The following is a 57,671-nucleotide window of genomic DNA, read 5'->3' on the forward strand; positions in this document are numbered from 1 at the left end:
TCGTATTTATCAGACATGATGTGTCACTCCCTGTAGAGGGTAAACTATAGAGGTGACACAGAATTTTGAACACTACCCCGGCCGGCCAGTTTTTCTGGCCCGGCCTGTTACTGTCCTCTCTCGGTTATTGTCTCTCGGCCGGGTTTTGTTGCCGGGCCTCCTTTTTCAGCTTCTTGCCTAATCTCGTCTTAACTTGTCACTGACCGCAATTGGGTTGGGGTAGTTAAATACCACGATGTAACTGGATATCACGAAAGTGATAATGGCGGTTGCCTGTATCAGCAATGAACCACGCTCCGACAGCAGGGAGCTTTCAACGGCAACAAAAGCGACCAGTAACGAAAATTCACTGATTTGCCCCAACCGAAAGCCGACATCCCAGGCCAGACTGGTGCGCTCGCTAAAGCCCCGCAGCAATACCCGGAAGGTAATGGGTTTGAGTGCCAGGACGACGACCGCCAAGGTGATCGCACTGACCGCGACCGACGGTAGCATCGTCAGGTCAAGCCCCGCACCCAGGGCAAAGAAAAACATAACCAGAAAAAAGTCTCGCAAGGGTTTGAGACTAATGGCGATAAACTGGGCAATGGGGCTGGTGGCCAGAGTAATACCCGCAATAAAGGCACCGATTTCATAGGTCAGGCCTGCCAGCTGTGCTGCTTCAGCCAGTGACAGACACCAGCCGATGGCAAGAATAAACAGGTACTCACGGTAGCGGTCAAAGCGGGTGATCAGAGGCAGCAAGACAAACCTGACTGCCAGGTAGGCAACACCAATCAGCAGGGGCAGGGCAATAAACGGCTGCCAGACGGGCATCTCGCTGTCGCCTTTCATTACACCCAGAAAAATCAGTGTAAAAATGGCCAGCATGTCTTGCAGCAGTAACAGACCGATCATCAGGTTGCCCATATGTTTATGGTGCAACACCGTGGTAGGCAAGAGTTTCAGGCCAATAATGGTACTGGAGAACATCAGTGCCAGGCCAATAATAATGCTGTCCATCTGGCTGAAACCAAAGAGCCAGGTAATGGAGAAACCGGCAAGGAAAAACACCAGCGAGCTGGCCAGGCCAATGGTCGATGCCTGTTTTATTACGGCGATCAGAGAACTGGGCTGCATATCGAGGCCGAGCAGGAATAGCAGGAAAATAATGCCGATGTGCGACATGTTTTCCAATTGCTCCGGGTGATCAATCCAGCCAACCCCAAAAGGGCCGATCAGAGTGCCGAGGGCAATATAGGCAATCAAGACAGGCTGGCGGGTATAAAGGGCAAAGGTAGCCAGTATCGAAGCACCCGCAAAAATCAAAAAAGTCGAAAAAACAATGTCTTGCTGCATGCCTTGCTCCTTTGTTGCCGGTTTCAGATTACGATAGCGCCGCCGAGCCTGCCAGTCTGTTATGGCGCAGATTGTTGCCTATAGCGATTTATTGCGTTGAGGTCCACAAGGGCAGAGCGGTATTTTCTGGCCGGGAGAAACGCAACAGGCTCCCGAAGGAGCCTGTTGCTGGTGCGTCGGTACTGGCCACAAGGGTCAGCACACAGAACGATGGTTACGCAATGCTAGCGTGAAACCCGGGCGAACAATGGCCGCTGGTCATCCATCGCCGCCTGGTATGGCTGGCTGAAAGATGAAAAGGCTGCCAGTGCATGCGCTTCATTCTGGTCGTCACGCAGGGCGTAGGAGCTGAAGCCAACCCGTTTCATAAAAAACAGCTGGTCAATCAAGACATCACCCACAGCGCGTAGATCACCGGCGTAGTGGTACTGGTCACGCAGCAGACGTGCGGTGGAATAACCACGACCATCGCTGAACTTGGGGAAGTCCACGGCAATTACAGCAAAATTGCGACACTGTTCGGCCACCATCTCAGCCAGCTGGTCGCTGTTCAGATACAGCCCCAGCTTGCCCCGTGATGCCAGGGGTTGTAATTCTGCTTGTTGATGTGTCCAGCGGTCCAGCGAAATCAGGCTGTATTCCGTGGCGATGGCATCGTCGTCGATACGGGTCCAGACATCGTCGGCAACAAAGGCCCCGTCTTTAATCAGCTTTGCCATATACCGCCTCCTTGAAAGTGTTATGGCCAATACGTTGGTAGGTTTCGAGAAAGGATTCGCCCACATGGCGAGAGGCCACGTACAGATCGAGTACCTTGGCGACCACACCGGTCAGCTGTTCGCGGGAGAACGATGGCCCCAGAATCTTGCCCAGAGAGGCCGTACCACGTTCACCGGAGTTACCGCCGAGTGACACCTGATAAAATTCCTGACCTTTTTTATCGACCCCCAGGATGCCAATGTTACCGACATGGTGGTGACCGCAGGCGTTCATGCAACCGGAGATATTCAGGTCGATTTCACCCAGATCATGCAGGTAATCCAGGTCGTCGAAGCGGACTTGCAAATCGTCGGCAATCGGGATCGACTTGGCGTTCGCCAGGGCGCAGAAGTCGCCCCCGGGGCAGCAAATCATGTCGGTCAGCAAGCCCAGGGTGGGTGTTGCCAAACCCAATGCTTTGGCCTGTTGCCACAGGGTAAACAGCTGGCGCTGTTCAACGTTGGCCAATACCAGGTTCTGCTGGTGGGTCGATCGTAATTCACCAAAGCTGAATTCATCGGCCAGGGTGGCAATCTGCTCCATCTGCTCGGCGGTAACATCGCCGGGTGGCGTGCCTTTCTGCTTCAGGGTCAGGGTGACTACTGCGTAACCAGACTGTTTGTGTGCCCGGACGTTACGGCCAAGCCAACGAACAAAGGCCGGGTTTTCCGCTTTGGCAGTTTCCAGTTCGGCCGGGTTGTTATCCAGTGTGGCGTAAGCGGGGTCAACAAAGTGTTTTTTGACTCGCTCCAGCTCTGCGCTGGTCAGCCTGGCGGCAGAATCCTTGATACGGTTCCATTCCGCCTCGACCAGTTCACCCAGACGCTGAACGCCCAATGCCTTGGTCAGAATCTTGATGCGGGCCTTGTACTTGTTGTCACGACGGCCAAACTGGTTATAGACCCGAATCACGGCTTCGAGATAAGTGAGCAGGTCTTGCTCTGGCAAAAATTCCCGAATGGTTTCACCAATGATCGGTGTGCGGCCGAGGCCACCACCGACCAGAATACGGTAGCCCAGTTCGCCGGCGTCGTTACGGATAATATGAACGCCAATATCGTGAACCTTGGTGGCTGCCCGGTCTTCACCGGGAACCGAGTTGACCGCAATCTTGAATTTACGGGGCAGGAAAGCAAATTCCGGGTGGAAGGTTGACCACTGACGGATGATTTCACAATACGGACGAGGATCTACCAGTTCTTCTGCAACCACACCAGCGTATTCGTCTGTGGTGGTGTTACGGATACAGTTACCACTGGTTTGTACCGCGTGCATTTGCACTTTTGCCAAATCAGCCAGAATCTGAGGGCAGTCTTCCAGCTTGGGCCAGTTGAACTGCAGGTTCTGGCGAGTACTGAAGTGGGCATAGCCTTTATCGTAGTCGCGGGCGACCTTGGCCAGAGCGCGCATTTGCTCAGCAGTAAAGGCGCCATAAGGAATCGCGACCCGTAACATGGGGGCGTAGCGTTGCACGTAGATGCCATTCTGCAGGCGCAGTGGCAAGAACTCATCTTCAGCGATTTCCCCGGCCAGATAGCGTTCCGTCTGGCTTTTGAATTGGGCAACGCGCTCGTTCAGGATCTGCTGATCGTACTCGTCGTATTGGTACATAATCTCTCGGTTGCTTCTTCATCGGCTCATGGCCAATGGTGGTTTTTTAGTTGGGCGAACATTACCAAAGCCGCTTTATTCTTAAAACGACTATTTATCTATATCGTAATTACTTTTGTGCCTTAGATCGTTCGATAAAACCGAACAGGTTGTTTTTCAAGGCGTTGTGGCGGGATTGTCCTTTGTGACAGGTAAATCGGCTATGTCACTGAATACCGCATTGACGCCCATGGCTAACAATGAATCCGCCTGTGTCGGGTTGTTGACTGTATAGGCACGCAGGTTAAAGCCGGCATTGGCCAGTGTCCGAATCACTTCCGGGGCGGCCAGATCGGCACAAAAATGCAACCCTTCGCAGCCCAGCCTGGTCAGGCGTAACGCGGCATCTGCCGGAATGGCTTCCGTCAGCAAGGCGCGTGGCACCTCAGGGAGGGCGGAGCGGGCGTACTGCAGCGATAACGGGTTAAACGAGCTGAGCAAAATCGGCACCATGCCGGTTTCAGCCAGTGTTGCCTGATATGCCATGACCAACGCCTGGACGGTTTCAGCCTCACGGCCAACCACCGCCTTGATTTCCAGATTAAGGCCGATGCTGTGCTGGCAGGCCCAGTGCAGCAAGGCCTGCAGGGTGGGAATTCGTTCGTGGCAGAAGTGATCGGCAAACCAGCTGCCAGCATCCAGCTGCTGTAATTCGATCAGGGTATGGCGCAAGAGCCAGCCATGGCCATTGGTGCAGCGGTCGAGCTGTTCGTCGTGGAAAATAACGGCCTGGCCGTCAGCACTCAGGGCAACGTCCACTTCTATCCAGCTGGCACCAGCCTGCTGGGCGAGCCGGAAGGCGGCCAGGGTGTTTTCCGGTGCCAGACGACTGGCGCCGCGATGGGCAATCACTGTGCTGGTGCGCATGGTCTGGCCTCCGGTGGCTAGACAGATAAATGAACCCATTGGCGTCGTTGCCAGATCAGGCTATAGATCAGCGACAGTCCGGTACGTTGGACGCCCTGCAGGATCCAGACTCCCACCAGACCAAACCCCAGTACCGGGCCAATAAAATAGGCCAGCGGCAAGAAGACACACCATTGCATGGTCAGATTGATCTTCATGATCTGGCGACTGGCACCAGCCCCCAGCAGTGCCTGGGTCAGCACCATGGCGGTGACTTCGAGGGCTATAAAGATACCGGTGATCTGCAGGGGGAGAATACCGGCCTGAATCAGTTTCGTCTCGGTGGTGAATATACCCAGAATCCATTCCGGGAACAGACACAACGGCAAGCCCAGTAGCGCAAGAGTCAGGGTCGCGACCCTGACGACATCCCAGCCCCAGCGGTGAGCATCCTGGGGGTGGCCTGCTCCGAGCGCATGGCTGACCAGGCTGGTGGCGGCAATACCCATACCGACTGCGGGCAGAATCAGGATCAGTTGCAGGCTGATCAGGATATGACCAATGGCTTGCTCCCGGGTGCCAATCTGGCCGATAATCCAGAACAGAATGCTGATACCGAGGGCAAACAGTGTTTGTTGGGCGGAATTGGGCCAGGCCAGTCGGATCAGCTGCAGCAGGGTTGCCCGGGTAGGGAATTTGATTTGGCCCAGACGCTGGCGTTTATGGGTGAATGTCAGCCAGGACAGCAGGGCACTTCCAAACACCAGTGCCATGGCGGTACCAATACCAGAGCCAACAGCGCCCAGTCCTTGCCAGTCACCGATACCGAATACCAGCAGATAGCTGAGTGAGATATTAACCACATGCATCAGCAGCAGGACTTGTAGATAAAAGCGGGTTTCGCCAATACCACTCCAGAATCCACGGTAGACGAAGTTCATCGCGACGGCGATCAGGGCAGCGGTGCGCCATTGGAAATACGGCGTGGCAATGGCAGCGACGTCGCTGTTGTTGGTCAGGGACGGAATCAACGATGGCGCAAGAAAAATAAACAGCAGGGATAACGGCACCGCCAGCAAGATGGCAGAAAGCAAACCAGCCATCAGCGGCTCGTGCAGGGTGGCGGTTTTGCCCGCGCCGATACGGCGGGCTACCAGTGCCTGTACGGCCGCGGCCAGCCCCATGACAATGGAAACCATCATAAAGGAGGCGTAGCCACCAATACCAATAGCCGCCAGGGCGGCATCACCGAGGCGGCCTACCATGGCGGCATCAATCAGATTGATCAGGCTTTGTGACAGCATGGCACCGATGATTGGCAGGCCAATACCAAAAATCCGGGTCAGGCGCTGCGGTTCAATCCGCAGCAGTTTGCCAAGCCAGTGCTCAACTGACATGGCTCAGCGGTCGTAGTTGAGGTTGGGTGCCAGCCAGCGCTCCATGGTGTCAACAGTCATCCCCTTGCGGTCAGCGATGTCTTCCACCTGATCCTTGGCGATTTTTCCCAGGCCAAAATATTTGGCGTCCGGGTGTCCAAAATACCAGCCGCTGACTGAAGCCGCCGGACTCATGGCAAAGCTTTCGGTGAGGAATACATCGGTATTGGCCTCGGCGTCCAGCAGTTTGAACAAGGTGGCTTTTTCGGTGTGATCCGGACAGGCCGGGTAGCCCGGGGCTGGTCGAATCCCCTGATACTTTTCCTTGATCAGTTGTTCGTTATCCAGTTGTTCGTCCGCTGCGTAGCCCCAGATATCCTTGCGCACGATTTGGTGCATATGCTCGGCAAAGGCTTCGGCCAGACGGTCGGCCAATGCCTTGATCATGATGCTGTTGTAATCGTCATGGTTGGCATTGTAATTCTGCGCCAGCTGCTCGGCTTCAATCCCGGCGGTGACAACAAACGCTCCCATGTAATCCTGTTTGCCATGGGTGAGCTGATCTTCTGGTGTGACAAAATCCGCCAGCGAGTAATTGGGCTGGTCGTTGGGTTTGTCGGTCTGCTGGCGCAGGTGATGCAGAATGGCCAGTTCTTCGGATGGGTTGTCCGGGTTGAAGATCACGGTGTCGTCGTTGCCCCGTTTGGCCGCAGGCCAGAGGCCAATTACAGCACGGGCGCGGAACAGCTTTTCATCGACAATGCGTTTCAGCATCGCCTGGGCGTCCTTGAACAGATTGGTGGCTGCTTCGCCGACAACGTCATCGGTGAGAATGCGGGGGTATTTTCCAGCCAGTTCCCAGGACATGAAAAACGGCGTCCAGTCGATGTAATCCACCAGTTGAGCGACATCAAAATGGTCAAACACCTGGATGCCCAGTTTTTTGGGTGTCGTGGGCTGATAGTTGGCCCAGTCGCAGGTAAAGCCATTGGCAACGGCTTTGGGGTACGGCAGCAAGGCCTTGGCTTTGCGGTTGGCATTACGTTCACGGACGTGGATGTATTCGTCGCGAGTGGCTTCAATAAAGGCGGGCTTGGCCGCTGGTGTCACCAGTTTTTGAGCGACCCCGACGGCACGGGAGGCATCGGCGACGTAAATGGCAATGTCGTTTTTGAACTGAGGTTCAATCTTGACCGCCGTGTGCGCCTTGGAGGTAGTGGCGCCGCCAATCATCAGTGGGATGTGGTAATCGAGTCGTTGCATTTCACGGGCAACGTGAACCATTTCATCCAGTGAGGGGGTGATCAGACCGGACAAGCCAATGATATCGACGTTTTCTTCTTTGGCGGTTTTGAGAATTTTTTCCGCCGACACCATCACGCCGAGGTCAATCACCTCAAAGTTGTTGCACTGCAATACCACGCCAACGATGTTTTTACCGATATCGTGGACATCCCCCTTGACCGTGGCCATCAGGATTTTTCCCTGGGTTTCGGACTTGCCGTCTTTTTCTTCTTCGATATAAGGCAGTAGATAAGCTACGGCCTGTTTCATCACCCGGGCGCTTTTGACCACCTGGGGCAGGAACATTTTACCGGAACCAAACAGGTCGCCGACGACGTTCATGCCGTCCATCAATGGCCCTTCGATCACTTCAATCGGCCGGGCAAATTGCTGGCGGGCCGCTTCGGTATCTTCCTCGACATAGGTATTGATGCCCTTGACGAGGGCGTGGGTCAGCCTCTCGGTAATCGGCAGGGTGCGCCATTCTTCGGTTTCTTTTTCGGCCACCGAACCATCGCCACGATAATTTTCGGCGACGGCTAACAGGCGGTCGGTGGCATCGTCACGGCGATTGAGAATCACGTCTTCTACCAGGTCTTTCAGTTCTGCTGGCAGGTCATCGTAGACCGCCAGCTGACCGGCGTTGACAATTCCCATGCTAAGGCCGTTTTTGATGGCGTAGTAGAGAAAGACCGAGTGAATGGCTTCCCGCACCGGGTTGTTGCCCCGGAACGAGAACGATACGTTGGAGACCCCGCCGGATATTTTGGCGTGAGGCAGGTTGTCGGTAATGAATTTGCAGCTGTTGATAAAATCAACGGCGTAGTTGTTGTGTTCTTCGATACCGGTGGCGACGGCAAAGATGTTCGGGTCGAAAATAATATCAGACGGATCAAAGCCGACTTCATCGACCAGAATACGGTAGGATTTTTCACAGATTTCGTTCTTGCGGGCTTCGGTGTCGGCCTGGCCCTGTTCATCAAACGCCATGACCACTACGGCGGCACCGTAACGCAAGCAACGTCTGGCCTTGTCGACAAACTCCTGCTTGCCTTCCTTGAGCGAGATGGAGTTCACCACTGCTTTGCCCTGGATACATTTCAGGCCAGCTTCGATGATATCCCACTTGGACGAGTCGACCATGATGGGGACGCGGGCAATATCCGGCTCGGCGGCAATCAGATTCAGGAAGCGTACCATCGCGGCCTTGGAATCCAGCATGCCTTCATCCATGTTGATATCGATGACCTGGGCGCCGTTTTCGACCTGCTCACGGGCGACGGTCAGGGCCTGATCGTAGTTTTCATCCACAATCAGGCGCTTGAAGACTGCCGAGCCGGTGACGTTGGCACGTTCGCCAACGTTGACGAACAGGCTGGTCTCATCAAAGTTGAATGGTTCCAGACCCGCCAGTCGGCAGGCCGGTTTGATCTCCGGGATAACCCGGGGGGTATGTTTGGCCACCGCGTCGGCGATGGCACGGATGTGCTCCGGGGTAGAACCACAGCAACCACCGAGAATATTCAGAAAACCGCTGGCGGCAAATTCTTCAACGATGGCGGCCATTTCTGCGGGAGTCTGGTCGTATTCGCCAAATTCGTTGGGCAGGCCAGCATTGGGGTGGGCTGAAACAAAGCAGTTGGCCTTGTTGCTTAATTCCTCGATATGGGGACGCAGCTCTTCGGCACCGAGGGCACAGTTCAGACCGATGGTTAATGGCCGGGCATGGGTAAGCGAGTTGTAAAAGGCTTCTGCCGTTTGTCCGGACAGGGTACGGCCCGAGGCATCAGTGATGGTGCCGGAAATCATGATGGGCAGTGCTTCGTCGCGGGCTTCAAAAACGCCTTGTACGGCAAAAACAGCGGCCTTGGCGTTGAGGGTGTCAAAAATGGTTTCAATCAGAATCAGGTCGGCGCCGCCATCCATCAGGGCTGCAGTGGCTTCGGTGTACTCTTCGACCAGCTGGTCGAAGGTGATAGCCCGGTAGCCGGGGTCGTTGACATCCGGAGAGATGGAGCAGGTCTTGCTGGTGGGGCCGAGTACGCCCGCGACATAACGGGGAATACCTGTCTCTGCCTCGACTTCGTCGCAGACACGGCGGGCAATGGCCGCTGCTTCGCGGTTTAACTCCGGCACCAGGTCTTCGAGCTGGTAGTCGGCCTGGGAGACCCGGGTACTGTTGAAGGTGTTGGTTTCGAGTATGTCGGCCCCGGCTTCCAGGTACTGGCGATGAATGCCAGCAATAATTTCGGGTTGGGTCAACACCAGCAGGTCGTTGTTGCCCTTGATTTCCTGGTTCAGGTCAGCAAAACGCTCACCGCGATAATCCTTTTCTTCCAGTTGATGCGACTGAATCAGGGTCCCCATGCCACCATCCAGAATATGGATGCGTTGGGTGAGATTCTCTTTCAACTGCTGAATACGGCGTTGGCGGCTGGCGTTGGGCATGGTGCTTGGACTCACTCGAATGAACTGCGGATCGACAAAAAAAGGGCCGGGATTATATCAGAGGTGCACCCGCTTGTCTTATCCAACTATATTAGTGGGGTATTTCGCTGGCTGGCGGGTTTCGCTACAATGGCGATCAGTTTTGAGGATGTGTTTATGACCGAATACGTAAAGATTACACCGGATGCCGAAGCTTACCTGGCTGAGTTGTTGAGTAAACAACCAACACCAGATATGTCTGTGCGGGTATTTATCACCCAGCCGGGCACCCGTTACGCTGAAACCTGTCTGGCTTACTGTCGCCCGGAAGAGGTGAATGAAAACGATAAGCTGCAACAGATGGAGCTGCTCCGGGTTTACGTTGAGGCGATGAGTGTGCCGTATCTGGAAGAGTCCATTATCGACTTTGCCAAGGATCGTATGGGGGGACAGCTGACGATCAAGGCTCCCAATGCCAAAATGCCCAAAGTCACTGAGGACAGTCCGGTGGAAGAGCGTATCAATTATTTGCTCTATACCGAGATCAACCCGGGCCTGGCATCCCATGGTGGTGAGGTCAGTCTGGTGGAACTCACTGATGACGGGCTGGCGATTCTCAAGTTTGGTGGTGGTTGCCAGGGCTGCAGCGCCGTGGATATGACATTAAAAGACGGTGTTGAAGCCAGTCTGATCGCCAAGATTCCTGAGGTTCAGGGTGTGCGCGATGTAACGGATCACAGCGTGACGGATAAGGCGTACTTTAAATAGCAAATAGCAGTACTACGTGGTATCGCAGCAGGCATTCTGTTCTGCTGTTCTCGATAAGATTGACCCGTTGGCGGGCAGAATTGTGCTGCTGCGCTACCGGGTTAATTCCTCTTTTTTCTTTAACCTTTGCGGATGCCCCGATGAATATCAGGGTATGGCGCAAGGCATCTTGTCGGTATTGTCAAAAATCCTGGTGAAAAAATCAGCGGTTTGCTGTCACTTTTGGGTGGATATTTATTGGTTGTATCAAATAATACGGTTGAATGTCTTTTATATAACCAAATAATAGGCAATAGGACTGAAAAACGCCTCTAATAGCGCTTATACCACTCATTAGCCGGTGATATGTCGACAGTTTCTTCTGTGCCAATCCGTATAGTTCGATATTCACCGGTCATAGCAGCTGAGAGGGATTGCATGGCGATTCGCTTGGCGTTAGTGTTCGCATCCATATTGCCTGCCCCTGATGTCAGAGGAAAGACAGGCTGGTCCGCTATACTGGTATTAAGCCCGGTCGCTGGACTGGCTGTCGAGGCGTGACCTCTTGTTCGAAATGCTTTCTGGTGTTAGGAGATGCGAATGGCCGCGAATGTGCTGGTCATTGATGACGACCCCTCGGTGCTCGAGAGTATTGCCACATTTTTGGTGGAATACGACTATCAGGTGGTAGCGGCACCGTCCGCAGTGGCTGCCTGGAAAGAACTCGATCGTCATCATATAGATATTGTGGTCTGTGACTTGCGAATGCCCGACACTAGCGGTATTGAATGGCTGGAGCAGCTGAAACAGCGCTGGCCGTCATTACCTGTGATTGTTGTGTCCGGAGGCGGGGTTATGGACGATGTTGTCCAGGCCTTGCGTATGGGGGCGGATGATTTTCTGGTCAAGCCGATTCTTGATCTGGAAATGCTGCACCACGCCATCAAGCGGGCGCTGGAGCGGGTTGAACTGGAAACAGAAAATACCGCTTATCGGGAATATCTGGAAAAGACCAATGCCGAGTTAAGGCACGGCCTGGAAGAGTTGCGTACCGACCAGATGGCAGGGCGGCAAATCCAGATGCGCATGCTGCCCGATTCGCTGAACTATAACGGCTTGTGCTGCGATCACCGGATTTTCCCGTCGCTGATGTTAAGTGGTGATTTTCTCGACTATTTTGAGCTGGGCGAGCATCGGCTGGTGTTCTATATCGCCGATGTTTCCGGCCATGGCTCTTCGTCGGCATTTGTCACCGTGTTGCTGAAAAACCTTACCTATCGTTTGCGGCGCAATTATCGCCGGGGCTCCAGTGATGATTTGTTGCATCCATCGCAGGTGCTCAGTCGCATGAATGACGAAATGCTGGCTACCGGGCTGGACAAGCATCTGACCATTTTTTACGGCATCCTGGATACTCGGGAGTCGGTGCTGGAATACAGCGTCGGTGGCCATTTGCCCATGCCCGCATTGCTGGATGCTTCCGGGTGTCGTTATCTTGAAGGCCAGGGGATGCCGGTTGGCCTGTTTCGCGAGGCAGAGTACACCACTCGCCACCTGGAACTGCCGTCTGCTTTCCGGTTGTTACTGTTTTCTGATGGCGTGCTGGAAATTATTACGGAAGCCAATCTGGCAGCGAAAGAAAAGGCTCTGCTCGGTATGGTTGAGGATCAGAACGGTGACCTGGACGGGCTGACATCCGTACTGGGTCTGGGGAAAGAACTGGAAGTTCCGGATGATATTGCAATGGTCTCTATTGGTCGAGGTAAGCTATGACATCGGGTCAAATTCAGGTTGCCCAGCACCATGGGGTTCAGATTGTACGTTTGATCGGGGATGTTCGACTTAATCTTTGTACTGCATTTGACCGATATATCCGTCAGGTGCTCTCCGATGGTATGTTTGCCAACGTGCTGGTGGATTTATCCTCGGCAGAGGGGGTCGACAGTACAACACTGGGTCAGCTGGCGAAAATAGCGATTGTGAGTCGGGACCGGTTCAAAATCACCCCGACAGTATTTTCTCCTGACCCCAGCATTACACGCATATTGATGAGCATGGGTTTTGACCATGTGTTCCATATTCTGGAAGAGCCGTTTGCCAATGAGGCAGAGTTTCGCGACTGGGTCGATGATACTGTTGATGAAGAAGCGGCTCGGGTACAGATTATTTCTGCGCACAAGGCGTTGATGGACCTGAACGACAGTAATCGCGATACCTTTAGCCAGTTGGTTGAAACCCTGGAATGTCATCAAACCCAATAAACACCCGTCAGGAGATTTTTTGTGGGCATCCGCACAGCAGCCATCATTGGTGGCGGCAGTTTTGGCACCGTCACAGCCAATATTCTTGCAGATAATAATATTCAGGCTATTCAGTGGCTCCGTAACCCGGAAATAGCCGAAAGCATCAATCAGTTACACGTCAATGAGCAGTATTTGCCCGGCATTGCCTTGAATTCATCACTACGGGCAACCACCACCATCGAGGAAGCGGTAGTAGGGGCTGATGTTATTTTTGTCTCTGTTCCCAGCAAGTCGGTTCGAGAGGTTATTTCCGGCTTTGCGCACCTGATCAAACCTGAGCAGGGATTGGTCAGCACCACCAAGGGGATTGAACCCGATGGCTTTTTGTTAATGAGCCAGGTGATTCGTGATGTCTTTCCTGATAACCCGGTCGGGGTGCTGAGTGGCCCCAATCTCGCCAAGGAAATTGCCCGCAAAGAGCTGGCCGGTACCGTGATTGCCAGTGAAAACAGTGATCTTCGTCGTGATATCCAAGAGGCATTAAGCTGCAATTATTTTCGCGTTTATGCATCCAATGATGTGTATGGCGTCGAGCTGGGCGGGGCGTTAAAAAATATTTACGCTATCGTGTCGGGTTTTGTCGCAGCCTTGGGGATGGGGGAAAATACCAAAAGCATGATCATTACCCGCTCCCTGGCGGAAATGAGCCGTTTTGCCGACGCCATGGGGGCCAATCCACTGACTTTTCTCGGCCTGGCCGGTGTGGGTGATCTGGTTGTTACTTGCATGTCGCCACTCAGTCGCAACTTTCGGGTTGGTTATGCCATTGGGCAGGGGAAAACCCTCGATCAGGCGACAGAAGAGCTGGGGGAAGTAGCCGAAGGTGTTAATACCTTGCGCTATGTCAGGGCTAAAGCGGAGGATTCAGGTATCTATATGCCACTGGTGATGGGTGCTTATGAATGTTTGTTTAATGGCGCCGATCCCGGAATGGTCGCTCGAGAGTTGATGACCGGTGAGCATGCGTCCGATGTAGAATTTGCCTTACCCAGGCACGAAATATAACAGGAGTTAGCTACATGTCAGACGTCAACTTTAAAACCAATGTCACCTCAGATGCTTTTTGGCTTCGAACAATTTATACCGTTATCTTTATTTTTGTAATCAGAATGCTTGATCTGGTGTTGCTGTTGTCAACATTGGTGCAATGGGTGTCACGCCTGCTGACAGGCCGCCCTCAAAAAGAATTGGGCAAATTCTGCCAGTCGCTGGGAATTTACTACCAGCAGGTTGTGTATTACCTGACCGGCTGCAATGACGACAAACCTTTTCCTTTCCGGGAGTGGCCTGTCGTTGTTGTACCCGAAGACGAGCCAGATACCGTCGTCGAACCGGCCAGTTCTGATGCCAGCAATAAAGAGACGCCTTGACCAGAAAGGCTGATGTTTTGTGAAAATCTGTATAGTTCGCCATGGTTCTGCAGTGATCGGCAGTATGGATGACCAGCACAGGGAATTGACTGAAAAAGGTCGGTTCCAGGCTCAGGCTGCCGGAGAGTGGATGGCAGAACAGGAATGGAATGACCCGGTATTATGGGTCAGCCCCTATTATCGAACACAACAAACCGCCTCACTGATTGCTGAATCCCTGCCGCTGGATACGGAAGAGCACGCTTTTTTGGTGCCTTCCTCCGACGTCAATACGGTTGTTGATGAGTTGCTATCACAAGAACGGGATATCATTCTGGTATCTCATTTGCCACTGGTTGGACGCCTTGCGGCTTATCTGGTGGAAGGGCAGGTCTTTGATCAGCCCTGGTCTCCGGCAGAGTGCTGGTTACTGTCTGGTGACGTGGCTGGCCCCGGCTGTTTGTCCGTTGAATCAGTCTGGTATCCGGTACTTTCCGGCCTCTGAGTCGTGGCACGGGCTGTACTCGTCTGAGTCTGTTGTCATAATGCCCACTCGCAACAGGTGAGTGGTGCTCAAGTTTGAAACCGATACAGTTTGATTATCCTGGTGGTCATATTGATGGCCTGGAATGGGGTGAGCCGGGTGGGTTAACGGTTATCGCTGTACATGGCTGGCTGGACAATGCGCTCAGTTTTGCTGCTTTGGCGAATCAGCTGCCGGAGATCCATCTGATTGCTCTGGATTTGCCTGGCCATGGCCTGTCTTCCTGGTCGCCGTCTGGCTATCCAATCTGGACACCAGCAGAAGCAATTCTCTGGGTTGCTGATCAACTCCCCCAATCCGTTCATTGGCTCGGTCATTCCATGGGGGCGGCTGCGCTGACGCTGGCTGCGGGCGCTTTTCCGGAGCGTTTCGCCAGTATTGTTTTGCTGGATGCTATTGGTCCGTTGGTCCAGTCTCCTGATCAGGCAGTCAGTACCTTTCGCCGTTATGCCAGTACCTCTGTACGTTCTCTCTTTTCAGGTTATTCAACTCCGGAACAAGCGATTGCTGCCCGGTTAAAAGCGACGCCGGCGGTCACTCCCACAGCGATAGCCCCTGTTATTTTGCGTAATCTTGAGCAGCGTGATCAGCGTTGGTGGTGGCGTACTGACCCGGCTTTACGGCGTCCTTCTGCTTTTCGTTTGACGGAACCCATGGTCGAGGATTTCTTGCGGGCCATGTCTGTGCCAGCACTGGCAGTTCGGGCTGGTAACGGCATGATCCCGGAGGCCATGTTCTGTGCGCGGTTCGAGTGTTTGCCAATGGCTGAGCGCCTGGATCTGGATGGCCATCATCATTTACATCTGGAATCCGCCGGGGCGGTAATTCTGGCCCGATATCTAAATGCTTTCTGGGAGCGTACCAAGTGAAATATATTCAACAGGTCGGCTGGTTTTTTGTGCTTGTGTCGGCGTTGTTATTGGCATTGTCGTTGTCATGGTTCGGGCAGGCGGCGGCCCATTATGGTTTTGATTATTGGTATGAGTTTTATGATATTGATAACCATATTGAACGATATGGCCCGCAAAACCGCTATATCCGTGGTCTGGACAGTCTGGATAAAGCAGAACATGTACGCCTGTTTAATGCCATCAGTGAGGCGGTACATGACCATGGCGAGGGGCTGCAAGCCATCACCTTTGCTTATCGTGGCAAGACCCGGGTGTTATTGAGAAAGCCTGAGGTGGTTCACCTGCAGGATGTTGCCAATCTGATTGATGTCTTGCGCCTGGCTAGCGGGGTGTTTGCTCTGGTGGCAATTGGTGGCACCTGGTGGTTGCGGCGGCAGCGCCCACGCTGGGGAGTACAAGGCGCTTTGCTGGGTGGGTTATTGGGGTTGACGCTGGTGTCGGTGCTCCTGATTGGTCCCAAACAGGTGTTTTACCATTTGCACAAAATGATTTTCCCACCGGATCATGCCTGGTTTTTCTATTATCAGGATTCACTGATGGCGACGTTAATGAAGGCGCCTGATTTGTTTGGCGGTATTGCCGTCACAATTACCGCCGGGGGCTTGCTGCTGTTCGGTTTTTATCTGGTGCTGCTAATTCGTTGGCAGCAACACCAGACAGGGGGCAAGGGCTGATCAGAACGGTGCTGGCGAGAGAATATCCATACGCTCATCCGTGGTCGGATGGCGGAAGGATAATTCTCTGGCATGCAGATGCATGGTAGGTGTTTTTTGTTCTGAATAGTCTGCACTGTAGAACGGATCACCAATGATAGGGTGGCCAATCTGCTGCATATGCAGGCGTAACTGATGTGATCGCCCTGTTTTGGGGTACATTTCCACCCGAGTCATCCGCTGGCCTGCGGCATCGGTGTCGACCTCCAGCTTGCGCCAGCGGGTCAGGGCATAACGACCGTCGGTATGGCTGATTTTCTGCAGTGGGCGGTTGGGCCAGTCAACAATGATCGGCAGATTAATACAGCCGCCATTACCTTTGGGCTCTCCTGTTACCAGGGCTTCGTATACCTTGCGGGTTGTCTGCTTTTCAAACTGTTGCTGAATGCAGGTCAGTGCCGGTTTGTTACGGGCGTAAACAATAATGCCGGAGGTGTCGCGATCCAGTCGATGCACAATGTGTAATTCACCCAGCAGGTCTTGCAGTCGACCAAAGGCAGAGTCTTTGTCGTATAGCCCGGGAACACTGAGCAATCCACCGGGTTTGTTGAGAATGACAATTTCGCTGTCTTGGTAAAGGATTCGTTGTTTAATCATGATAGGGGTATTGGTGATTTTCCAGTATCTGCTGATAACTGCCGTCTTGTTTCATCTGTTGCAGCATCTGATTGAAGCCTTGCACAAGAACGGGAGCGTTGCTGAGTTGACGGTTAATGGCCAGATGAATGCTGGTTTTGGCGACATCACCAGGAGCCAGTACCAGGTGTTCGGCAATGGTGGGGCTATTGCTCAGTTCGGAGGTGGCAACCCATTCATCCACCAGCGCCAGGTCGAGGTTGTTATTGGCCACATCACGAAATAATTGCGAGCAGTAATCCCGGCCCTCGACCTGGAAATAACTATCGAGATTGTTCAGCCATGGGCCGTAGTTGATTTCTGAATAGACCCCCAGCTTGAGATCTGTGGCCTTGAGCTGGGCTTGGTCGACATACTGAAAATCACTGTCTTTGGGTTTGACGAAGCGTAACCGGCCGTGCAGATAAGCCTCTGACAATAACCACTGGTCGTCGTGCTGGCCTTCCCAGGTGGATAAGACGCCTTGGATCTCACCGCTTTTGATGGATTCCATAACACGCATCCAGGGCATGAATTCAACATTGACAAGATACCCGAGGTTACTCAGGGCGGTAGTGACCAGGTCCGTCGCGATTCCATCCGCTGGCAGTTGTTTGCCGGCGTAGGGTGCCCAACTGTCGGAGCCCAGTTTGATGACCGGACGATTGTCTGGGTACTCTCTGCTCAGTTTAACCATGGCCTGACTGAATCCATGCTTCTGAATCATCGCCTGGACCTGGTCGCGGAAGCTTTTGACCAGGCTCATGCCGGCAATAATGACATCATCAACTCGCCATTGGCCGCTGTGATAAAGACGGTAGTCGACCGCCAGTGGCGGTTGTCCGGCCAGTTCGATCTGGCTGGCAACCAGCGCCTGATTGTTGCCTCGGTAACGCGTGTCGAGAAAATGGACAGGCTGGCCGTCATATGCCCGGAAGGCACCGGCGTAGGTGGTCAGTAATTTACGCTGGAAGGCTTCCAGAAACAGGATCTGTTGATCGCTCGAAGCTCGTCGCCAGTATTTGCCAAGAACCTTTTTACCCATTTGCCGGGTATCGATCAAGGGCATGATATTGGTCGATAACAACCGGTTCAGATAGCCGGGGTGATTGTTTATCCAGGTTTTGTCGGCCATCAGATGTTCGGTGACAAGGCCAACGGCAGATTTGACCATGCTCTCCGGGGTGTTGTCCGTATCAGCAGCTGCCCTGGTGGTGAAAAAAGAAAGGGATATCAGCAAGATAAGCGGAGTCAGATAGCAACGAATCAACATGGAAAATCCTGTAGGTTGGAAGGTTCAGTCTGGTTTATCAGCAAATATCTGGCAAGTTCCGCACCAGCATAACGTTTTTTGCAGCGGGTGTGACGACGTTAGCCGGAATACGAATCTCAACAACAAAGCCGGAGCCTGGTGCATCGTTGCGGATGATGCCCTTGCGATCCTGGATATGTTCGAGCATAAACGAAATATTTCCTTGCGGGGTCATCAATTCCAGCTGGTCACCGACCTCGAAGCGATTACGCACGTCTATACGCAGCAGGCCGTCTGCGGTTGTCCCCATGCTTTCCCCTACAAACTGCTGGCGGGTACTGGTCGAGGTGCCGCGTTCATAGTTCTGGTATTCATCATGTACATGGCGGCGGAAGAACCCTTCGGTATATCCGCGGTTGGACATGTTTTCGAGGGTATCCATCAGGGCTGGGTTGAATGTTTTGCCGCTCACGGCGTCATCAATGGCCTGACGGTAGGTCTGGGCCGTACGGGCAACGTAATAGTGGGATTTGGTTCGGCCCTCGATCTTGAGCGAGTGCACTCCCAGCTCAACCAACTTTTCGATGTGCTGGATGGCGCGCAAATCCCGTGAGTTCATGATGTAGGTGCCGTGCTCATCTTCGAAGGCAGGCATGTATTCGTTGCTGCGGCCGGCTTCCTGTAGCAGGAAAATCTGATCGGTGGTGCTGCCACTACCGAGTGTTGGTGGTTCGGGTTGCTGCCCGGGGTTAAAAACTGGCCCGGCTGGATCAAATTCTTCCACACCTGCGGGAATAACGTCACCGGAGTCGGTTTCCCTGGCTTCGTGGGCGTCATATTTCCAGCGGCAGGCGTTGGTGCAGGTGCCCTGATTCGGGTCGCGATGGTTCATGTAACCGGATAGCAGGCAGCGGCCAGAGTAGGCAATACATAACGCACCATGGACAAACACCTCAATTTCCATTTCCGGGCAGCGCTGGCGAATTTCGGCAATCTCGGCTAACGACAGCTCGCGGGACAGGATAATGCGACTGACGCCTTGGCGCCGCCAGAACTCCACCGCGGCGTAGTTCACCACGTTGGCTTGTACCGACAAGTGGATGACGGTATCTGGCCAGCGATCCTTGACCAGCATGATCAGGCCCGGATCAGACATGATCAGTGCATCGGGTTGCATCGCGATGACGGGCTCAATGTCCCTCATGTAGCTATCAACCTTGCTGTTGTGAGGGGCAATATTGCTGGCGACGTAGAATTTTTTGCCCAGCTGGTGCGCCCGGCTGATACCTTGGTTCAGGTTATCCAGGGTGAAATCGTTATTACGAACACGCAAACTGTAACGAGGCTGGCCGGCGTAAACCGCATCGGCACCATAGGCAAAGGCGTAATCCATGTTTTTGAGTGTGCCAGCGGGAGAAAGCAGTTCGGGGATGATCATGATATTGGTTCTGAGTGCCGGGTTGGATAATGGGAATAAACGCGTCATTCTAGCGCCGTTTCAAATTGCCGCATTGATCCAGCCCGTATTCCTGTTATTCCGCCACACCGAACAGACTGACATCCATATCGGATAGCCAGACAAAAAAGTCTTTCGGCAAAGGGATATGCTTCACCTCATTGAATTGACTCTGGAATTCCTGCTGGATCGACGCAAAATAATGTTTCAGTTCCGATGTTTCAGCGCCCAGTTCCGTCATCTGCTGGTAGATATCGGCAACGTATTGATTCAGCAAGATGGTGTCGTCGCAGGCGTCGTCAAAGACGCACTCGCTGGAGGCGTACAGGGCGGCATTGCACAGGTCGACAATTTGCCATCCCAGGGTGTCGGATTCAGTCAGTCCGGAGCGCCATTCACTGAACTGGGCAAAAAACCGTTCCAGATTGGCTCGGGAAGTCAGTTCTCCCTTGAGGAAGGCGGTTTGTTTGCTGAGCAACTTGGTGAATGGAGTTATATCCAGTTGTTGATCGTCTTGCCACATCTGCAAATGGGGCAAATTGATACGTGCCAGCATCAGGCAATAGGCGCTACGGCCAGCGGCGTGTGCAGGTTTCATAGGAGATCCTGTAGTGGGTGTCAGCATTTGGGTGTCTGGCACCAGAAGATAACAAAGCGTTGATCCGCGCTGATGCGCTGTACCTGGCTAAACAGGCGTTTGAGCAAGGGCGGGTAATTCAAATGCCGGTTGGCAACGACCAGTAAATTGCCATCGGGCTGTAATTGGCGGGCGGCATCACGGAACATGTCGTTGGCGATGTTGTTCAGCTGCTTGTGGCCATCGTGGAAAGGGGGATTACAGACGACCCAGTCCAGAGGCTCGCGAATGGTATTGAGACTATGGCCGTGATAACACGACACCTCAAGCCCGGCGTTGGCAGCGTTATGTTGAGCGGATATAACGGCTGGCAGGTAATCATCCGTCTGGATCAGCTGCAGTTCTGGCTGACGCTGCTTGAGCCACAAACCCAGGACTCCATTGCCACAACCGAGGTCACAAAGGCGGCCGCTAAAGGTCGGCAGGGCAAGCCTTGTATCTTCCAGTGTGTGTAACAAAAAGGCGGTGCCGGGATCCAGGTTGCTGCGGGAAAACACGCCGGGCAACGCTTGAATGTTTAACTGCCCGACAGTATAGCCTTGCCATGTCCGTAATCCGGGATCACTGACCGGGAGACGGATTTGCAGTAGCCGGGCTTTACGTTGGATCGGCATCTGCCGATACTCGGCACTGTGTTGTTCCAGCCAGTTTAACCAGCGCACCGGGATATGTTTGGCCATGCCTGCCAGGTACAAGGGTGTTTTGTGATCCAGGTGTTGATGACACAGCTGCAGCCAGTAACGTAATTGTTCAAAATTTTTGGGTAGCCGGATAACGACTTGTTGTACCTGGCTGTTTTGCAGGTGTGAAGCCTCGTGAATCCAGTGCTCGTCTGCCAGCTCAAGACTGTTACGCTGGCGGTTGTCGCGGCTGGCTCGTTGGGCGCAGGCGCTGTCGAGCCAGCTGACCGGTTGAGTCAGGGCGCAGGATAAAGCACCGTAGCGATCATTAAATAGCAGGGTGGGAGCATCACGATCCAGATGATCGAGCAGGTATTCATCGGCGCTGTCCCAGGGACGGGCGATTTGTTCCGGAACGGCGGGAAAACACGCCAGTTGCAAGGATGTTGCTTGCCACCAGGCCATCAATAAATATCTTTGAAATCTTTGTCTTCCAGTTGGTCGAGCAAGGAGCGTTCCGGGGCGTCAGTTTTGGGTTGACTGGCGGCGAGTGGTGCTTCTTTGGCTTCAACCTTGCGCTCGGTTTTTTTCGGGGTGGCCGCTGCTTTGTCTGTTTGTTGTTCTTTGTTCTGCGCCGCTTTGACATCAGGGTTGTCGGCCAGAAACTTTTCAAATACCGACGGAACACGGTTTTTGACTCGTTTGCCGGTTTGACGGTCATTACCCGCTTCGCGTTTGAGCTTGGCAGTGTTGCCGGTTTTTACCTTGTGGATGCGTTTGAGAGATCGGTTTTTTTTCAGACGGGTCATGTTTGGCTACATCAACAAGAGTGGTGAACGATTAGCCAATAATAACAAAGAGCCGCAGTATTTACATCTGGTGCTGGCGCGTTATTGTGTCCGGCCAGTTGGCTTTAACACATGTTCATAAATAGGGAACTACCTTTTAAATGTATTGGCAATCCTTTGTTTTTACAGGAGAAATCATACTTCCTGTATTTCTTCTTGTGGTTCTCGGTATTTTCCTGCGGCAGCGGCGGGTGATCGACGATCATTTTGTGACGGTCAGCTCCCGGCTGGTATTTACCCTGACCTTGCCGGTATTGGTGTTTCTGGCCATTGCCAAAGTACGATTTGATTCCGGTGTTCATATTGAACTGATAGTGTTTGTGGCGCTGGCAATTTTGAGTAGCTGCCTGTTCAGTTTTGTATGGGCCAGGTTTGCGGGCATCGACGAAGATGACGTCAGTGCCTTTGTGCAAGGGGCATTTCGGGGTAACTTGGGTATTATCGGTATCTCGATGGTGGTTTATGCTTTTGGCGACCAGGGTACGCAGATTGGCGCTCTGGTGCTTGCGGTCGGTGTGCCAGCGTATAATCTGTTGTCCGTTGTGGTGTTGGCCCGGGGACAAGGTGTTAACTGGTCTGGGCAGTTGTTGATGATCGCCAGAAATCCGTTGATCATTGCCATTGTACTGGCTTTGCCTTTCAGTCTGTTTGGCTGGCAGCTGCCGAAACCGCTGCACAGTGCGGCCAGTAGTCTCGGCCAGATGACGTTGCCGCTGGCCTTGATCAGCGTTGGTGGTACGCTGGACTTCGGCGCGCTGAGAAAAGCCAACTCTACCACGCTGCAAATGGCCTTGCTAAAGCTGGTGATTTTGCCAATTTTGATTGTGTCCGCCGCGATTGCCATGGGTTTTCGTGGTGTCGAGCTTGGAGTGGTTGCCCTGATGATGGCGTGCCCAACAGCCGCAGCCGCTTTTGTGATGGCCAAGGCAATGGGGGCAAATCATGTGCTGACCGCCAATGCGGTTGCAGTTAGCACTTTGGGCTCTATGTTGACGATGGGCGGAATTTTCTATGTTTTACGGATAATGTCGCTGCTATAGTGACGCTCTTAGGCTGTTTTTGACAATTTTGGGATCGGTGGTGTAAATGCCAGAGGGGAAGCGCCAGTTAGTTTACTTGGCATCTAATCAGCAGGGACTTGAGCTGGAACGTTACGAGATTGAGCGCTTGCTTGCCCGAATGGATATGACCAATGTCAGTTTTTCCTGTCGGGAAGACGGTGAGGGTTACGATTGGGATCTGGCGCGTCGACAGATTGAACTGGCTGATTTTTTTATTCTTCTGGTTGGGGATGACTATGGCCCAATGGCACCAACCGGTATCAGTTATCTGCATAGAGAGTTTGTCCATGCCAGGACGGTAGGCAAACCGGTATTGGCATTCCTTAAAAAACTTCCGGTCGCCGGCTCACTGTCAGTCGAGCAGGGGCGATTGAAGGGTTTTTATCAGTTGGTGACTCAGCAGGTCAGTTATAAATTGTGGCATCTGCGGGATGAATTATTGTCGTTTGTTCGGGCGGCCATTGGCAGTCTTGAACTGAATGCCGATTCCGGTTGGGTTCGCTGGGCTGATGTAATGGGTGACCAGGTGTCCGATCCGGCAAGTTCCGACCTGGCGACGGCCAGTAATGCCTCCATTTCCGATCTGGCCAGCACGGCACTCTCGGTACGGGAGCGGCTGGAAATGAGTCGCAAGTCCATCAATCTGATGGTGTCGGCCAAGGTCTATCAGGGGGGCAATCTATCACGTGAAGAAATGGTGTTGCCTGCCCGTCTGGATCAGCTGTACCGGGCACTGCGCAGTTCTTTTGTCGGTAATATCAGCGAAGATCGGCTGCGTGCCTGTCTGGAAGCATTTATTGCCGAGACCGTTCGAAAACAGTTGTTGGGACGTCGACCCAATGCCCATGCAGTTGATGATATTCGGGTAAGCAAGTCCCAATTCCGCTCCATTATGGAAACCTGGGAACGGCTTGGTCAGGCAAGTCGCACGGAAAAGTCCGGTCGTTATTATTGGGTGGCCAGCGAAGAAACGCCGGTACGTACTGTCGGCGCTCCCTGAACGCCAGAACAGTCTGGCGCATTGGTTCTTTATCCCTGTCCCTTGTTGATTCCTGGCTAGCTGCGAGTGCTGGACGAATTATCCAGCAACGACTGACGCTGCTCCCACTCTTCTTTCATGCTGTCGCAAACAGTGCCGCACAAATCAAAAATGAAAGGTGCGCCGATACTGAAATACGCCATATTGCCTTCCTGGCGACGGCGGACCAAGCCATGGGTTCTCAGTGTCGACAAGTGCTTCGACACATTGGGCTGGGAGGCTCCTGTTGCGGTCACCAGTTGACCTACGGATTTTTCTCCCGGTTGCAGCTGATGCAGAATTCTCAGGCGCATGGGGTCGGATAATAAACGAAATCGCTGTGCGATCAGTTCCAGCATTTCTTCAGATAAAATTTCTTGCATAGTGATTCTCTCCTTCTTGTTGGAGAGTGTACGTCATGTTCCAGCATTCAAATATAGGCATAAAGATATGAATGATGGAATTTTTTCATTTCAGCTTATTCTTTTTTGTTATTAGGGTAAGAAAAACCAGCCCAAACTGGCAGATGGTCTGACAGATTTTGTGTCGTCCGGGTGTTAATGACCTCTGGATTGTGTGCGGATAACTGTTGGCTGTAGAACAGATAATCCAGCGTTCTGTCCGGGCCGGAGACATCCGGGTCATTCGGGTAGTGGGTAAACCATGTGGCGGCTTCGCTCTGGATGTTCTCTACGGAAGGAACGGATGGCCACTGGAGCAGTCGGCGTAACTCGGTATTTTCCTGGTACAGATAACGCTGGCTGGGTTGCAGCTGAGCCAGTTGTCCTGGCATCAGCAAGTTAAGATCACCACCCAGAATAAACGGCCGGTCCTGGCGGTCTTGCTTTTGCATCAGGCTGGCGGCGATATCCACCTGCTGCTCCATGGTATCGCTGCCTTGGGCAAAAGCGTCAAAGTGGGTGTTAAACAGTTGCCAATCAGGACCGCCCTCGGTGGGCAGTCGAGCTTCCAGAATGGCCCGCTTGAGGTAAAACTGTGCGGAGACGATATCCATCGGAGGTTGTGGCAGGCGGTGGCGCAGAGCATCACTGAGTTTATAACGCGACAATGTCACCAGTTTCATGCCAACACTGCCCATGATCTGGGGGTGTGGAATGTAATCCGCTTTCCAGTAATAGGTACTGGCAATACAGGGATAACGGTTTGCTGGTAACTGCTTTAGCAACTCGGCCAGTTGATCGCCATGGTCGGTGGCGGCTGCACCATCGTGAACTTCCTGCAAAAAAACAATATCCGGTGCAGTTTCTTTCAGTAAGGCAGCAATGCCGCTGATGGTGGTGGCTATGTCCTGGCTTGATGGTCGGGTATCTGGCCCCTGGTTGTCTGGCATATCGAAATAGAAAACATACTGTTTGCCCGCAAAAAACTGCACGTTGTAGCTCATGACCGATAAAGGTCCCTGGCGGGCATCGTACTCAGGGGTTGTGGTGGGGCAAGACAGTTCTGCGGTTTCTTGTGCGGCGGGATGGTAGGTGCTGCTGTACACCCAGGCAGCAAATCCCAGTGCCAGAAGGGCAGCAAATCCTGCCAGGCTATAGATTGTTTTTTTCATCGATCCGGACTCCGTGTCAGAATGCAGGCCAGCGGTGGGCATCCAGGGCTAACTCACTGTATACTGACGCCGCCATTTCAGGGGGTGTCATGTTAAAACATTTGTTTGTTGTTCTCTTGGTAATTTTCACCGCCGCCGGGTGTAGCCAGCCGGATTCAGTCGTCAAGGTCGCAGGGCCGACCATGGGCACGCAATATCACGTCAGCTGGATCGGCCAGAACGACAGCGCCGAACAGATCCAGCATCTGATCGATCAGCGCCTGGCGGATATCAATCGCATTATGTCTACCTATGATCCTGACTCGGAGTTGTCGCAATTAAACCGGCAAACCCTGGCGCTGGATAATGTCACCTTGTCTGAAGAGTTGGCCGATGTATTGGCACAAGCACTGATGATTTATAACCAGAGTGAAGGCCGGTTTGACGTTACCGTTGGCTCTTTGGTTAATGCTTGGGGTTTTGGGCCGGGCAAACACCGCGACCAGAAGTTGTCGGAAGAAGAGGTCAACGGCCTGCTTGCCGGTATCGGCTCTGACGCTATTCATCTTGATGACCGGACCCTGTCAACCGACAAACCGCTGTATATCGATTTGTCTGCCATTGCCAAGGGATGGGCAGTTGACCAGATTGGCTATTTGTTGGAGCAGCAGGGGGTGGTCTCTTATCTGGTGGAAATTGGCGGTGAGCTGAGAGCGCGTGGTAGCAAGCCGGATGGCAGTGGTTGGCGGGTTGCCATAGAACGGCCTGCACTGGATAGTATGACGCATCAGGTACAGCTGGTTCTGGAGCCCGGTGACTCGGCGTTGGCAACCTCCGGTGACTACCGCAATTATTTTGAAGAGCAGGGGGTGCGTTATTCTCATACTATTGACCCGCACACCGGCTATCCGATTACTCACCAGCTGGCGTCAGTGACCATTCTGAATCCCAGCTGCGCCCTGGCAGATGCCTGGGCAACGGCCTTGACCGTTGCTGGCCCTGAACAGGCTGTTTTACTGGCCAACCGTTATCAGTTGACGATGTATGCCATTGTACGTACTGGAGACGGCTTTACCGAGTTGGCTTCTGATGAATTTTTACGTCGTTTTCCTGGTCTGATGCAGGGAAACGAATAACGAGGATAATCTTATGACTATGATGATTGTGGCCTTTGCGGTCATGTTATTGATTGTGGCTGCCATGGCTGTTGGTGTGCTGATGGGACGCAAACCTATTTCCGGTTCATGCGGTGGTATGGCAGCGATCGGCATGGAATCTGCCTGCGATGTGTGCGGCGGTGACAAGAAAAAATGCGAGAAAGAAAGCAAGATTGCCGCCGCCAAATCAGTCGGCGCCGAGTTTTACGACGCGACCAAGCGCTAACAACCTTACCTGGCCATTTGCTCTAGAATATGGCCAAGATCGGAATTGAATACTCACTGGATATGGGAGCACTGTTAGATGGCAGATTACCGCTATGATGTAGTCATTATTGGCGCCGGCCCTGCGGGAGAAGGGGCAGCAATGAATGCTGCCAAACACGGCAAGAAAGTGGCCGTCATTGAAGACAAGAAGATGGTCGGCGGTAACTGTACTCATTGGGGGACCATTCCCTCCAAGGCATTACGTCACGCCGTCAAACAGATTATTCAGTTTAATACCAATAATATGTTCCGGGAGATTGGTGAGCCACGCTGGTTCTCATTTCCACAGGTATTAAAAAGTGCCGAAAAAGTCATTGGCAAGCAGGTCAAGTTGCGTACCGAGTTTTACGGTCGCAACCGTATTAACGTATACACAGGCAAAGCCCGTTTTGCAGATGCCAATACGGTAGATGTATATCAAGGTGATACCAGCAATACACGCCTGCACGCCGACCAGATTGTGGTAGCAACCGGTTCCAGCCCATGGCGTCCAAGCAGTATTGATTTTAATCACCCGCGCATTTATGACTCCGACACCATTCTGACACTGAGCCATACGCCGCGGACCATTATTATTTATGGTGCCGGTGTGATTGGTTGTGAATATGCTTCGATCTTTTCCGGGCTTGGCGTCAAGGTGGATCTGATTCACCCCGGCGACCGGTTATTGAATTTCCTTGATGATGAAATCTCCGACGCATTGAGCTATCACTTGCGTGACAAGGGGGCATTGATCCGGCACAACGAGCAGTTTGACTCCGTTGAGAGTAATGATCGTTTTGTCACCATGATCATGGCGTCTGGTAAAAAGGTCAAAGCTGATGCTTTCTTGTGGGCTGCGGGTCGAAGTGGCAACACCAAAAACCTGGGACTGGAGAATCTGGGACTGGAAGCCAATTCCCGTGGGCAAATTGAAGTCGACAAGGAATACCGCACTGCGGTACAGAACGTCTACGCCATTGGTGATGTGATTGGCTGGCCGGCGCTGGCCTCAGCAGCGTACGACCAGGGTCGTGCAGCGGCATCGGTTATTGCCTGCCCGTCTGACTTCCACTACGTGGATTCTGTGCCTACCGGTATCTACACCATTCCGGAGATCAGCTCGGTCGGTAAAACCGAGCGTCAGCTGACCGAGGAAAAAATCCCTTACGAAGTGGGGCAGGCGTTCTTCAAGAACATCGCCCGGGCGCAGATTACGGCCGAAGGGGTGGGTATGCTGAAATTGCTGTTCCATCGCCAAACGCTGGAAATCCTGGGTATTCACTGTTTTGGTGACCAGGCAGCGGAAATTGTTCATATCGGTCAGGCCATCATGAACCAGAAAGGTGAAGGCAATACCATGAACTATTTTATCAACACCACCTTTAACTACCCAACCATGGCAGAAGCCTATCGTGTTGCGGCATTAAATGGCTTGAATCGCCTGTAAATACAAGATGGCCTTGCTTGTAAATACACCGCCTCCTGGCGGTGTATTTGTCTCTGCTGCCTGATCATCAGGTCGGCGCACTCAGCGTTTTTCCATGAATACCCCGAACAGTCCCGGGTGTGTCTGATTGACGTGGTGAGCATGGACTTTGCTCATGGTGCCTTTGTGGCAGTACAGCAGGTAACGTTGCTGGCCACTGGTGTCGAGCTCTCGCAAGCGGCTTTCCAGTTCATAGAATGGAATATGTCTGACCGGGTTGTTGGCGAGTTCCAGAGGCGCGTCCGCCGCTTCGTCAGGATGGCGAATATCAATAATTTCATCACTCAGGGCGGGAGTTGTCAGCAAGGCAATATCCTCCAGGCCGCTGCCCGTTTCCTCTAACACCCGATCGATACGTTGATAGCTTGAACGCTGCAAGGCCCGCTCCAGTACCGTAAAGTCAAAGGCCTGTTCGGCTGCTTCCGTTTTGCTGCGCTCGCCATGGGTCAGTGGATTGACCGAGATGACGCCACAATATTCCGGCATATTGGCTGCAAAGGTTTCCGTTCCGATACGACGGGCAATGGTAATAATATCCTGCTTGTCCATCGCCGCCAGCGGCCTTAAAACCATATGTTCGGCAGCACGGTCAATAATGGCCAGATTGGAGATGGTTTGGCTGGATACCTGGGCGACGGCTTCTCCGGTAGCCAGGGCGTGCAGTTTCAGATTGTCTGCCACCTGTGAGGCGGCCCGCATCATCATACGCTTGAGCACTACCCCCATATGACCGTTATCGACCTTGGTCAGAATTTCAGCGACTACCTCTTCAAAAGGAATAGTGACAAATTTCACCCGGTGGCTTTCGCCATAACAAGACCAGAGGTAATGGGCCACTTGCTTGACGCCGATCTCGTGGGCGCTGCCACCAAGATTAAAAAAACAGAAGTGGGTTTTCAGGCCGCGCCGGGTGAGCAGATAGCTGGCGACGGTGGAGTCAAAGCCACCAGAGATCAATGACAGTACATCCCCCTGGCTACCGAGAGGAAAGCCCCCCAGGCCAGGGATACGGCGCTTGACGACCTGTACCTTGTCATTGCGCAGCTCGGCATGTACGACAACATCCGGGTTTTTCAGCGAAACACCAATGGCACCGGTTTCCTTCAGTAAACCGCCGCCCATATAAATCTCAGCGTCATGGGATGTGAAGTCGTGATTACCGGCCCGTTTGACGCGGACGCAAAAGGTTTTTCCTTCCAATACATCACGATTGGCTTCACGTACCAGCTGATAGGCCTGGTCCAGTGATTCGAACGGGTGTTCGTCAATTTCCAGCGCATAACCGATGCCGGGAGTGTGAGACAGGATCTGCACCATATGGCGGTGCGTCATGGCGATGTCTTCTGTGGCTGACAGATTGACCTCGATGACCAGGCTATCCCAGCGGTCCTGGACATCGGCCGAAATGTTTTGTTTGCGCGTCAGAGTGCGTAGGTTGGCGCGCAAAATTTTTGTCATTTGCTTGCGCACTGACTTGGATTTAATAGTAATCTCAGGGAAGAACTTGACGACAAACTTCATGGAAGACGATGACTGGCAGAAAAAGGGCAGGAAGTATAACTCAGCTCAATGTCTCATTCATCCGAACGCATGTAAGGTGTATCTAAACGTGTCAGAGTTAACGTTTGAATCGGTGCTAGAAGACAGTATTGATGAGATGCAATAGTCTGGTCACTGACGAGTTGTAAGATGGAATGCCGCTGACAACAGCAGCTGGAAAAACAGTAAACCGAAACGCAAAAGGAGTGGAAGGATGACAAAACGTATTGCATTGGTTACCGGTGGAACTGGCGGAATAGGAACTGCCATCTGTAAGCGACTGCATGATGATGGCTATCAGGTGGTCGCCGGATACTATTCGGGAGGGTCGCATGAGAAAGCCCAGGCCTGGCAAGAAAAGCTGAAAAGCGAGGGTTATGATATTGCCCTTGGTTTTGGCAACATTACCAGCTGGGAATCTTGCGAAGCCTGTATCAACAAGATTCGCGAAGAATTTGGCTCAGTTGATGTTCTGGTCAACAACGGCGGAATTACTCGTGATGCCACATTGAAAAAAATGACCCCGGAAATGTGGCATGACGTGATCAACACCAACCTGTCATCTGTTTTTTATATGACGCGTCTGGTGATCAACGAGATGCTGGAAAAGAAATGGGGCCGGATTATTAATATTTCTTCTGTTAATGCAGAGAAAGGCCAGTTCGGGCAAGCCAACTATTCAGCAGCAAAAGCCGGTATGCATGGTTTTACCAAAGCCGTTGCCCAGGAAGTGGCTTCCAAGGGCATTACCGTGAATACGGTATCTCCTGGTTATATTGCCACCAGCATGATCATGGATGTACCGGAAGAAATCCGTAACCAGATTCTGAAAGGTATTCCGGTTGGTCGTTTTGGTCAGCCAGAAGAAATCGCCAACGTTATCAGCTTCCTTGCCGGAGATGCGTCCGCGTTTGTAACGGGCAGTAATATCTCCGCCAACGGTGGTCAGCATATGTCCTGATGGGCAGTGCCCGGGTTAATACCCGGGCTTCAGTTTTTTGTTGCGGGCGCTGGCATGGCGCTCGCGCATTTGTGTATTAATATAACGGTCGGTAGTTGCCATGCTGGCGTGGCCTGCGTCTTCCTTGACGTGTTCTTTCGGTCGAGTGCGAACATCTTCCGATATGCCGGTATGCCTTAACCAGTGTACGGTGGCAACACGTAACTCCTGGGCTTCATCAGCCAATCCTTCCTGAGTCATTCGCTCCAGCGCCGTATCAAAACAGAATTGCACCAGATAACGAATTTGCCGAGTGCTGGTTACCGGACCCCGACCTTTCAGTTTGGGAATCAGGGCGGTTTGCTCACCAGGTAGCGGCAAACGCGTCAAACCGAGATGTTCCCGATAACGCACCAGCGCCGCCAGCATATCATCGGATACCGTCACCATACGGGCCTTGTTCCCTTTGCCGACCACCCGCAGCCACCAGTTACCATCCTGATCACATTGAAAATCACCCATCAGCGGGGTGGATCGTTCATCGGCGACCAGCTCGGAAATCCGCAGATACATGCCAAACAGGCACAACATGATAAACAGTGAGCGTTCATGCTCCCGGGGGTTGTCGTCTGCCAATTGGGTGACCGTTTCCCGAATATAATCCCACTGCAAGTTGGAGATACGGCGAATCGGTTCGGCATAGGCGTGACGCTGCAGGTATTTGCTTTTTTGCCGAATCAGAGCGACGGGGTTGGTCTGGAGGTAATCTTCCTGAATAAGATAATTAAAGTAGCTGGATAAAACCGCAAATACCGACTGCAGGCTTTTTTGCGATAGTGCAAAGACGTCGGGGCGCGCTCCCGCCAAAGATGACTTGTCTGGTTGAATCACAAACGGCCGCCATTTGCTGTTGGGAATTCGCCCTTCAGGCGTTTTGCTGAAACGTGCAACCTGGCTGGTGCCAATCCAGCAATCAGGCGGGGACTGGCAAAAACCGATGTAGTCTTCCAGGTCGGCGCGCCGCAGCTCGCCAAGAGCGCATTGACGCACAGTAAACGTCCATTGCAACAGACGTTCGATCTCACGGCGGTAGCTGTTAAAGGTAGCGGTTGAACCATTAAAGCTGACCAGGAATTCAAAAGAATGCACCAGATCGTCAAAGCTGCCTTCGATCTCTCTCAGGGATGGCTGGCGTAACAGGACTTGGCGGGCATCTGTTAATGGGCTGCTGAGGTAATTCAGATTGTCGATAAAAGCAATGGGAGGGGCCGTGGACATGGAAAATGAACACCTTTGGGATTATCGGAAATACAGGGAGTATTTATAGCAGCCCTTGACGGCGCAGGGTAGTCAGCATGCCGCTGTACCGGGCAGCAGCCTTTACAATAAACGGACTGATTATACGATGACCAAAAACCCAGATTTTCCAACTATTTATTGATATAGGTTGGTGTCGCTATTGGGTGGTTGGATAGAGTAAGACCGAATTTTATGTAGCAAGGAGGCAGGCATGCAGCATTCCGAAGACAACCCCCCTACGAGTCGATGGCACAACACCACAACAGAGGCAGCGCTTGAGGCGTTCAAAACCTCTGCCAGCGGTTTAAACCCGACAGATGCCACTACGCGTTTGGCGGCTCATGGCCCTAACCGCTTGCCGCAAGCACCACGGCGTCATGTGTTGCTGCGTTTTCTGCAGCATTTCCACAATGTTCTGATTTATGTACTGATTGCTTCTGCAGTAATTACTGCGCTGCTGGGCCACTGGGTCGACACTGGCGTTATTCTGGCCGTGGTCGTGGTTAATGCCATTATTGAATTTATTCAGGAAGGCAAGGCCGAGCAGGCCATGGATGCCATTCGGCATATGCTGGCCCCTCGTGCCAATGTGATTCGTAATGGTGAGCGAATTACGGTTGACGGTGAGCAGTTGGTACCGGGCGATATTGTGTTGCTGGAAGCCGGCGATAAAGTACCTGCGGATTTGCGCCTGTTGACCGCCCATGGTGCCTCGATACAGGAAGCCATTTTAACCGGTGAATCGGTACCGGTGGAAAAAGACACCCAGGCGGTGGCTGAAGAGGCATCATTGGGCGACCGGGCTTGCATGGCGTTTTCCGGCACCCTGGTCGCCAGTGGCCAATGCAGAGGGGTAGTGGTTGCCACTGGCCCGGACACCGAAATAGGCCGCATCAGTCGGTTGTTGTCCGGGGTTCAGACTCTGACCACACCACTGGTTGCCCAGATGGATGTCTTTGCCAAATGGCTGACTATTTTTATTCTGGTGGTGGCTACTGTCTTGCTTGTATTTGGCCATTTTGTGGCGCATTACAATTTTACCGATATGTTTATGGCTGTAGTGGGGCTGTCGGTGGCGGCGATTCCGGCAGGGCTGCCCGCAGTGTTGACCATTACCCTGGCGATTGGGGTTCAAGCCATGGCCCGGCGTAATGCGATTGTGCGGCGCTTGCCCGCCATCGAAACACTGGGATCTGTTTCAGTTATCTGTACCGACAAGACCGGCACGCTGACGCGTAATGAGATGATGGTGGCCTCGGTACTGACGCATCAGCACCTGTTTTCTCTTGATGGCAACGGTTATGAGCCAAGTGGCGTGCTCAAGTCGGGGGCTGATGAGGTGCATCCTGCCAGGCACACCATGCTTGAAGAGCTCGCCCGGGCCTCTGTGCTTTGTAACGATGCTGCCCTGCGTGAGCATGATGCCGCCTGGATTGTGGAAGGCGACCCGATGGAAGGGGCCTTGCTGGCGTTTGCTGGCAAGATGCAACTGAACCCTCCCCAGGAGCAGGCGCTCTGGACGCGTACCGATGCTATCCCTTTTGATGCCCGCCACCGCTTTATGGCGACGCTGAATCACGATCATGAGCATCAGGCGTTTATTTTTGTTAAAGGTGCGCCCGAACAAATCTTGTCGATGTGTACCAATCAACGCTGTACCGAAGGTGCAACAGAACCTCTGGACCTGGGCTACTGGAATGCACAAGCCGAATCCATTGCCGCCCTTGGCCAGCGGGTGCTGGCTTTGGCGGTCAGGCCGGTTACCGCGGAGCATACCGTGCTGGAATATGATGATGTAGCGGACTCCCTGACCTTGTTGGGTATGGTCGGGATGATGGATCCGCCTCGCGCGGAAGCAATAACCGCCATTGCGGAATGCCACAGCGCGGGGATTCGGGTGAAAATGATTACCGGGGATCACACCAAAACCGCCGCCGCCATCGCCAAACAGATCGGTTTGCACAATGCAGACAAGGTACTGACAGGGGCAGATCTGGATGATTTGAATGATGCCGCTCTGAGTCAGGAGGTGCTGGACTGCGATATTTTTGCCCGAACAAGCCCGGAACATAAATTACGCTTGGTAATGGCATTACAAACCATCGGTATGCGCGTGGCCATGACGGGTGACGGAGTAAACGATGCGCCTGCACTGAAACGTGCAGACGCCGGTATCGCGATGGGGCAAAAAGGTAGCGAAGCGGCCAAGGAAGCTGCGGAGCTGGTGTTGGCGGACGATAACTTTGCCTCCATTGTCTCGGCCGTGCGCGAAGGGCGTACGGTTTATGATAACTTCAAAAAAGTCATCAGCTGGACCTTGCCCACCAACGCCGGGGAGGCGATGACCATTGTGGTGGCCTTGCTCTGGGGAATGACACTGCCGGTTACCCCCATTCAATTATTATGGGTTAACTTGATTACCGCGATTACGCTTGGTATTGCCTTGGCCTTTGAGCCAACAGAAGACAATACCATGCGCCGACCGCCACGTGCTCGCAATGAGCCGTTGCTGGGTGGCGAGCTGGTCTGGCATGTCTTGCTGGTTTCCTTTCTGTTTCTATGCGGTGTTTTTGGTATCCATCACTATGCCATCGGGCAGGGTCATTCGGTCGAACTCGCCCGGACCATTTCCCTGAATACCCTGGTGGTGATGGAAATCTTCCATTTGTTCTTTATTCGCAACATCTACAGCACGTCGTTGACCTGGAAGGCCGTTCGAGGAACCAGGGTGGTCTGGGCTGTGGTGCTGGTTATTATGGTGGCGCAACTCAGTATGACGTACTGGTCACCACTGCAAGCTATCTTTGAAACCGAAGCGATTCCGCTGCTGGAATGTGTGCTGATCTTTGGAGTCGGCGTGGCGCTGTTTACTATTATTGAAGTTGAAAAGCAGATTCGACTTGCGCTTCGGCGTATGAGAACGGCCGCTGAGTCCTGACGGCTGTGAATCACCCGGCAGCGGCATCAGCGTATTGTCGTCGAGCCGGGGCGATTGCTGATTGCTGATAGGCGGGGAAGGCAGGCAGGGAAGATTACCGTTACTGACGGTTAGTGGTTGGCATATGCAGCACCGTATATGCCAACCGTTTGAAGCCCGGATGGATTAACCGGGATGTGTCTGGTCAAGCCCTTCGAGTAACAATTCAGAGGCGCGGTCGGCGGCATCCTGGAAAGGCTCCAGAACAAGATCAACACCCAGCATATTCAGCTCTTCTGTTTCTGCCTTGCTTTGCGATACCGTAGCCAGCTTGCCTGCAAACCCTGCGGCGCGGGTTAATTGAATAATGGTTTTACGGGTATCTTCGGAGGAAACCCCGACATGGTGGTGCGGAATCGTTGATACCACCCAGTGGGCTTGCCCGAGCGGCAGCTCGGTTATAAATTCTGCATCGGTCACATCGCCGTATTCGGTATCCAGCCCTAAATGATTCCAGCGCTTGATGGCTGTCGGGTTGAAGTCTAGCCCAAGCACCTTGATTCCCTGATTCTGCAGTCGTACTGCAATGGCTGTTCCCAACCGGCCCAAGCCAAAAATAATCACCGCATGCTTGGCATTGGTGTGTTGCTCTATCAGCTGCTCACGGGGAGCACCGGCGCGCTCAAACAGCCCGATCACTGGCTCGAACAGTGCGTAAAGCTGGTGAGAATAGGTGATCATATAGGTTGAGGTTGCAATGGTGACGATCCCCACAAGTGTGACCAGCCCGAGGATATCCGCTTGCACATGTCCCAGGCTGATTCCCATGGTAATAAAAATAAGAGAAAACTCACTGATCTGAGCAACGGTCAGGCCAGCCAGAAACCCGGTTCTTTTGCGATAGCCCATGGCTCCCATGATCACCAGAACAATCAGCGGATTACCAATCAAGACGAACAGCGAGAATATAATAGCGCCGGTAATATGAGAGCCGAGCAGTGACAGGTCCAGAGTGGAGCCCAGAGCAATAAAGAAAAACAGCAGTAAGAAATCACGTAATGGCGCAAGCCGCGCGGCAATGCTTTCCCTATACGGTGTTGAGGCCAGAGCGACCCCGGCCAATAGGCCGCCCACCTCCATGCCCAGCCCGATCAGATCGCCAATCGCTGCGAATAACGCTGCTTGAGCAATGGCATAGATCACCAGCAATTCGGGAGCCTGGGCCAGTTTCTCAGTCAAGGGGTTAGCGATATAGCGAACAAATATCACCACCAGTAACACCAGTCCGGTGCCTGAAATAGCGACATTCCAGATGGACGTTGTGCTGGCACCATCATGATTGGCGCCGATGCCAATGGTCGCCAGTACAATCATGGCGAGGACCACGACCAGATCCTGAACAATCAGGAAGCCCAGTGCAATTTTGCCGTGTAGCGAGTCGATTTCCCGTTTATCTGACAGCAATTTCACAATAATGATTGTGGACGAGAAGGTCAGGGCAACGGCGACATAGAGGCTGGTGATTTGATCCAGCCCGATGGCCAAACCAATGATATACCCAATGATCGAGGTAAAGGCGACCTGGCCCAGCCCTGTCATAACCGACACACCACCAATGGAGCGGATCAGTTTTACATCCAGCTTGATGCCAACGAGAAACAACAGGATCGCGATGCCAAGCTCGGACAACAGGGTGATATGAGCGGTGGAGTGAACAATATCCAGTACGGATGGCCCAGCTACCAGACCAACGGCAATAAAACTGACAATCAGCGGTTGCCTCATTAACAGGCCAACGAACCCCATCAGCGCAGCCAGTACAAGCAGCGCTGCAATCTCTGTAAAAGATGATCGAGCGATGATCGCAAAAACATCCATATTTCTGACTCCTGTGTCTTGTTTGTTGTCTGCGCCTGCTTTGGCGCTGTGTGAATGTTTTTCTGGCGGCTACTTCTGCGGTATTCCCAACTTCAAACCAACCGATACAATATGGTCGCCCTCGATTTCCTTGACGATCAGTTTGACGCGCCCCAGTACCACATGGTCTCCAACAACGGGTTTACCATGAAACTGATGGACAATATATTGCTCGACGGTCAGGGCAGCATCAAGAGGATCAACCTCAAAGCCGTAAGCCATGGCAACATCGGACAACCGGGCCTCGGAATGCAAGACAAACTCACCAAAGAAACGAGCCGATTCAAGCAGTGAAGACTGTGCAGCCGGGGCAAAAACGCGGCCGAGTTCTGATTTGGCGCTGCTGGTCGCCAGGATCATTACCTGATCATCACATAGCAGCTTTTGCTGGTCGGTATCCTTTATCAGTATGCCCTGACGAATCACGCCTGCGACCTGGCTGCCTTCTGTTGCTGGCAAGCGTCGAACGTTCAGGCCGACGGCACGACTGCCAGCCAGCACCGGATAAATCAGCAATTCCTTGTCCTGTTCGTGCTTGATGGTCAGGTGTAAATGCTCCGGATCTTTTGCAGTTGGAGGCAGTTCTATCTGTAGCCATCTGGCCATCGGCGCAATGGTCCATCCCTGCAGAACCAAAGAAATCAACACAACAAAAAAGACCAGTTCAAAGTAGGTCTGGGTGTGTTCCAGGCCTGCGAGTGAGGGGAACAGTGCCAGAATAATCGGTACCGCGCCGCGCAAGCCGCACCAGCCAATAAAAACCTGTTCCCGCCATGGAAAATGAAAGGGCAGTAATGACGCCGCGACGGCCAGCGGCCTTGCAATAAAGATCAGGACAAAGGCAATGGCCACGGCCGGGAAAATAATCGGTACCAGGTTGCTGGGCGTGATCAGCAACCCGAGCATTAAAAACATGCCGATCTGACTGAGCCAGGCAATACCATCGTGAAAGCGATGAATGTCATTGCTGTAGGGAAGAGGGGTATTGCCAATCATGGCTCCGGCGATAAAGATAGCCAGAAAACCGCTGCCTCCCCAGTGGGTTGTAAGGCCGAACAGACTAATGCCGCCCGCCAGTGCCAGCAGGGGATACAAGGACGAAGAGAGCGGCAAGCGCCGCAGCATTTGTACCAGTAAATAACCGCCAGCAAAACCGATGGCCAGCCCCAGCCCCATCTGGCGGAATAACTCACTGAGAATGGTCCAGATCTGATTGCCACTGCCGCTGAGTTGTATGAGGTGTACCAGAGTGATGGTCAGGAAGATGGCCATCGGGTCATTTGACCCGGACTCTATTTCAAGCGTGGCGCCGGTACGTTCCTTGAGCTCCAGACCAGCACCGCGCAGCAAGCCAAATACGGCCGCAGCATCGGTAGAGCCCACGATGGCTCCAATCAGCAAACCTTCTTGCCATGGCAGGCCAAGAATCATATGAGCGGCAAAGCCCGTTATGGATGCGGTCGCGATAACGCCAATGGTGGCGAGTGACAGTGCGGGTTTAAGGCTGACACGGAAGGTGTCCTTGCGGGTGCCAAGGCCGCCATCAAAAATAATAATTGCCAGGGCGACGTTACCAAACAGAAAGGCCAGGCTGAAGTCATCAAACTTGATGCCTCCGGGGCCATCTTCGCCGGCCAGCATGCCCAGACCAAGAAACACCAATAACACCGGAGCACCAATACGTCGGGTAAACACACTGGCGACAACGCACAGCAGGGCAAGGGCAGCTGCCCCGAATATGTATTGGTAAATCACTTCTATGGTCATATATTTCCCTGAGCTGATATCCGTCTGGTGTTATGAACGGTTTGAGCCTGCTTGATTCATCAGGCTGGTGACTTTATCCATCAGAATCTGTGACGCATTATCACTGAATTGCTGGCCTTCCTCTATGTACTCCCACACGGTGGCATCGTTCCGCCAGCCGCCCTGTTTCTTGATCAGTTCGAAGTCTATCCGTTCCCGCGCTGCGGATGTCGACAGGCCACGGCGAAAGCTATGACTACTGAGATCGGGAGCAAAATCAAACTGACACGCCTGCGCCAGTGACTTCAACAGCGTATTGATTGCCCCCGGATTCAGCTGCCGGGGTTGAATCTGATCCCAGCGGTTGATTGGACGAAACAGCGGCCCGCTGGTAATGCTGGCCACGTCCATCCATATTTTGATGGCGCTGGCCGGGCAGCAGCTGGCATCTCCAAACGGCAAGGCCCGTACCAGTCCGGTTGCTTGCTGGTCGGTTTTTGAACGCGGCAAGTGAATCAGTAACCCCTCTGGCTCCCAGGTCAGATCTTCAGCCTGGATGGCAACCAGTTCGCTGCGCCGGAAAGCACCAAAGAAGCCGGTCAGGACAATGGCGATATCCCGCCGCTGCCTCGGACTATCCGGTAAGCCTCTCAAATAGGACACCATCTGTGCAAGGTGCTCCAGCCGTAATGCCTTGGCCTTCTGTTTGGGGCGACCGTGGGTGCGGCGAATCCCCTCCATGATTTTCCGCACCAGTGGATCTCGTACCGGGTCGGTCATGCCCTGATAGTGGTGCCACTGACTGATAGCCGTCAGGTGTAAATCCAGGGTTCTGGGGTTAAGTACCACCGCTTTTGCCAGGAGGTAGCGAACCAGGGTGTTGTGATCGCAAGGCAGTCGACCGCCCCATTTTTCGAATTGCCGGATGGCCGATCGATACGCTTGCCGGGTGTTGTCGGAAGTTGCCTGGGACAAATAATGCTGTGCCGCGGCTTGAGACGCTGGAAGCGGAGGTGCTGGGACCAAGAGCGGCGTTTTGTTGGCATCCCCGGTTGTGGGGAGAGGATGGCTGATGAGGGTCTTGCTCATATGGTTTTCTCCCGTGAGATGTAACTGGCCTGCTGGGGGCTGTACCGCCGGTACAGGGCTGACAGGGTACCTATACTACTATAACCAACGATAACATTTATTATCGCTGGTTATATTTTTGAATTTTTATTTTTATATTTCCAGATAAATTATGTAATATTATGTGTTACGTAATACGATTTAAAATAACAGGACAGAAGCCGGAATGCGCCGCCTGAAGCAAGTACTTCAGCCAGCTGCCGAAAAGCCAGAGGTCCAGCCGCGCAAAGGCGGTAGCCAACAGAATTAATCGCACCAACATATCGGGGGATAAAAAACAGTGGGCAGAACAGGGGTGACATACCAGGATGTTGACCAGGCCGCGGCCGCCATTACCCAGGCAGGCACCGAGCCGACAGTGGATCGGGTGCGGGAGCATCTGGGCACCGGTAGCAAGAGCACTATCGCGCCATTACTCAAGCGTTGGCGTCAGCAGCGTGACGAACACAGCAACAGCGACGGATTGCCAGCCGAATTACTCCAGGCACTCAAGCTGGTGTATGCCCAGGCCCAGGCGCTGGCAGAGCAAAAGATCGAACAGATTGAAGCCGACACCCAGCAGCAGCTGCAAACCATGCAGGAAGAACTGGCCCAGGCTGTTGCGCTACAACAACAGACCAGCCTTGAAAACACCCAGCAGCAGGAACAGATAGAAAGACTCAAGGCTGAGCGCAAACAGCTCTCGCAAACCCTGGAGCAGCAAACCCTGAAGCTGGTGAAAAGCGATGCGACACTGGATGAAACTCGCCAGCAGCTGGTCGAATGCCGGGCAACCATCGCCGAATTACGCCAGGAAAATCGCGATATTCGCGACCATTTTGAACACTACCAGCAGCAAATGGCCAGCGATCGCCAGCAAGAGCGCGAGCAATTCCGGTTTTCATTACAACAACTGGAAGACCGACAGCAGGATTTGCAGCAACAGCTGAACGCTGCCAGCACCAAAAACAACCAGCTGGACACGCTCAATATCAGCCAGGCCCAACAGCTGGAGCAGCAATCCCTGGCAATGAGCCGATTAAAACAAGCACTGGCAGAAGCCAGCCGAGCGCAGCGGGAAGCTGACATTCACCTTGAGCACAGCCGCACAGCCATCGCGGACTTGCAGCAACAGAACGACACGCTGCAAGCATCACTCACCGCCAATAATCAGCAGCTGACCACAAGCCAGCATGAACAACAACGCTTGAGTCTGTTACTCGACAATGCAACACAGGCAGCGGCTGACAACCGGACGGAGTGCGACAGACTGGCCGAGGAAAACCGCCAACTGGCAGAAGCCAAAGCGATCAGCCTTGGTCAGATTCGCCAACTGGAGGCCCAGTTAGCCGGAATACAAGCAAGGTAACCAGAGAAAGCAGCCGGATGTCGGGGTTTTCGGGTACCGGACCGGGTTATTCCTAAACTTCCGATAATATCAATTATCGGAAATATAAGAGAGATCCAACCATAAAACCACAACCCTCTGGCCATTCAGAATCACCAATAATTGCCATTGTGTGACGATGCTTCATCTCTGCCATTCCAAAATGTATTTTGGCCACAGAAACCCACATCAAAGGCGCCATCCTCATGGCCTCACAAGCAAGCATGCGGTAGACTTCGCGCCGCTCGCGAGTGTTTGATAGCATCTGAATATCACACGCTCTGACGTCTGTCTTGTTTAAAAGCTCGGGATAAATATCACTATGTATGCAGTTGGCCAGCGTTGGATCAGCGAAGCTGAAACCGATCTCGGTTTGGGTCTTGTTCAAAGCGTCGATTTTCGTTCTGTTACTCTCTATTTCCCCTCCATTGACGATGTTCGCACTTACGCAAGCCACAATGCGCCGCTTACCCGGGTAATCTTCAAGGTCGGTGATGTCGTTCCACTTCAGGATGGCTCTGTTATCGAAGTGGATGATGTGGAGGTGATGGACGATATCGCTTTCTATTTCACCAAGGGTCGTTCGGTTTCTGAAATCCAGCTCAGTGGCGCCATTCAGCTAAACCAGCCGGCCGATCGCCTGTTTTCCGGCCAGATCGATAACAATAGCCTCTACGAATTGCGTCAGCTTTGCTTCCAGCAAATCACCAAATTACGCCAGCGGCCTTTCTATGGCTTGCTGGGTGCTCGTACCAGTCTGTTGCCACATCAGTTGTATATCGCTCAACAAGTCACCCAGGATTCCATTCCGCGGGTATTGCTTGCCGATGAAGTTGGTCTGGGCAAAACCATCGAAGCCGGCTTGATCTTGCACCGGCTATTGCTGCAGCAACGGATCCAGCGAGTATTGATACTGGTGCCGGATCACTTGTTGCACCAGTGGCTGGTCGAAATGATTCGCCGCTTCAACTTGCGCTTCAGCATCCTGCAGCAAGACGACATTGATGAAGCCATTGAAACGGGCAATACCGATTTGTTTGGTAACTCCCAGCTGCATTTGTGCCCGATGTCGATGGCCGATGAACCAGATGTCGCCGTGGCCATGATGAACACCGATTGGGACATGATTGTTGTTGACGAAGCGCATCACCTGACCTGGACACCGGAACATCAGGACCCGGCGTATCAGCTGGTCGAAGATCTGGCCGAAGCCAGTGCCGGCATCCTGTTGTTGACAGCAACACCGGAACAGCTTGGTATTGAAGGGCACTTTGCCCGTTTGCGCCTGCTGGACCCTGATCGTTACCCTTCCCTGGATCAGTTCCTTGCCGAGCAACAGGCCTACCAGCCCATTGCTGAATTGGCCGGTGCCCTGGCAGAAAACGAGCCGCTGAGTGCCGAGCAACAAGGCCAGTTGCAACAACTCTTGCCAGACCTGGCAACAGCACTGGAAGAAGACAAGGGCAACAACCGTTTGCTGGATGCCCTGATTGATCGTCGCGGCCCCGGCCGAGCCATGTTCCGGAATACCCGTCATGGTGTCTCTGGCTTCCCGGCTCGCGTCCCCCACCTGAATCAGCTGGCGATACCGGATTATGAAGCCGCGCCGGATGATATCAATGCCGTACTGTTCCCCGAACGGGGCCAGGCATTCTGGTGGCTGGATGACCCCCGGGTCAGTCACCTGCTGGAGCTGTTAAAACAAACGGGCAAGGCCAAAATGGTACTGATTTGCCATCACGCCAGCACAGTGCTCGACCTGGAAGCCTATCTGTGGGAAAAGCACGGCATGCAGGTGGCGGTATTCCATGAACATATGGATCTGGTTGAACGTGACCGTGCCGCTGCCTACTTCGCCGATCCGGAACAAGGCGCCCGCTTGCTGTTATGCTCGGAAATCGGCAGCGAAGGCCGCAACTTCCAGTTTGCCCATCAGTTGGTGTTGTTTGACTTGCCGTTTAACTGCGACCTGATTGAACAGCGCATTGGCCGTCTTGACCGTATTGGTCAGGCCAATGAAATCCAGATTCACAGCCTGGCCTTTGAACAACATGCCACTGGTCGTTGGCAACAGCTGTTGCATCAAGGGCTGGATGTATTTACCCAGCCTAACCCGGCGGCCCAGACACTGCTGGAACGTCATCGCGAAGCCGTGCACAACGCCGTATTGACCGGTGACGGCATGGAAGCGCTGGTCGCCACTCTCAGCAGTGAACGACTGGAACTGCAACAACAGCTTGAACAAGGCCGTGACCGCTTGCTGGAATTACATTCCTGCCACCCCAAACGTTCACGTTCGCTGGCTCGGGATATGACCATTACTCATATCGAAGATGAAGCAGAGCTGAATGATTTTATTGAGCTGTTTGCCGATGCGTTTGGTGTGGAAGTGGCCGATCTGGACAACGACTGCATTGCCCTCGCCCCTGGGGACCATATGCTGGTGCCAGATTTACCGTACCTGCCAGAAGATGGCTTTATGGCCACTACTCGCCGCGAAGTGGCACTGACTCGAGATGATGTCCAGTTCCTCAGCTGGGAACATCCATTTATCGATCAGGCTCTGGAGCTGGTTACCAGTGGCCCGATTGGCAACGCCTCCGTCGGCTACGTTGAGCAACATGACTATAAAACCGGCGACTGTTTTATACAGCTGCAGTTTGTGGCTTCCTGCCCGGCGCCCAAGCATTTACAGATCGAACGCTATTTGCCTGCGGATGCCATGCACCTGACCTTTACCCCCACCGGTGAACTGAAAGTGAATGAGCCGGATTTGGCCGGATTTGTCTTGCCGCTAAAACGCGGAACCGCCAAAGGCCTGGCGGAACAAAAGATGAACGAGGTCAAACCGCTGATCTACAAACTGGAGAAACTCGGCGGCGGTCAGCTGAATAAAATGATCCAGCGTGCCACCAACAAGGCCAACGAAGCCTTTGATGATCGCCTGCAGCGATTGCAGGCACTGGCGCAGCATAACCCCAATATCCCGGAACAGCTGATCAGCGATGTCCAGCAGGAACGGCAAGCGGTATTGGCCGCTATTGAAACAGCCCAGCTACAGATGGACAGCGTGCGATTGGTATTCTGCGGCTAAATGGTCGAAACCGGTGGGCACGGACAGTGCCACCGGCCCTTACGGTCTGTGCACCGCCTTCAGGCGGTGCCGATTCTGCGGGTACAGACTGCCGGATTAACGTGCCCGTGAGCGCATGGTGACAAACTCTTCTGCCGCTGTCGGGTGAATCCCGATGGTGCTGTCAAACACAGACTTGGTGGCACCTGCGTTGATTGCGACGGACAACCCTTGCATGATTTCACCGGCATCCGGCCCTACCATATGTACGCCCAATACCTTGTCGGTACTGGTTTGTACCAGCAGTTTCATGAATGAGCGCTCTGGCATGCCACTGATGGTGTGTTTCATCGGTCGGAAGCTGGACTCAAACACGCTGAGATCACCCGCAAATTGCTCTGCTGCGTCGTCTTCTGTCATGCCAACAGTAGCGATATTGGGCTGGCAGAAAACAGCGGTGGCGATATTGTCGTAAGACAGTGGCTGGGTGTCGCCATCAAACTGCTGGTTAACAAACTTCATGCCTTGCGCCAGCGCTACCGGCGTCAGAGCCGGTGTGCCGATTACGTCGCCCAGTGCGTAAATGCTGGGCACTGTGGTGCGGAAAAAGTCATCGGCAACAATGGTACCGTTGCGGCGGGTTTCCACGCCGAGGGCTTCCAGGTTCAAGCCGTCGGTCATCGGGCGGCGGCCGGTGGCGTACATCACGCAATCGGTAATCAGTGAGTCACCGTTGTTGAGTGTGCAGACCAGTTCGCCCTGCTCGTTTTTGCTGATCGATTGAATATCGGTCTGGGTGCGAATATGAACTCCCTTGCTGGCAATCTGCTCTGCGGCAAACTCTTGCACCCCGGAGTCAAAGCCTCGCAGGATTTGCTCGCCGCGATACAGCAGTTCGGTCTCGGCCCCGAGACCGTTAAAAATACCGGCAAATTCCACGGCGATATAACCACCGCCAACGACAACCACTCGCTTGGGAAATGTTTCCAGAAAGAAGGCTTCGTTTGAAGTGATCGCCAGTTCAGCACCGGGAACTTCGGGTTTGAACGGCCAGCCGCCGGTGGCAATCAGGATGCGCTCTGCGCGGTAGTCCTGACCATCGACGCTGACGGTATTGGCATCCTTGATGCTGGCGGTGCCGTTGATTGTTGTAACACCAGCATTACCGAGCATATTGCCGTAGATACCGTTCAATCGTTCAATTTCACGGGTTTTGTTGTCACGCAGTGTTGGCCAGTCGAAGCTCTTGAGTTCTCCTTCGATACCAAAGCCTTTGGCTTCAGCGAATTTATCAGCGTATTCGGAGGCATAAACAAACAGTTTTTTGGGTACACAACCGACATTGACACAAGTACCACCCAGGTAACGGTTTTCTACCACGGCGACTTTTGCCCCCTTGGCGGCCGCCATGCGTGAGGCGCGTACGCCACCAGAACCGGCACCAATAACCAACAAATCAAAATCAAATGACATAACGCTTCTCCGTGAGTGACCCGCTTATTCCAGCGCTGGTCGAATAACTGCGGTCGATGCTCTGAGTATCAGCGCCTGAGCGGCTCTTCCGCAATAAAATTTGGGCTATATGCTAGCCTGTTTGGCCCGGATTGCGAAACGGCCATAGCGATACGCTATAAAGCAGCAATAGAATAGTCATCCGCCACCGCCAGCCCCTCGACTACTCGTTTTCCAGCGTTGCCCGCACATCAACCCGGCCTGGCAAGTCGGAACTGTCGACGGTAATCTGACTCACGCGAATGCCGTGACGGATTTGCAGGGATTCGACCCAGGCGATGAACATATCGAATTCAATATTATCAAGCCAGATTCGAACCCCCTGCCCGTCCTGTTCATAGCGATCCAGTTGGATGCGGTCAGACCGTGCTGCTTGCGTGACCAGGGTCAGAATGGGGCCGGAGGATTTTTCCAGAGAGGCGCCACCAAATTTGCCGGCGTTCTCTGCAATCAGGTTGTAAACGTCCAGTTTTTTGTCCAGATCACGCTGTACGCGCTGGTTTTCCCGTAACAGCGGAGCAAATATCAGGACGTACACCAGCGCAGCCCCTAATAGCCAGGCCAGACCTCGCACGACCAGTCGGTCTCTGGCAGGCAAGGCACCGTACCAATTGCTGGCAGCTTGCACCTGAGGGATGGCTGTCAGGCGCTGGCGCATTTCGGTCAGTATCTCCGTATTCATGCGGACTCCCCTATTTTAAGACGACCCTTGACCTTTTTATCCTCATTGCTGGCAGATGCCACTTCGGCATCGAGACCACGCTCCGATAGGGCCTGGCGCAGAGTCTGTAACTCACTGAGGTTGCTGGCTTGCACCTCTATAATCAGCTCCTGCTGGCGTTCGTTATAACGCGCTGAGTCCAGCTTGATGGTTTTGAGGTTGACGGATTGAAACGCACTGGCGGTGGTATTGATCAGATACGCAAAACCATGATTGTTGCCATGACTGCCTTCGGCCAGTCGGCCGCGAAATTCCCGCTCCAGTGCCCGTATCCGCACCCCGGGGAATAGCTGTTTGTACAGCGCCAGACTTTGCTGATAAACATATTGGCTCTGATTGGCCAGCTGCCGGTTTTGCACATACAGCGTAACCGCCATGATCAGCAGGCAAGCAGTCGACAGTGATGCCAGAGGCCGCCACCAGGAGCGTGGCTTGTCTGCCTGGCCATGACGTACCTGAAACTGGCCAATCAGCATATTGACCGGGCGGGCATGGGTGGGTAACGCTGGTGAGTCGCTGGTCGCCGAAGAAATATCGATGCGCTCGAAGGCATCCGCAAATCCGGTCTCAATCGTAGTGCGCAACAGGTTGGCTTGATCCAGCCCCGATGCGTGAATGGTTAATACACCCAGGCCTTGCTGGTCTTCCAGTACGGATTCCAGCACCGGCATTATGGCAAACTCATTGACCCAGCCTTCGAATACTCCCGGCAGCTTGACCAGCCAGCCTTGATCCTGCCAAACGGCAATGGCTGCTTCCGGTAGCAGTTGGGTTTCCGGAATCAGTTCCCGCACTGTCAGATGTAAATGCTCTGCCTGTTCCAGCAGGCGCTCGACCAGATCACAGGCCGTTACGTAAGCCCGAGCCCGGACCCCCACTTTGCCTGCCGGTACAATCAGGTATTCACTGATATCGTTGATCAGGTTCTCTTCCAGCGCAAAAGGCAATGCCTGGGCCAGATGACGGCCTGAAACGCCCGGCAATTCGATCCAGTGACAGCTGTAATTGGCCGCTGACAGAATCATCCGCACCGGAGTCAGGTCGGGTTGGTCAGCAGCCCAGTCTTCCAGGTTGCAGGGCGGGACAGCATCATTGCTGGGATCGCTCACCAGCCATTGGGCATCGTGCCCCTGCCAGGTCACTTTGATTGTGTTCATGCTGTTTCTCGCTGCATATCACTTACGCTGGTTGAATTTAATAAATCAAGGGGTGGTATTGGGCAGCTCAGGCAAACGCCTGGCTTCCCGGCGGGAATAGTCCCGATACAAGGTACGGAAATTACCGCTATCGGCATCGCGCTTGAGTAAAAACTCACTGGTACCAAACCAGTCTCCACTGGTGCCGATATCCACTCGCCCAAATACTTCAAAATATTCCGATTTGACGGTGAAATCGCTTTCTGTCCATTTGCTGTCGTTGCTGTTACTGCTGCCCGACACAAAACCTTTCACTTCATCCAGATCCAGAAAATCACTGACACTGGCCAGCCCGCTATCACCTCGGGCAGATACAACCGCTTGTGCGTCCGTTATGGAAAAGTTGGCATCGAGGGCTGACATTACCAGTTCAGAGGCCGTGTTGATATTCAGCTGGGTCGTCACCGGCAAGCAGGTGACATAAGGCTCCAGGGCGTAATAAGTGTCGGTATCGACCCCTTCGAGCAGCATCAGATCGGAGGTGTGCTTACAGATTTGATAAGCAGGACGATAAGGCGGCTCCAGACTCATATAGTCATTTTCTACCTGGCTTTCGGCGTCCATCCAATCAGCCAGTCGCTCTGCAATCGTGACATCCAGCCCCAGGTCGTTAAGCAAGTTATACAGCCGCTGTTGCCACACGCTCTGATTACTGGCAGCCGGAGCCAGCCAGTTGAGATTGAATTTGCCCTGGGCATCCACCATCCGAATAAATACCTGGCCTTCGTCCATCGGAAACGTGCGGTCAATGGCCCACTCTTCCAAGCCATGATCAATATCCGGGTCGTTGTCCCAGTCCATATACAGGCCGCTGCGCACCACACTATCGATGCCATGCAAAAACGCTTGTGCCTGCTGGCGTGCCAACTGGGCCGTGGTACGTTGGATATCCTTGGCCTGACGCTCAATCAGTACGGTGGCCAAAACGCTGACCACAGCGAAAATCAGCAAGACAATCAACAGGGCAAGTCCGGATTGCTGGCGGCGCATCACAGTTCCTCACCATCATGTGCCAACGTCCAGAGCCGGGTTGCTTCACCGATGATCGGCAGGGTCATTTTCCAACGCATCCCCTGGGGGATAACCGATTCATCACTACCTTGTACAATGGGCCAGCTGTCGTACCAGGTTGAATCCGTGACTTCATCGTCGCTGTTGACGGTGTCGGCCAGTAGCGATATGTCCAGCTCCTCAATCTGGTCGAGCACCACCATGCTTCTTGGCTCGCTGTCGTAACTGCGATCCAGTACCGACCAGACATAGCGCACCAGACACTCGCCTTCTGGTTCTTCTATCCCCCAGTCGGCCAGACGCCGCCGGGCGGCTTCGCAGGCATCACTATCGATGCTTTCCAGTTGATAGGCGATACGCTGCAGCTCTGAACGCGGGTCCTCAACACCGGGGCGATTACGCCAGCCGGTACGGGTTAATTCGAGCAGGTAATCCCCGTCATCCAGCAGGAGAGCATCCTGTTCATCGCCATAGGCATCCAGAATGGGACGATTGATAAACTGCTCAATATCACGACTGACAATGGCATTCAGCCGCTGCAGTGCAATCATCTGGTCCGACCGGACTTCGGTTGAATCACGGGCAACAATAATGGTGTGCAGCAATTGCACGGAGCCAACACTGATGGATGCCGTAATGGCGACGGCGACAATAACCTCCAGCAGGGTGAAGCCCTGATAGCGCGTCATCCGTGTTCACCCATAATGGTTGCCAGACTGACGAGGATATAGTCGGGTTCATTTTCGAGTGATACATCAACGGTTACCCGTACAACTCCGGGCCAGCTGGTTGATATCACGGTCGTCAGGGTTTGCCATTCGCGGGATGCCATATCAACGGTGTCCCGAGTGGTACCAACCTTGGGGGTTTCGTGACTGAGGCGAATTTCGGCGAGGCGATTTTCAGCCACCCAGGATGCCATGGTCTTGTTTTCCAGCGTCAGCAAGGTGTCGGCGGCCTGACTGGTGGTGCCACTGATAACGATGGCAATGGAAGCAAAAATAGTCAGTGCGATCATCACTTCGAGCAGCGTAAAACCATCGGCCCGCCGGCAGGCATTGAAGGTATTATTGCTCATATCGAACCACCTCTTTCCACACCGGATTGAAGCCATCGCCATGAATCACAAAGGCAAAGCTGTTGTCGGCGTCATGGGTAATGGTGAGTTCAAAGGCGGTGTACTCTTCTGATGACAGAAATTGCAATGCGGGTAATGGGCCTTCGTCGTTGTCCAGCAGCTCTTCAAAGTCGACATCGTCATCATCTATCACCAACGCCATGACCATACCTTCCGGCACGGTTGGCGCATTCAGGGATGCACTGGAATACGCTTGCCAGGGGTTTTTATCGATATCACTGAGCTCTTCCACTGACAGCGTGCCCTTGGCGGCCTGCTGACGAACGTCTTGCCACGACAACAGCATCAGCTCGTCCCGGTCCATGGCCAGGCCAAGGTCCAGGTTGCGATAGGCGGCTTCTTCACGGTAGAGGTTCATGGCGATTACCAGAGTTGTGGCAAAACGCCCGGTTTCATCCTGAATCTGGGTGTCGCTGGCATTCAGGTTAACCAGCGACAACAAGCCGCCAATAATCATCAGCACAACCAGCAATTCGAGCAGAGTGAATCCTCTTTGCGGGAGCGGGCGCTGGGCTGGTAATGTCATGGGGCGAAAGGATGTCAACACAGATGTCCATCTGCCGGGTCACCCCGGCAGTCAGTAGCTTGTTATTCGGGGTAGGAAATGTCGGCGTATTCAGCTTCGCCGCCTTCCTGGCCATCAGCGCCCAGCGAAACAATTTCGTACTGCCCTTTTTCCAGGTAGTACAGAAACTCATTACCCCAGGCATCGGTTGGTACGCTGTTGCCTTTCAGGTAACCACTGCTGCGGTAGTTTTTGGGTACTGGAGACGATGACGGCTTGCTGATCAGTGCCTCGAGGCCCTGTTCGGTGGTTGGGTAGGTGAAATTATCGAGTTTGTACATATCCAGCGCGCCTTCTATCAGCTTCATCTGGCTTTTGGTGGTCTTGACCTGGGCATCGGTAGCGGAACCAATAATATTGGTGGCGACCAGCGCCATGATGCTACCAATAATGGCCAGTACAACCATCACTTCCAACAGGGTAAAGCCTTGTACGCGCTTGCGGGTTTGCATGTGTTTCTCCTAACGAACCATGTTTTGCAATTCAAGAATGGGCATCATGATAGCGGCAACAATCAGGGCAACAATCGCCCCCATGGTAAGCAGCATCATGGGCTCAAAGATTTTGACCATCGCTGAGACTGTATTTTCCAGCGTAGTTTCCTGCTGCTGCGCTGTTTTTGCCAGCATGGCATCGAGTTCACCACTGTTTTCACCGCTGGCGATCATATGCAGCATGATGGGGGCAAAGTAGCCGGTGTGATCCAGCGACTTGTGCAGGCTCCCGCCTTCGCTGACTTCCAGCGTGGCTTCGGTCAATGCTTTTTTGATCGGTATATTGTCGACGACCTGACTGGCAATACGCATGGCGTCAACCAGGGGAACCCCGGAGCTGGTCAGAATCGCCAGCGTGCTGCCAAAACGGGCGGTATTGGCGTCCTTGGCAAAACCACCGATGCCCGGTACGGCAAGCATGAAACGGTGATATTTTTCACGGAATGCCGGACTTCTCATAGCCTGGCCAAACAGTACCGCCACCGCCACCACCGCCAGTAAAATATACAGTCCGAAGTCGGTAATCAAATGACTGAGATCGAGCATGAACTGGGTCAGTCCGGGCAGTTCCTGACCGTTTTTAACAAATACATCAACAATGTCAGGTACGACGTACGTCAGCAGGCCAACCACAATCCCGATTGCCACGATACTGAGAATGATCGGATACATGGCGGCCAGCTTGATCTTCTGATCTGCCGACTGCCGCGCTTCCGTGTAATCTGCCAGCCGGTTTAACACGCCGTCCAGATGCCCGGCATGTTCACCGGCACTGACCGTCGAGCGGTACAGGTGCGGAAAGGCTCGCGGGTATTCGGCCAAGGCCTTGGCCAGCGTGTAACCTTCCAGAACCTTGGCCCTGATGGCGAGGATCATGGCCTTGATCTTGGCTTTGCCGGTTTGCTCAGACAACGCCCGCAAGGCTTCATCGATAGGCAGGCCGGCACCAATCAGGGTTGCCAGTTGGCGTGTAAGCAGTGCCAGGTCTGGTACGGACATGCCGGGGCCGCGACCACCGGAGCTGTGCTTCTGTTTGACGCTGGTGGATTCCACCGATAACGGCATCCAGCCTTTGTCGCGCAGCTTCTGCCGCACCTGTCGGGCACTGTCAGCTTCCAGCACACCTTTCAGCTGCTTGCCCTTGGCATCAAGCGCCTGGTAAAGAAATGCAGCCATAATTATCCCTTGGCAACCCGCAGCAGCTCTTCAATGGTTGTGCTGCCGCCCAGTACCTTGCGAATGCCATCCTGGGTGATGCTGGGACCAAGACGACGGGCGTGAGCGGTCATGGCCTGCTCCCCTGCCCGGTCATGGATCAGGGTTTTCAGGCCTTCATCAACTTCAATGATTTCGTAAATCCCCTGACGACCGCGATAACCCAGCTGGTTGCATTTGTCACAGCCTTTGGCGTGGAATATTTCCGGAGGCTGATCAGGATCGACGCCGAGCAACTCGCATTCACTGGCATTGGCAATTGCCGGTACCTTGCAGTCATCACAAAGCACCCGGACCAGTCGCTGGGCCAATACGCCCACCAGACTGGAGGATAACAGGAATGACTCAACCCCCATGTCTTGCAAGCGGGTAATCGCACCAATAGCCGTATTGGTGTGCAGTGTGGACAACACCAAGTGACCGGTCAGAGAAGCCTGAATGGCAATCTCAACGGTTTCGAGATCCCGGATCTCACCAATCATGACCACGTCGGGATCTTGACGCAAAATGGCCCGCAAGCCTTTGGCAAAGGTCATTTCAACCTTGGCATTAACCTGGGTCTGACCAATGCCGGGCAAGCTGTATTCGATCGGATCTTCTACGGTCAGGATGTTACGACTGGTGTCGTTAAGGTCACTGAGGGCGCCATACAGCGTGGTGGTTTTACCGGAACCGGTTGGGCCGGTCACCAGAATAATTCCGTGAGGTCGGCTGATGATATTACGCATGGTGCGTAAATCACGTTCCGACATGCCGAGCTGAGAAAGACTCAAGCGCCCGGCTTTTTTATCGAGCAAACGCATCACCACCCGTTCGCCGTGGCTGGATGGCATGGTCGATACCCGAACATCCACTTCCCGTCCACCGATCCGCAGGGCGATACGGCCATCTTGTGGCACCCGTTTTTCCGCGATATCCAGCTTGGCCATGACTTTGATTCGAGAGACAAGCAAGGCGGCCAGAGCCCGCTTGGGCTGCACCACTTCGCGTAACACGCCATCAATGCGAAAGCGCACCACCAGGCGTTTTTCGTAGGTTTCGACATGGATATCCGAAGCATTTTCCTTGATTGCTTCGGTCAGCAAGGCATTGATCAGCCGGATAATCGGCGCGTCACCGTCCTGCTCCAGCAAATCTTCGGTTTCAGGAACGGAATCAGCCAGACTGGCGAGATCCATTTCATCGCCGAGGCCTTCCACCATTTCCATGGCTTCTGATGAGTCGGTCTGATAAGACAGCCCCAGGCGGCGATCAAATTCGTCGTCGGCCACACCTTCGAGCCGAAATGGCAAAGACAGGAAGCGCTGCACTTCCATAATGGCTTCTGCACTGACCGGCACCCGGTGTACCACCTTGAGCCCATCGGCAGCCCCTTCAACCAGCACACCAAAACGCTTGGCAAAACCGAAAGGCACGCGAGTAGCCAGCCCGGTGGAGCTATTGTTCTGGTCATTTGCCGTCGGGGTCGACGGGTCAATCAATATCGCTTCAGCACGGTCTTCGGGTTGATCTTGTACAAGGGTAGAACTCATGAATTATCCAACGTTGCGACCAAGATAAGTGGACCCAAGACTCCGTAAAACGGAGCACCTGGATCACACACCGACAATGGCCGTCAATAATAACCGGCTGTCTGCACAGCTTTCTGATAACAATAATACCTGACGGTCAACAATACAGACTCGCTGGTCACCCGGCACATCACTATCGACCCATGCATCATACTGATGGTTCGGTGGCTCCGACACTCCATCGGTAAAGTATTGCGACAAAACCGTCCGTAAATGCACTTCTTTTCGACAATACGACACTGGGGCGCAGCTTATGTCTATTTAATGACAAATCGGTGACACAAAAAAGCCCGGACTGAGCCGGGCCTTTTTAACGCCTTGATGTTAAACGAGTTTGTCCAGCTCTGGAACAGCATCAAAGAGGTCCGCAACCAGTCCGTAATCCGCTACCTGGAAAATCGGTGCTTCTTCGTCCTTGTTGATGGCCACAATCACCTTGGAGTCTTTCATGCCAGCCAGATGCTGGATTGCACCGGAGATACCAACAGCAATATACAGCTCTGGCGCAACGATTTTACCTGTTTGACCAACTTGCAGGTCATTAGGAACAAAACCGGCATCTACCGCTGCACGGGAAGCGCCGACTGCCGCTCCCATCTTGTCTGCCATATCAAACAGCATGGCAAAATTATCGCCATTTTGCATACCGCGACCACCGGCAACCACAACCTTGGCAGCTGTCAGTTCCGGACGATCGGATTTGGCCAACTCTTCACTCAAAAATACGCTTTTGCCGTAGGCGCTGACAAAATCAACAGCTTCGATAGTTGCTGAGCCACCGGTTGCGGCAACCGCATCGAAGCCAGTCGCACGAATCGTCAGTACCTTGATGGCATCGTTGCTCTGATACGTTGCCACAGCGTTACCGGCATACACCGGGCGTGAGAATGTATCAGCAGCAACCACTTCAATCACGTCGGACAACATATTGACGCCCAGCAGCGCTGCAGCACGAGGCAACAGGTCTTTGCCTGTGGTCGTGGCGGGTGCCAGAATATGGCTGTAACCTGTGCCTATGTTGGCAACCAGATCCCCCATGACTTCGCCCAGCTGGTGTTCATATACGGCGTTGTCCGCAACCAGCACCTTGGCGACCCCAGCGACTGCCGCTGCAGCATCCACGACAGTCTGACAACCAGAACCTGCAACCAGTACGTCAACATCACCGCCAATTTCAGCAGCGGCGGCGAGAACGTTCAGCGTAGCGCCTTTCAGGGTAGCGTTATCATGTTCCGCTATTACCAGAATACTCATTTCATTGACTCCTGTTTACAGCACTTTCGCTTCGTTCTTCAGTTTTTCGACCAGCTCTGCAACATCGGCCACCTTGATACCTGCCTGACGCTCTGCTGGTGGAACCACCTTCAGCAACGTCTGGGTTGACTCCATGGTGACGCCGAGATCTGCCGGTGTCATGATGGCCAACGGCTTACGCTTGGCTTTCATAATGTTTGGCAGGGTCGCATAACGGGGTTCGTTCAGACGCAGATCGGTGGTAACAATGGCGGGCAATTCAAGAGTGACAATACGCAAGCCACCGTCGACTTCCCGGGTTACCTTGACCTTGTCGCCGTCAATCGCAACATCAGAAGCAAAAGTACCTTGTGCCATACCGGTCAGAGCACCCAGCATCTGGCCAGTCTGATTGTTATCGCTGTCGATGGTTTGCTTGCCCATCAATATCAGTTGAGGCTCTTCTTTTTCGACTACCGCTTGCAGCAAGCGAGCAACAGTCAGTGATTCCAGTTTGTCTTCAGTTTCTATAAGAATGCCGCGATCAGCACCGAGAGCCATGGAAGTACGAATCTGCTCTTGTGCTACTTTAGGGCCAATGGAAACAACGACAATTTCGCTGGCGATGCCCTTTTCTTTCAGACGTACCGCTTCTTCAACAGCGATTTCGCAGAACGGGTTCATGGCCATTTTGACGTTATTCAGATCAACATCCGTATTATCCGGCTTGACGCGTACCTTGACGTTATAGTCGATGACGCGCTTTACAGCGACGAGAACCTTCATAGATTCCTCTTATCTTCAAATGATTGAAATTTTACCCCGATTTACCCAGTGGCGCGGTGATTCGGCGCTACTTTTCGGGGGCTTCAGACCAGAAGAATTATTCTGGACTTTTACCTTTACGTCAATAGTGATGCTTGTTTGTTTCCAAAACGGCAGCATTCCCGAGCGATGCGGTTGCCTGAAACAGGCACGAACGTATAATGCTGCACCTCTATAAAGCGCTTTCTTAGTAGTTTGCTGATTATCACCAAAAAATCAAACCCGAATAGCACAGCCGTGGCCAATAACTCTAACCGTTAACAGGAGAGATCCGTATGGACCGTGATGTAATGGAGTATGACGTTGTAATTGTCGGCGCAGGCCCAGCGGGCCTCGCAGCGGCTTGCCGCATCAAGCAAGTCGCCAACGAAGCAGGCAACGAGATTTCGGTCTGCCTGGTTGAAAAAGGTTCCGAAGTCGGTGCCCATATCTTGTCTGGTGCGGTTATTGAAGACCGGGCGCTGACGGAGTTGTTCCCGGACTGGAAGGAAAACAATGCCCCTCTCACGACCAAGGTTGCCAGGGATGAAGTGTATTTTCTGCTTGGCGACAGCAAGTCGATACAGGCCCCTGGCTGGGCTGTGCCCAAACCGATGCATAACCACGGCAACTATATAGGTAGCGTTGGCAATTTGTGTCGCTGGCTGGGTCAGCAGGCAGAAGAACTCGGCGTTGAAATCTATCCGGGCTTCCCGGCGGCAGAAGTATTGCTTGAAGATGGGGTGGTCAAGGGTGTGATTACCGGGGATATGGGCGTGGATGCCGAGGGCAATCCCAAGGACAGTTACACTCCGGGAATGGAACTACGGGCCCGCTACACCCTGTTTGCAGAGGGGTGTCGTGGCCATTTGGGCAAGCGCCTGATCAATGAATATCAACTGGATGCTGGCAAGGACCCTCAGCATTACGGAATCGGCATCAAGGAATTGTGGGATATCGATCCTGCCAGGCACCAGCCTGGACTGGTGATGCACGGTACTGGCTGGCCACTGAACGAATCATCTTCATCGGGTGGTTTTTTTCTCTACCATGGGGATGACGGTCAGGTCATGGTTGGGCTGATTACCGATCTTTCCTATTCCAACCCTTATGTCAGCCCTTATGATGAATTCCAGCGTCTGAAACACCACCCTGCCATCGCACAGTATCTGGAAGGTGGCAAACGGGTGTCTTATGGTGCACGGGCCATCACCAAGGGAGGACTGAACTGCCTGCCCAAAATGACCTTTCCGGGTGGTTTGCTGATCGGCTGTGACGCCGGAACGCTGAATTTTGCCAAAATCAAAGGCGTTCATACTGCCATGAAAAGCGGCATGATTGCTGCCGAGACAGTGATTGCCGCTATCGCGGCTGATCGTTGTCACGACGAGCTGACGGAATTCACCACCGCCTTTGAGAGCAGCTGGGCCTGGCAAGAGCTGCAACGCAGCCGCAACTTTGGCCCCGCGCTTCACAAGCTGGGGACTCTGGGCGGGGCTGCTTTCAACTTTATTGATCAGAATATTCTGGCCATGCCGGTCACACTGCACGACACCACGCCAGACTACGACACTCTGCGGGCTGCCTCTGAATGCAAACCGATCATCTACCCCAAGCCAGATGGCAAATTAAGCTTCAGCAAACTGGATTCCGTGTTTATCGGCAATGTTAACCACGCCGAAGACCAGCCTTGCCATCTGAAGCTGGCCGATGCTGAAATTCCTCTGGAGATCAATCTGGTGCAGTGGGATGAGCCGGCTCAACGTTATTGCCCTGCGGGTGTTTACGAAATCACGGAAGACGAGCAAGGCAAGCACTTCCAGATCAATTCGCAAAATTGTGTTCACTGCAAAACCTGCGATATCAAGGATCCGTCCCAGAATATTGAATGGGTGACTCCAGAAGGGAGTGGTGGCCCGAACTATCCCAATATGTAATCCATCCTGAATGAAAAACAAAAAAGCCCGCAATCAATGCGGGCTTTTTTATCAACAACCAAATGGCTAATCAAATAGCCGATCAGGCACCGGGACGTTTGATCTCAATGTTGTCTTGTGCCCATTTGCGGTAGCTGGCGATATTGGCACG

At 53.3% G+C, this 57,671-nt stretch carries 51 protein-coding genes (1 of these 51 running past the window's edge); 18 read left to right on the forward strand and 33 right to left on the reverse strand.

The window, feature by feature from the left end; translation table 11 throughout:
* Nucleotides 1-177: 177 nt before the first annotated feature.
* From Q8W22_RS05720 to metH, 6 genes are all read right to left on the reverse strand, one after another.
* Entirely contained in the window at nucleotides 178-1,338 is a 1,161-nt protein-coding gene (locus Q8W22_RS05720; protein WP_303431563.1) for a cation:proton antiporter, read from the reverse strand.
* A gap of 224 nt (nucleotides 1,339-1,562) precedes the next feature.
* A complete protein-coding gene (locus tag Q8W22_RS05725) occupies nucleotides 1,563-2,057 on the reverse strand; it encodes a DUF934 domain-containing protein (protein ID WP_305413323.1) in 495 nt (164 codons plus the stop codon).
* Nucleotides 2,041-3,708, reverse strand: a complete 1,668-nt coding sequence (locus Q8W22_RS05730) for a nitrite/sulfite reductase (protein ID WP_303431565.1) — start codon at nucleotides 3,706-3,708, stop codon at nucleotides 2,041-2,043. The genes Q8W22_RS05725 and Q8W22_RS05730 overlap by 17 nt, the downstream gene beginning before the upstream one ends.
* 156 nt (nucleotides 3,709-3,864) lie before the next feature.
* The gene (locus tag Q8W22_RS05735) at nucleotides 3,865-4,614 is read right to left on the reverse strand and encodes a glycerophosphodiester phosphodiesterase family protein (protein WP_305451792.1); all 750 of its coding nucleotides are present in this window, start codon (nucleotides 4,612-4,614) and stop codon (nucleotides 3,865-3,867) included.
* Nucleotides 4,615-4,631: 17 nt separating this feature from the next.
* A complete protein-coding gene (locus Q8W22_RS05740) occupies nucleotides 4,632-5,990 on the reverse strand; it encodes an MATE family efflux transporter (protein WP_305451793.1) in 1,359 nt (452 codons plus the stop codon).
* Between the two features lie 3 nt (nucleotides 5,991-5,993).
* Nucleotides 5,994-9,701 carry a methionine synthase gene (metH, locus tag Q8W22_RS05745; RefSeq protein ID WP_305451855.1) on the reverse strand — a complete coding sequence of 1,236 codons (3,708 nt, stop codon included), beginning with the start codon at nucleotides 9,699-9,701 and terminating at the stop codon, nucleotides 5,994-5,996.
* A 156-nt stretch (nucleotides 9,702-9,857) separates the two neighbouring features.
* Between metH and nfuA the strand changes: the two genes are divergently transcribed.
* The 8 genes from nfuA to Q8W22_RS05785 all read left to right on the forward strand — a co-directional run bounded on the left by nfuA (nucleotide 9,858) and on the right by Q8W22_RS05785 (nucleotide 16,208).
* Nucleotides 9,858-10,448, forward strand: coding sequence for a Fe-S biogenesis protein NfuA (gene nfuA / locus Q8W22_RS05750; protein ID WP_303431568.1), 591 nt, complete (start codon nucleotides 9,858-9,860; stop codon nucleotides 10,446-10,448).
* A gap of 579 nt (nucleotides 10,449-11,027) precedes the next feature.
* Nucleotides 11,028-12,200: a SpoIIE family protein phosphatase gene (locus tag Q8W22_RS05755; RefSeq protein WP_303431570.1), complete on the forward strand. Its 1,173-nt coding sequence runs from the start codon at nucleotides 11,028-11,030 to the stop codon at nucleotides 12,198-12,200.
* The gene (locus Q8W22_RS05760) at nucleotides 12,197-12,688 is read left to right on the forward strand and encodes an STAS domain-containing protein (RefSeq protein WP_303431571.1); all 492 of its coding nucleotides are present in this window, start codon (nucleotides 12,197-12,199) and stop codon (nucleotides 12,686-12,688) included. Before Q8W22_RS05755 ends, Q8W22_RS05760 begins: the two co-directional genes overlap by 4 nt.
* Nucleotides 12,689-12,709: 21 nt before the next feature.
* Nucleotides 12,710-13,735: an NAD(P)H-dependent glycerol-3-phosphate dehydrogenase gene (locus Q8W22_RS05765; protein ID WP_303431572.1), complete on the forward strand. Its 1,026-nt coding sequence runs from the start codon at nucleotides 12,710-12,712 to the stop codon at nucleotides 13,733-13,735.
* A 14-nt stretch (nucleotides 13,736-13,749) separates the two neighbouring features.
* Nucleotides 13,750-14,100 carry a DUF4389 domain-containing protein gene (locus tag Q8W22_RS05770; protein WP_305451794.1) on the forward strand — a complete coding sequence of 117 codons (351 nt, stop codon included), beginning with the start codon at nucleotides 13,750-13,752 and terminating at the stop codon, nucleotides 14,098-14,100.
* 19 nt (nucleotides 14,101-14,119) lie between these two features.
* Nucleotides 14,120-14,584, forward strand: coding sequence for a phosphohistidine phosphatase SixA (gene sixA, locus Q8W22_RS05775; RefSeq protein WP_303431575.1), 465 nt, complete (start codon nucleotides 14,120-14,122; stop codon nucleotides 14,582-14,584).
* A 74-nt stretch (nucleotides 14,585-14,658) separates the two neighbouring features.
* Nucleotides 14,659-15,492: an alpha/beta fold hydrolase gene (locus tag Q8W22_RS05780; RefSeq protein ID WP_305413317.1), complete on the forward strand. Its 834-nt coding sequence runs from the start codon at nucleotides 14,659-14,661 to the stop codon at nucleotides 15,490-15,492.
* Nucleotides 15,489-16,208, forward strand: coding sequence for a DUF1461 domain-containing protein (locus tag Q8W22_RS05785; RefSeq protein ID WP_305413315.1), 720 nt, complete (start codon nucleotides 15,489-15,491; stop codon nucleotides 16,206-16,208). Before Q8W22_RS05780 ends, Q8W22_RS05785 begins: the two co-directional genes overlap by 4 nt.
* Here Q8W22_RS05785 and Q8W22_RS05790 read toward each other — a convergent pair whose 3' ends face one another.
* The 6 genes from Q8W22_RS05790 to Q8W22_RS05815 form a co-directional block, all read right to left on the reverse strand.
* Nucleotides 16,209-16,844, reverse strand: a complete 636-nt coding sequence (locus Q8W22_RS05790) for an RluA family pseudouridine synthase (protein ID WP_303431579.1) — start codon at nucleotides 16,842-16,844, stop codon at nucleotides 16,209-16,211.
* Nucleotides 16,837-18,036 (reverse strand): ABC transporter substrate-binding protein, encoded by a 1,200-nt coding sequence (locus tag Q8W22_RS05795; protein ID WP_305413312.1) that lies wholly within the window; start codon nucleotides 18,034-18,036, stop codon nucleotides 16,837-16,839. Before Q8W22_RS05795 ends, Q8W22_RS05790 begins: the two co-directional genes overlap by 8 nt.
* Nucleotides 18,037-18,172: 136 nt before the next feature.
* A complete protein-coding gene (gene yegQ / locus Q8W22_RS05800) occupies nucleotides 18,173-19,552 on the reverse strand; it encodes a tRNA 5-hydroxyuridine modification protein YegQ (protein ID WP_305451856.1) in 1,380 nt (459 codons plus the stop codon).
* A 94-nt stretch (nucleotides 19,553-19,646) separates the two neighbouring features.
* Nucleotides 19,647-20,168, reverse strand: coding sequence for a hypothetical protein (locus tag Q8W22_RS05805; protein ID WP_303431581.1), 522 nt, complete (start codon nucleotides 20,166-20,168; stop codon nucleotides 19,647-19,649).
* Nucleotides 20,169-20,188: 20 nt separating this feature from the next.
* Complete coding sequence (locus tag Q8W22_RS05810) at nucleotides 20,189-21,292, reverse strand: methyltransferase (protein WP_305451795.1); 1,104 nt, start codon at nucleotides 21,290-21,292, stop codon at nucleotides 20,189-20,191.
* Nucleotides 21,292-21,636 carry a hypothetical protein gene (locus tag Q8W22_RS05815; RefSeq protein WP_305451796.1) on the reverse strand — a complete coding sequence of 115 codons (345 nt, stop codon included), beginning with the start codon at nucleotides 21,634-21,636 and terminating at the stop codon, nucleotides 21,292-21,294. Before Q8W22_RS05815 ends, Q8W22_RS05810 begins: the two co-directional genes overlap by 1 nt.
* A gap of 140 nt (nucleotides 21,637-21,776) precedes the next feature.
* On the opposite strand from Q8W22_RS05815, the gene Q8W22_RS05820 reads away from it, so the two are divergent.
* Together Q8W22_RS05820 and Q8W22_RS05825 are read left to right on the forward strand one after the other, a co-directional pair.
* Nucleotides 21,777-22,715, forward strand: a complete 939-nt coding sequence (locus Q8W22_RS05820; protein ID WP_303431584.1) for an AEC family transporter — start codon at nucleotides 21,777-21,779, stop codon at nucleotides 22,713-22,715.
* A 76-nt stretch (nucleotides 22,716-22,791) separates the two neighbouring features.
* A complete protein-coding gene (locus tag Q8W22_RS05825) occupies nucleotides 22,792-23,736 on the forward strand; it encodes a DUF4062 domain-containing protein (RefSeq protein WP_305413305.1) in 945 nt (314 codons plus the stop codon).
* Between the two features lie 56 nt (nucleotides 23,737-23,792).
* Here the strand turns inward: Q8W22_RS05825 and Q8W22_RS05830 are convergent, their stop codons facing one another.
* Together Q8W22_RS05830 and Q8W22_RS05835 are read right to left on the reverse strand one after the other, a co-directional pair.
* The gene (locus Q8W22_RS05830; protein WP_303431586.1) at nucleotides 23,793-24,137 is read right to left on the reverse strand and encodes a metalloregulator ArsR/SmtB family transcription factor; all 345 of its coding nucleotides are present in this window, start codon (nucleotides 24,135-24,137) and stop codon (nucleotides 23,793-23,795) included.
* A gap of 95 nt (nucleotides 24,138-24,232) precedes the next feature.
* Nucleotides 24,233-25,327, reverse strand: a complete 1,095-nt coding sequence (locus Q8W22_RS05835) for an endonuclease/exonuclease/phosphatase family protein (protein ID WP_305451797.1) — start codon at nucleotides 25,325-25,327, stop codon at nucleotides 24,233-24,235.
* Between the two features lie 89 nt (nucleotides 25,328-25,416).
* On the opposite strand from Q8W22_RS05835, the gene Q8W22_RS05840 reads away from it, so the two are divergent.
* The 3 genes from Q8W22_RS05840 (at nucleotide 25,417) to sthA (ending at nucleotide 28,159) form a co-directional block, all read left to right on the forward strand.
* A complete protein-coding gene (locus Q8W22_RS05840) occupies nucleotides 25,417-26,442 on the forward strand; it encodes an FAD:protein FMN transferase (protein ID WP_305451798.1) in 1,026 nt (341 codons plus the stop codon).
* Nucleotides 26,443-26,455: 13 nt separating this feature from the next.
* A complete protein-coding gene (gene nqrM / locus Q8W22_RS05845; RefSeq protein WP_305451799.1) occupies nucleotides 26,456-26,689 on the forward strand; it encodes a (Na+)-NQR maturation NqrM in 234 nt (77 codons plus the stop codon).
* A 78-nt stretch (nucleotides 26,690-26,767) separates the two neighbouring features.
* Nucleotides 26,768-28,159: a Si-specific NAD(P)(+) transhydrogenase gene (gene sthA / locus Q8W22_RS05850; RefSeq protein ID WP_303431590.1), complete on the forward strand. Its 1,392-nt coding sequence runs from the start codon at nucleotides 26,768-26,770 to the stop codon at nucleotides 28,157-28,159.
* Between the two features lie 81 nt (nucleotides 28,160-28,240).
* Here sthA and thiI read toward each other — a convergent pair whose 3' ends face one another.
* On the reverse strand, nucleotides 28,241-29,719 hold the full coding sequence (gene thiI / locus Q8W22_RS05855; RefSeq protein ID WP_305451800.1) for a tRNA uracil 4-sulfurtransferase ThiI: 1,479 nt from the start codon (nucleotides 29,717-29,719) through the stop codon (nucleotides 28,241-28,243).
* Nucleotides 29,720-29,951: 232 nt separating this feature from the next.
* Here thiI and phbB point away from each other — a divergent pair, with 232 nt between their 5' ends.
* Nucleotides 29,952-30,698, forward strand: coding sequence for an acetoacetyl-CoA reductase (phbB, locus tag Q8W22_RS05860; RefSeq protein ID WP_303431592.1), 747 nt, complete (start codon nucleotides 29,952-29,954; stop codon nucleotides 30,696-30,698).
* A gap of 15 nt (nucleotides 30,699-30,713) precedes the next feature.
* Here phbB and Q8W22_RS05865 read toward each other — a convergent pair whose 3' ends face one another.
* Nucleotides 30,714-31,955, reverse strand: coding sequence for a site-specific integrase (locus tag Q8W22_RS05865; RefSeq protein ID WP_305451801.1), 1,242 nt, complete (start codon nucleotides 31,953-31,955; stop codon nucleotides 30,714-30,716).
* 232 nt (nucleotides 31,956-32,187) lie between these two features.
* On the opposite strand from Q8W22_RS05865, the gene Q8W22_RS05870 reads away from it, so the two are divergent.
* Nucleotides 32,188-34,914 carry a cation-transporting P-type ATPase gene (locus Q8W22_RS05870; RefSeq protein WP_305451802.1) on the forward strand — a complete coding sequence of 909 codons (2,727 nt, stop codon included), beginning with the start codon at nucleotides 32,188-32,190 and terminating at the stop codon, nucleotides 34,912-34,914.
* Nucleotides 34,915-35,079: 165 nt separating this feature from the next.
* Here Q8W22_RS05870 and Q8W22_RS05875 read toward each other — a convergent pair whose 3' ends face one another.
* From Q8W22_RS05875 to Q8W22_RS05885, 3 genes are all read right to left on the reverse strand, one after another.
* A complete protein-coding gene (locus Q8W22_RS05875; RefSeq protein WP_305451803.1) occupies nucleotides 35,080-36,771 on the reverse strand; it encodes a cation:proton antiporter in 1,692 nt (563 codons plus the stop codon).
* A 69-nt stretch (nucleotides 36,772-36,840) separates the two neighbouring features.
* On the reverse strand, nucleotides 36,841-38,577 hold the full coding sequence (locus Q8W22_RS05880; protein ID WP_303431597.1) for a potassium/proton antiporter: 1,737 nt from the start codon (nucleotides 38,575-38,577) through the stop codon (nucleotides 36,841-36,843).
* Between the two features lie 30 nt (nucleotides 38,578-38,607).
* On the reverse strand, nucleotides 38,608-39,645 hold the full coding sequence (locus Q8W22_RS05885) for a site-specific integrase (RefSeq protein ID WP_305451804.1): 1,038 nt from the start codon (nucleotides 39,643-39,645) through the stop codon (nucleotides 38,608-38,610).
* Nucleotides 39,646-39,979: 334 nt separating this feature from the next.
* On the opposite strand from Q8W22_RS05885, the gene Q8W22_RS05890 reads away from it, so the two are divergent.
* A complete protein-coding gene (locus Q8W22_RS05890; protein WP_305451805.1) occupies nucleotides 39,980-41,032 on the forward strand; it encodes a DNA-binding protein in 1,053 nt (350 codons plus the stop codon).
* A 340-nt stretch (nucleotides 41,033-41,372) separates the two neighbouring features.
* A complete protein-coding gene (rapA, locus tag Q8W22_RS05895) occupies nucleotides 41,373-44,144 on the forward strand; it encodes an RNA polymerase-associated protein RapA (RefSeq protein WP_305451806.1) in 2,772 nt (923 codons plus the stop codon).
* Between the two features lie 96 nt (nucleotides 44,145-44,240).
* On the opposite strand, the gene gorA is transcribed toward rapA, so the two are convergent.
* The 13 genes from gorA to Q8W22_RS05960 form a co-directional block, all read right to left on the reverse strand.
* The gene (gorA, locus tag Q8W22_RS05900) at nucleotides 44,241-45,596 is read right to left on the reverse strand and encodes a glutathione-disulfide reductase (RefSeq protein WP_303431604.1); all 1,356 of its coding nucleotides are present in this window, start codon (nucleotides 45,594-45,596) and stop codon (nucleotides 44,241-44,243) included.
* Between the two features lie 202 nt (nucleotides 45,597-45,798).
* Nucleotides 45,799-46,317 (reverse strand): type II secretion system protein GspM, encoded by a 519-nt coding sequence (gene gspM / locus Q8W22_RS05905; RefSeq protein WP_303431605.1) that lies wholly within the window; start codon nucleotides 46,315-46,317, stop codon nucleotides 45,799-45,801.
* Nucleotides 46,314-47,513 (reverse strand): type II secretion system protein GspL, encoded by a 1,200-nt coding sequence (gspL, locus tag Q8W22_RS05910; protein ID WP_305451807.1) that lies wholly within the window; start codon nucleotides 47,511-47,513, stop codon nucleotides 46,314-46,316. Before gspL ends, gspM begins: the two co-directional genes overlap by 4 nt.
* A 45-nt stretch (nucleotides 47,514-47,558) precedes the next feature.
* Nucleotides 47,559-48,542 carry a type II secretion system minor pseudopilin GspK gene (gene gspK / locus Q8W22_RS05915; protein WP_305451808.1) on the reverse strand — a complete coding sequence of 328 codons (984 nt, stop codon included), beginning with the start codon at nucleotides 48,540-48,542 and terminating at the stop codon, nucleotides 47,559-47,561.
* On the reverse strand, nucleotides 48,542-49,252 hold the full coding sequence (gene gspJ, locus Q8W22_RS05920) for a type II secretion system minor pseudopilin GspJ (RefSeq protein WP_305451809.1): 711 nt from the start codon (nucleotides 49,250-49,252) through the stop codon (nucleotides 48,542-48,544). The genes gspK and gspJ overlap by 1 nt, the downstream gene beginning before the upstream one ends.
* The gene (gene gspI / locus Q8W22_RS05925) at nucleotides 49,249-49,641 is read right to left on the reverse strand and encodes a type II secretion system minor pseudopilin GspI (RefSeq protein ID WP_305451810.1); all 393 of its coding nucleotides are present in this window, start codon (nucleotides 49,639-49,641) and stop codon (nucleotides 49,249-49,251) included. The genes gspJ and gspI overlap by 4 nt, the downstream gene beginning before the upstream one ends.
* Nucleotides 49,631-50,245 (reverse strand): type II secretion system minor pseudopilin GspH, encoded by a 615-nt coding sequence (gspH, locus tag Q8W22_RS05930; RefSeq protein WP_305451811.1) that lies wholly within the window; start codon nucleotides 50,243-50,245, stop codon nucleotides 49,631-49,633. Before gspH ends, gspI begins: the two co-directional genes overlap by 11 nt.
* Nucleotides 50,246-50,289: 44 nt before the next feature.
* Nucleotides 50,290-50,718: a type II secretion system major pseudopilin GspG gene (gspG, locus tag Q8W22_RS05935; RefSeq protein WP_303431612.1), complete on the reverse strand. Its 429-nt coding sequence runs from the start codon at nucleotides 50,716-50,718 to the stop codon at nucleotides 50,290-50,292.
* A 9-nt stretch (nucleotides 50,719-50,727) separates the two neighbouring features.
* Entirely contained in the window at nucleotides 50,728-51,936 is a 1,209-nt protein-coding gene (gene gspF / locus Q8W22_RS05940; RefSeq protein WP_303431614.1) for a type II secretion system inner membrane protein GspF, read from the reverse strand.
* Between the two features lie 2 nt (nucleotides 51,937-51,938).
* Nucleotides 51,939-53,507 (reverse strand): type II secretion system ATPase GspE, encoded by a 1,569-nt coding sequence (gene gspE / locus Q8W22_RS05945; protein WP_305413276.1) that lies wholly within the window; start codon nucleotides 53,505-53,507, stop codon nucleotides 51,939-51,941.
* 63 nt (nucleotides 53,508-53,570) lie between these two features.
* Nucleotides 53,571-53,786: a hypothetical protein gene (locus Q8W22_RS05950; RefSeq protein ID WP_303431616.1), complete on the reverse strand. Its 216-nt coding sequence runs from the start codon at nucleotides 53,784-53,786 to the stop codon at nucleotides 53,571-53,573.
* Nucleotides 53,787-53,870: 84 nt separating this feature from the next.
* Complete coding sequence (locus tag Q8W22_RS05955) at nucleotides 53,871-54,800, reverse strand: FAD-binding protein (protein ID WP_305451812.1); 930 nt, start codon at nucleotides 54,798-54,800, stop codon at nucleotides 53,871-53,873.
* A 15-nt stretch (nucleotides 54,801-54,815) separates the two neighbouring features.
* Entirely contained in the window at nucleotides 54,816-55,565 is a 750-nt protein-coding gene (locus tag Q8W22_RS05960; RefSeq protein WP_303431618.1) for an electron transfer flavoprotein subunit beta/FixA family protein, read from the reverse strand.
* 314 nt (nucleotides 55,566-55,879) lie between these two features.
* Here Q8W22_RS05960 and Q8W22_RS05965 point away from each other — a divergent pair, with 314 nt between their 5' ends.
* Nucleotides 55,880-57,520, forward strand: a complete 1,641-nt coding sequence (locus tag Q8W22_RS05965; protein ID WP_303431619.1) for an electron transfer flavoprotein-ubiquinone oxidoreductase — start codon at nucleotides 55,880-55,882, stop codon at nucleotides 57,518-57,520.
* Between the two features lie 82 nt (nucleotides 57,521-57,602).
* Here Q8W22_RS05965 and Q8W22_RS05970 read toward each other — a convergent pair whose 3' ends face one another.
* Nucleotides 57,603-57,671, reverse strand: partial view of a SurA N-terminal domain-containing protein gene (locus Q8W22_RS05970; RefSeq protein ID WP_305451813.1) — the final stretch only. 1,767 nt of this gene lie beyond the right edge of the window; the window shows 69 of its 1,836 coding nt (coding positions 1,768-1,836); its start codon lies off the right edge, out of view; the stop codon is at nucleotides 57,603-57,605.

Origin of the sequence: Oceanobacter sp. 1_MG-2023 (genome assembly GCF_030689025.1) — a bacterium.
In the GTDB taxonomy this organism is placed as follows: Bacteria; Pseudomonadota; Gammaproteobacteria; order Pseudomonadales; family Oceanobacteraceae; genus Oceanobacter.

Bases quoted from the DNA above. Each gene is read 5' to 3' on its own strand.
- thiI (WP_305451800.1), bottom strand. From the start codon at position 29,719: ATGAAGTTTGTCGTCAAGTTCTTCCCTGAGATTACTATTAAATCCAAG.
- Q8W22_RS05885 (WP_305451804.1), bottom strand. From the start codon at position 39,645: ATGAGCAAGACCCTCATCAGCCATCCTCTCCCCACAACCGGGGATGCC.
- gspJ (WP_305451809.1), bottom strand. From the start codon at position 49,252: ATGACGCGCTATCAGGGCTTCACCCTGCTGGAGGTTATTGTCGCCGTC.
- Q8W22_RS05790 (WP_303431579.1), bottom strand. From the start codon at position 16,844: ATGATTAAACAACGAATCCTTTACCAAGACAGCGAAATTGTCATTCTC.
- Q8W22_RS05815 (WP_305451796.1), bottom strand. From the start codon at position 21,636: ATGACCCGTCTGAAAAAAAACCGATCTCTCAAACGCATCCACAAGGTA.
- yegQ (WP_305451856.1), bottom strand. From the start codon at position 19,552: ATGATCATCCCCGAACTGCTTTCTCCCGCTGGCACACTCAAAAACATG.
- Q8W22_RS05755 (WP_303431570.1), top strand. From the start codon at position 11,028: ATGGCCGCGAATGTGCTGGTCATTGATGACGACCCCTCGGTGCTCGAG.
- nqrM (WP_305451799.1), top strand. From the start codon at position 26,456: ATGACTATGATGATTGTGGCCTTTGCGGTCATGTTATTGATTGTGGCT.
- gspI (WP_305451810.1), bottom strand. From the start codon at position 49,641: ATGAGCAATAATACCTTCAATGCCTGCCGGCGGGCCGATGGTTTTACG.
- gspG (WP_303431612.1), bottom strand. From the start codon at position 50,718: ATGCAAACCCGCAAGCGCGTACAAGGCTTTACCCTGTTGGAAGTGATG.
- Q8W22_RS05795 (WP_305413312.1), bottom strand. From the start codon at position 18,036: ATGGTCAAATCTGCCGTTGGCCTTGTCACCGAACATCTGATGGCCGAC.
- Q8W22_RS05720 (WP_303431563.1), bottom strand. From the start codon at position 1,338: ATGCAGCAAGACATTGTTTTTTCGACTTTTTTGATTTTTGCGGGTGCT.
- nfuA (WP_303431568.1), top strand. From the start codon at position 9,858: ATGACCGAATACGTAAAGATTACACCGGATGCCGAAGCTTACCTGGCT.
- gorA (WP_303431604.1), bottom strand. From the start codon at position 45,596: ATGTCATTTGATTTTGATTTGTTGGTTATTGGTGCCGGTTCTGGTGGC.
- Q8W22_RS05820 (WP_303431584.1), top strand. From the start codon at position 21,777: ATGTATTGGCAATCCTTTGTTTTTACAGGAGAAATCATACTTCCTGTA.
- gspL (WP_305451807.1), bottom strand. From the start codon at position 47,513: ATGAACACAATCAAAGTGACCTGGCAGGGGCACGATGCCCAATGGCTG.
- Q8W22_RS05835 (WP_305451797.1), bottom strand. From the start codon at position 25,327: ATGAAAAAAACAATCTATAGCCTGGCAGGATTTGCTGCCCTTCTGGCA.
- Q8W22_RS05810 (WP_305451795.1), bottom strand. From the start codon at position 21,292: ATGGCCTGGTGGCAAGCAACATCCTTGCAACTGGCGTGTTTTCCCGCC.
- Q8W22_RS05725 (WP_305413323.1), bottom strand. From the start codon at position 2,057: ATGGCAAAGCTGATTAAAGACGGGGCCTTTGTTGCCGACGATGTCTGG.
- Q8W22_RS05965 (WP_303431619.1), top strand. From the start codon at position 55,880: ATGGACCGTGATGTAATGGAGTATGACGTTGTAATTGTCGGCGCAGGC.
- Q8W22_RS05830 (WP_303431586.1), bottom strand. From the start codon at position 24,137: ATGCAAGAAATTTTATCTGAAGAAATGCTGGAACTGATCGCACAGCGA.
- Q8W22_RS05960 (WP_303431618.1), bottom strand. From the start codon at position 55,565: ATGAAGGTTCTCGTCGCTGTAAAGCGCGTCATCGACTATAACGTCAAG.
- Q8W22_RS05760 (WP_303431571.1), top strand. From the start codon at position 12,197: ATGACATCGGGTCAAATTCAGGTTGCCCAGCACCATGGGGTTCAGATT.
- gspE (WP_305413276.1), bottom strand. From the start codon at position 53,507: ATGAGTTCTACCCTTGTACAAGATCAACCCGAAGACCGTGCTGAAGCG.
- Q8W22_RS05875 (WP_305451803.1), bottom strand. From the start codon at position 36,771: ATGGATGTTTTTGCGATCATCGCTCGATCATCTTTTACAGAGATTGCA.
- Q8W22_RS05805 (WP_303431581.1), bottom strand. From the start codon at position 20,168: ATGAAACCTGCACACGCCGCTGGCCGTAGCGCCTATTGCCTGATGCTG.
- gspF (WP_303431614.1), bottom strand. From the start codon at position 51,936: ATGGCTGCATTTCTTTACCAGGCGCTTGATGCCAAGGGCAAGCAGCTG.
- rapA (WP_305451806.1), top strand. From the start codon at position 41,373: ATGTATGCAGTTGGCCAGCGTTGGATCAGCGAAGCTGAAACCGATCTC.
- Q8W22_RS05955 (WP_305451812.1), bottom strand. From the start codon at position 54,800: ATGAGTATTCTGGTAATAGCGGAACATGATAACGCTACCCTGAAAGGC.
- Q8W22_RS05880 (WP_303431597.1), bottom strand. From the start codon at position 38,577: ATGACCATAGAAGTGATTTACCAATACATATTCGGGGCAGCTGCCCTT.
- Q8W22_RS05730 (WP_303431565.1), bottom strand. From the start codon at position 3,708: ATGTACCAATACGACGAGTACGATCAGCAGATCCTGAACGAGCGCGTT.
- phbB (WP_303431592.1), top strand. From the start codon at position 29,952: ATGACAAAACGTATTGCATTGGTTACCGGTGGAACTGGCGGAATAGGA.
- Q8W22_RS05740 (WP_305451793.1), bottom strand. From the start codon at position 5,990: ATGTCAGTTGAGCACTGGCTTGGCAAACTGCTGCGGATTGAACCGCAG.
- Q8W22_RS05870 (WP_305451802.1), top strand. From the start codon at position 32,188: ATGCAGCATTCCGAAGACAACCCCCCTACGAGTCGATGGCACAACACC.
- metH (WP_305451855.1), bottom strand. From the start codon at position 9,701: ATGCCCAACGCCAGCCGCCAACGCCGTATTCAGCAGTTGAAAGAGAAT.
- gspK (WP_305451808.1), bottom strand. From the start codon at position 48,542: ATGCGCCGCCAGCAATCCGGACTTGCCCTGTTGATTGTCTTGCTGATT.
- Q8W22_RS05735 (WP_305451792.1), bottom strand. From the start codon at position 4,614: ATGCGCACCAGCACAGTGATTGCCCATCGCGGCGCCAGTCGTCTGGCA.
- Q8W22_RS05770 (WP_305451794.1), top strand. From the start codon at position 13,750: ATGTCAGACGTCAACTTTAAAACCAATGTCACCTCAGATGCTTTTTGG.
- sthA (WP_303431590.1), top strand. From the start codon at position 26,768: ATGGCAGATTACCGCTATGATGTAGTCATTATTGGCGCCGGCCCTGCG.
- gspM (WP_303431605.1), bottom strand. From the start codon at position 46,317: ATGAATACGGAGATACTGACCGAAATGCGCCAGCGCCTGACAGCCATC.
- Q8W22_RS05865 (WP_305451801.1), bottom strand. From the start codon at position 31,955: ATGTCCACGGCCCCTCCCATTGCTTTTATCGACAATCTGAATTACCTC.
- Q8W22_RS05840 (WP_305451798.1), top strand. From the start codon at position 25,417: ATGTTAAAACATTTGTTTGTTGTTCTCTTGGTAATTTTCACCGCCGCC.